Annotated in this window: 51 protein-coding genes, 1 tRNA gene and 5 pseudogenes (1 of these 57 cut by a window edge); 20 read left to right on the top strand and 37 right to left on the bottom strand. The window is 69.4% G+C overall.

The features are described 5' to 3' along the window. A protein-coding gene (flgK, locus tag M2437_RS03815) for a flagellar hook-associated protein FlgK (protein WP_253389411.1) crosses the window boundary here: on the top strand, positions 1-1,419 show its 3' portion. The gene continues 480 nt to the left of window position 1, outside the view; the window shows 1,419 of its 1,899 coding nt (coding positions 481-1,899); the start codon falls outside the window, past its left edge; the stop codon is at positions 1,417-1,419. A 208-nt stretch (positions 1,420-1,627) separates the two neighbouring features. Here the strand turns inward: flgK and M2437_RS03810 are convergent, their stop codons facing one another. From M2437_RS03810 to M2437_RS03800, 3 genes are all read right to left on the bottom strand, one after another. Next, positions 1,628-1,789 carry a hypothetical protein gene (locus tag M2437_RS03810; RefSeq protein ID WP_499006476.1) on the bottom strand — a complete coding sequence of 54 codons (162 nt, stop codon included), beginning with the start codon at positions 1,787-1,789 and terminating at the stop codon, positions 1,628-1,630. Positions 1,790-2,176: 387 nt separating this feature from the next. Further along, positions 2,177-2,719, bottom strand: coding sequence for a hypothetical protein (locus tag M2437_RS03805; protein WP_499006475.1), 543 nt, complete (start codon positions 2,717-2,719; stop codon positions 2,177-2,179). Between the two features lie 3 nt (positions 2,720-2,722). Continuing rightward, positions 2,723-2,848, bottom strand: coding sequence for a hypothetical protein (locus tag M2437_RS03800; protein ID WP_499006474.1), 126 nt, complete (start codon positions 2,846-2,848; stop codon positions 2,723-2,725). Positions 2,849-2,871: 23 nt separating this feature from the next. On the opposite strand from M2437_RS03800, the gene M2437_RS03795 reads away from it, so the two are divergent. Then, a complete protein-coding gene (locus tag M2437_RS03795; RefSeq protein WP_499006472.1) occupies positions 2,872-3,228 on the top strand; it encodes a flagellin in 357 nt (118 codons plus the stop codon). Between the two features lie 99 nt (positions 3,229-3,327). Here M2437_RS03795 and M2437_RS03790 read toward each other — a convergent pair whose 3' ends face one another. From M2437_RS03790 to M2437_RS03765, 6 genes and pseudogenes are all read right to left on the bottom strand, one after another. Further along, the gene (locus M2437_RS03790) at positions 3,328-4,623 is read right to left on the bottom strand and encodes a DUF4167 domain-containing protein (protein ID WP_253389409.1); all 1,296 of its coding nucleotides are present in this window, start codon (positions 4,621-4,623) and stop codon (positions 3,328-3,330) included. A 548-nt stretch (positions 4,624-5,171) separates the two neighbouring features. Then, positions 5,172-6,062 carry a peptide chain release factor N(5)-glutamine methyltransferase gene (prmC, locus tag M2437_RS03785; protein ID WP_253389408.1) on the bottom strand — a complete coding sequence of 297 codons (891 nt, stop codon included), beginning with the start codon at positions 6,060-6,062 and terminating at the stop codon, positions 5,172-5,174. A 14-nt stretch (positions 6,063-6,076) separates the two neighbouring features. Beyond that, positions 6,077-7,163: pseudogene (gene prfA / locus M2437_RS03780) on the bottom strand (peptide chain release factor 1). 194 nt (positions 7,164-7,357) lie between these two features. Next, positions 7,358-8,017 carry a DUF2268 domain-containing putative Zn-dependent protease gene (locus M2437_RS03775; protein ID WP_253389406.1) on the bottom strand — a complete coding sequence of 220 codons (660 nt, stop codon included), beginning with the start codon at positions 8,015-8,017 and terminating at the stop codon, positions 7,358-7,360. 45 nt (positions 8,018-8,062) lie between these two features. Beyond that, positions 8,063-10,324: a phosphoenolpyruvate--protein phosphotransferase gene (gene ptsP, locus M2437_RS03770; RefSeq protein WP_003599951.1), complete on the bottom strand. Its 2,262-nt coding sequence runs from the start codon at positions 10,322-10,324 to the stop codon at positions 8,063-8,065. A gap of 71 nt (positions 10,325-10,395) precedes the next feature. Beyond that, on the bottom strand, positions 10,396-11,631 hold the full coding sequence (locus M2437_RS03765; protein ID WP_003599950.1) for an aspartate kinase: 1,236 nt from the start codon (positions 11,629-11,631) through the stop codon (positions 10,396-10,398). A 358-nt stretch (positions 11,632-11,989) separates the two neighbouring features. Here M2437_RS03765 and ubiG point away from each other — a divergent pair, with 358 nt between their 5' ends. From ubiG to M2437_RS03750, 3 genes are all read left to right on the top strand, one after another. Beyond that, positions 11,990-12,736 carry a bifunctional 2-polyprenyl-6-hydroxyphenol methylase/3-demethylubiquinol 3-O-methyltransferase UbiG gene (gene ubiG / locus M2437_RS03760; protein ID WP_253389405.1) on the top strand — a complete coding sequence of 249 codons (747 nt, stop codon included), beginning with the start codon at positions 11,990-11,992 and terminating at the stop codon, positions 12,734-12,736. A 58-nt stretch (positions 12,737-12,794) separates the two neighbouring features. Then, positions 12,795-13,367 carry a YbhB/YbcL family Raf kinase inhibitor-like protein gene (locus tag M2437_RS03755; protein WP_253389404.1) on the top strand — a complete coding sequence of 191 codons (573 nt, stop codon included), beginning with the start codon at positions 12,795-12,797 and terminating at the stop codon, positions 13,365-13,367. A gap of 136 nt (positions 13,368-13,503) precedes the next feature. Then, entirely contained in the window at positions 13,504-14,484 is a 981-nt protein-coding gene (locus M2437_RS03750) for an NADPH:quinone oxidoreductase family protein (RefSeq protein ID WP_253389403.1), read from the top strand. Positions 14,485-14,725: 241 nt separating this feature from the next. Here M2437_RS03750 and ruvC read toward each other — a convergent pair whose 3' ends face one another. Then, entirely contained in the window at positions 14,726-15,295 is a 570-nt protein-coding gene (gene ruvC, locus M2437_RS03745; protein WP_003599946.1) for a crossover junction endodeoxyribonuclease RuvC, read from the bottom strand. Between the two features lie 89 nt (positions 15,296-15,384). Continuing rightward, entirely contained in the window at positions 15,385-16,026 is a 642-nt protein-coding gene (locus M2437_RS03740; protein ID WP_082291178.1) for a YceI family protein, read from the bottom strand. 86 nt (positions 16,027-16,112) lie between these two features. On the opposite strand from M2437_RS03740, the gene ruvA reads away from it, so the two are divergent. After that, positions 16,113-16,739: a Holliday junction branch migration protein RuvA gene (ruvA, locus tag M2437_RS03735; protein WP_012252665.1), complete on the top strand. Its 627-nt coding sequence runs from the start codon at positions 16,113-16,115 to the stop codon at positions 16,737-16,739. Positions 16,740-16,755: 16 nt separating this feature from the next. Here the strand turns inward: ruvA and M2437_RS03730 are convergent, their stop codons facing one another. Then, positions 16,756-17,052: a DUF3572 domain-containing protein gene (locus M2437_RS03730; protein WP_003599943.1), complete on the bottom strand. Its 297-nt coding sequence runs from the start codon at positions 17,050-17,052 to the stop codon at positions 16,756-16,758. A gap of 77 nt (positions 17,053-17,129) precedes the next feature. On the opposite strand from M2437_RS03730, the gene M2437_RS03725 reads away from it, so the two are divergent. Continuing rightward, positions 17,130-17,510, top strand: a complete 381-nt coding sequence (locus M2437_RS03725) for a response regulator (RefSeq protein WP_003599942.1) — start codon at positions 17,130-17,132, stop codon at positions 17,508-17,510. A 55-nt stretch (positions 17,511-17,565) separates the two neighbouring features. Further along, positions 17,566-18,939, top strand: a complete 1,374-nt coding sequence (locus M2437_RS03720) for a PleD family two-component system response regulator (protein ID WP_253389402.1) — start codon at positions 17,566-17,568, stop codon at positions 18,937-18,939. A gap of 17 nt (positions 18,940-18,956) precedes the next feature. Here M2437_RS03720 and M2437_RS03715 read toward each other — a convergent pair whose 3' ends face one another. Continuing rightward, positions 18,957-19,430, bottom strand: coding sequence for an Rrf2 family transcriptional regulator (locus M2437_RS03715; protein WP_003599940.1), 474 nt, complete (start codon positions 19,428-19,430; stop codon positions 18,957-18,959). A 94-nt stretch (positions 19,431-19,524) separates the two neighbouring features. Here M2437_RS03715 and hmpA point away from each other — a divergent pair, with 94 nt between their 5' ends. Then, positions 19,525-20,769 (top strand): NO-inducible flavohemoprotein, encoded by a 1,245-nt coding sequence (gene hmpA / locus M2437_RS03710; protein ID WP_253389401.1) that lies wholly within the window; start codon positions 19,525-19,527, stop codon positions 20,767-20,769. A gap of 235 nt (positions 20,770-21,004) precedes the next feature. Here the strand turns inward: hmpA and M2437_RS03705 are convergent, their stop codons facing one another. The 5 genes and pseudogenes from M2437_RS03705 to M2437_RS03685 all read right to left on the bottom strand — a co-directional run bounded on the left by M2437_RS03705 (position 21,005) and on the right by M2437_RS03685 (position 24,000). Next, positions 21,005-21,331: a hypothetical protein gene (locus M2437_RS03705; protein ID WP_253389400.1), complete on the bottom strand. Its 327-nt coding sequence runs from the start codon at positions 21,329-21,331 to the stop codon at positions 21,005-21,007. Next, positions 21,321-21,713: a hypothetical protein gene (locus M2437_RS03700; RefSeq protein WP_253389399.1), complete on the bottom strand. Its 393-nt coding sequence runs from the start codon at positions 21,711-21,713 to the stop codon at positions 21,321-21,323. The genes M2437_RS03705 and M2437_RS03700 overlap by 11 nt, the downstream gene beginning before the upstream one ends. Positions 21,714-21,804: 91 nt before the next feature. Then, the gene (gene cysK / locus M2437_RS03695; RefSeq protein WP_003599935.1) at positions 21,805-22,785 is read right to left on the bottom strand and encodes a cysteine synthase A; all 981 of its coding nucleotides are present in this window, start codon (positions 22,783-22,785) and stop codon (positions 21,805-21,807) included. A 355-nt stretch (positions 22,786-23,140) separates the two neighbouring features. Then, positions 23,141-23,317: a hypothetical protein gene (locus M2437_RS03690; protein WP_012252670.1), complete on the bottom strand. Its 177-nt coding sequence runs from the start codon at positions 23,315-23,317 to the stop codon at positions 23,141-23,143. A 178-nt stretch (positions 23,318-23,495) separates the two neighbouring features. Continuing rightward, positions 23,496-24,000: pseudogene (locus tag M2437_RS03685) on the bottom strand (META domain-containing protein). A gap of 444 nt (positions 24,001-24,444) precedes the next feature. Between M2437_RS03685 and M2437_RS03680 the strand changes: the two are divergent. After that, entirely contained in the window at positions 24,445-24,723 is a 279-nt protein-coding gene (locus M2437_RS03680; RefSeq protein WP_042508715.1) for a helix-turn-helix domain-containing protein, read from the top strand. A gap of 9 nt (positions 24,724-24,732) precedes the next feature. Here the strand turns inward: M2437_RS03680 and M2437_RS03675 are convergent. Both M2437_RS03675 and M2437_RS03670 read right to left on the bottom strand, forming a co-directional pair. After that, positions 24,733-25,975: pseudogene (locus M2437_RS03675) on the bottom strand (NAD(P)/FAD-dependent oxidoreductase). Next, positions 25,972-26,962 (bottom strand): annotated as a pseudogene (locus M2437_RS03670) (LysR family transcriptional regulator). The pseudogenes M2437_RS03675 and M2437_RS03670 overlap by 4 nt, the downstream one beginning before the upstream one ends. Positions 26,963-27,170: 208 nt before the next feature. Between M2437_RS03670 and M2437_RS03665 the strand changes: the two are divergent. Beyond that, complete coding sequence (locus M2437_RS03665) at positions 27,171-28,217, top strand: class 1 fructose-bisphosphatase (RefSeq protein WP_253389397.1); 1,047 nt, start codon at positions 27,171-27,173, stop codon at positions 28,215-28,217. Positions 28,218-28,364: 147 nt separating this feature from the next. Further along, the gene (locus tag M2437_RS03660) at positions 28,365-29,225 is read left to right on the top strand and encodes a phosphoribulokinase (RefSeq protein WP_003599924.1); all 861 of its coding nucleotides are present in this window, start codon (positions 28,365-28,367) and stop codon (positions 29,223-29,225) included. Between the two features lie 71 nt (positions 29,226-29,296). Here the strand turns inward: M2437_RS03660 and M2437_RS03655 are convergent, their stop codons facing one another. From M2437_RS03655 to M2437_RS03645, 3 genes are all read right to left on the bottom strand, one after another. After that, positions 29,297-30,193, bottom strand: coding sequence for a lipase/acyltransferase domain-containing protein (locus M2437_RS03655; protein WP_253389694.1), 897 nt, complete (start codon positions 30,191-30,193; stop codon positions 29,297-29,299). Positions 30,194-30,371: 178 nt separating this feature from the next. Continuing rightward, positions 30,372-31,118, bottom strand: coding sequence for a YebC/PmpR family DNA-binding transcriptional regulator (locus M2437_RS03650; protein ID WP_015821414.1), 747 nt, complete (start codon positions 31,116-31,118; stop codon positions 30,372-30,374). A 487-nt stretch (positions 31,119-31,605) separates the two neighbouring features. Then, positions 31,606-32,418, bottom strand: a complete 813-nt coding sequence (locus tag M2437_RS03645; protein ID WP_253389396.1) for an MBL fold metallo-hydrolase — start codon at positions 32,416-32,418, stop codon at positions 31,606-31,608. Between the two features lie 444 nt (positions 32,419-32,862). Between M2437_RS03645 and M2437_RS03640 the strand changes: the two genes are divergently transcribed. Further along, on the top strand, positions 32,863-33,177 hold the full coding sequence (locus tag M2437_RS03640) for a hypothetical protein (RefSeq protein ID WP_012605931.1): 315 nt from the start codon (positions 32,863-32,865) through the stop codon (positions 33,175-33,177). 21 nt (positions 33,178-33,198) lie between these two features. Here the strand turns inward: M2437_RS03640 and M2437_RS03635 are convergent, their stop codons facing one another. The 10 genes from M2437_RS03635 to moaB form a co-directional block, all read right to left on the bottom strand. Further along, positions 33,199-34,341, bottom strand: a complete 1,143-nt coding sequence (locus M2437_RS03635; RefSeq protein WP_253389395.1) for a GNAT family N-acetyltransferase — start codon at positions 34,339-34,341, stop codon at positions 33,199-33,201. Then, complete coding sequence (locus M2437_RS03630) at positions 34,341-35,717, bottom strand: lipopolysaccharide biosynthesis protein (RefSeq protein WP_253389394.1); 1,377 nt, start codon at positions 35,715-35,717, stop codon at positions 34,341-34,343. The genes M2437_RS03635 and M2437_RS03630 overlap by 1 nt, the downstream gene beginning before the upstream one ends. 118 nt (positions 35,718-35,835) lie before the next feature. Beyond that, positions 35,836-36,819 carry an SGNH/GDSL hydrolase family protein gene (locus tag M2437_RS03625; protein WP_253389393.1) on the bottom strand — a complete coding sequence of 328 codons (984 nt, stop codon included), beginning with the start codon at positions 36,817-36,819 and terminating at the stop codon, positions 35,836-35,838. After that, positions 36,738-37,877 (bottom strand): OpgC family protein, encoded by a 1,140-nt coding sequence (locus tag M2437_RS03620; RefSeq protein WP_012252684.1) that lies wholly within the window; start codon positions 37,875-37,877, stop codon positions 36,738-36,740. The genes M2437_RS03625 and M2437_RS03620 overlap by 82 nt, the downstream gene beginning before the upstream one ends. A gap of 189 nt (positions 37,878-38,066) precedes the next feature. Continuing rightward, entirely contained in the window at positions 38,067-38,828 is a 762-nt protein-coding gene (locus M2437_RS03615; protein ID WP_003605437.1) for an HAD-IA family hydrolase, read from the bottom strand. Continuing rightward, entirely contained in the window at positions 38,822-39,505 is a 684-nt protein-coding gene (gene rpe, locus M2437_RS03610) for a ribulose-phosphate 3-epimerase (RefSeq protein WP_253389392.1), read from the bottom strand. The genes M2437_RS03615 and rpe overlap by 7 nt, the downstream gene beginning before the upstream one ends. 189 nt (positions 39,506-39,694) lie before the next feature. Beyond that, positions 39,695-40,309 (bottom strand): GNAT family N-acetyltransferase, encoded by a 615-nt coding sequence (locus M2437_RS03605; protein ID WP_003605434.1) that lies wholly within the window; start codon positions 40,307-40,309, stop codon positions 39,695-39,697. Then, on the bottom strand, positions 40,309-42,654 hold the full coding sequence (locus M2437_RS03600; protein ID WP_003605432.1) for an Orn/Lys/Arg family decarboxylase: 2,346 nt from the start codon (positions 42,652-42,654) through the stop codon (positions 40,309-40,311). The genes M2437_RS03605 and M2437_RS03600 overlap by 1 nt, the downstream gene beginning before the upstream one ends. An 84-nt stretch (positions 42,655-42,738) precedes the next feature. Then, complete coding sequence (locus tag M2437_RS03595) at positions 42,739-43,101, bottom strand: TonB family protein (RefSeq protein ID WP_041358443.1); 363 nt, start codon at positions 43,099-43,101, stop codon at positions 42,739-42,741. Between the two features lie 278 nt (positions 43,102-43,379). Further along, positions 43,380-43,937, bottom strand: a complete 558-nt coding sequence (gene moaB / locus M2437_RS03590; RefSeq protein ID WP_012752198.1) for a molybdenum cofactor biosynthesis protein B — start codon at positions 43,935-43,937, stop codon at positions 43,380-43,382. 162 nt (positions 43,938-44,099) lie between these two features. Here moaB and purB point away from each other — a divergent pair, with 162 nt between their 5' ends. The 5 genes from purB (at position 44,100) to M2437_RS03565 (ending at position 49,713) form a co-directional block, all read left to right on the top strand. Next, a complete protein-coding gene (gene purB / locus M2437_RS03585) occupies positions 44,100-45,407 on the top strand; it encodes an adenylosuccinate lyase (RefSeq protein ID WP_003602995.1) in 1,308 nt (435 codons plus the stop codon). 58 nt (positions 45,408-45,465) lie between these two features. Beyond that, a complete protein-coding gene (locus tag M2437_RS03580) occupies positions 45,466-46,323 on the top strand; it encodes a D-amino-acid transaminase (protein WP_012605940.1) in 858 nt (285 codons plus the stop codon). Between the two features lie 72 nt (positions 46,324-46,395). Next, positions 46,396-46,713: a hypothetical protein gene (locus tag M2437_RS03575; RefSeq protein WP_003602992.1), complete on the top strand. Its 318-nt coding sequence runs from the start codon at positions 46,396-46,398 to the stop codon at positions 46,711-46,713. Positions 46,714-46,900: 187 nt separating this feature from the next. Then, a complete protein-coding gene (locus M2437_RS03570; protein WP_003602990.1) occupies positions 46,901-48,193 on the top strand; it encodes an adenylosuccinate synthase in 1,293 nt (430 codons plus the stop codon). 41 nt (positions 48,194-48,234) lie between these two features. Then, positions 48,235-49,713 (top strand): histidine kinase, encoded by a 1,479-nt coding sequence (locus M2437_RS03565; protein ID WP_253389391.1) that lies wholly within the window; start codon positions 48,235-48,237, stop codon positions 49,711-49,713. A 159-nt stretch (positions 49,714-49,872) separates the two neighbouring features. Here the strand turns inward: M2437_RS03565 and rpoH are convergent. Together rpoH and M2437_RS03555 are read right to left on the bottom strand one after the other, a co-directional pair. After that, positions 49,873-50,767, bottom strand: a pseudogene (gene rpoH, locus M2437_RS03560) (RNA polymerase sigma factor RpoH). Between the two features lie 264 nt (positions 50,768-51,031). After that, on the bottom strand, positions 51,032-53,038 hold the full coding sequence (locus M2437_RS03555) for a putative bifunctional diguanylate cyclase/phosphodiesterase (protein WP_253389390.1): 2,007 nt from the start codon (positions 53,036-53,038) through the stop codon (positions 51,032-51,034). Positions 53,039-53,526: 488 nt separating this feature from the next. On the opposite strand from M2437_RS03555, the gene M2437_RS03550 reads away from it, so the two are divergent. Further along, positions 53,527-53,739, top strand: a complete 213-nt coding sequence (locus M2437_RS03550; RefSeq protein ID WP_245439105.1) for a hypothetical protein — start codon at positions 53,527-53,529, stop codon at positions 53,737-53,739. 36 nt (positions 53,740-53,775) lie between these two features. Here the strand turns inward: M2437_RS03550 and M2437_RS03545 are convergent, their stop codons facing one another. Together M2437_RS03545 and M2437_RS03540 are read right to left on the bottom strand one after the other, a co-directional pair. Continuing rightward, positions 53,776-54,225 (bottom strand): GNAT family N-acetyltransferase, encoded by a 450-nt coding sequence (locus tag M2437_RS03545; RefSeq protein ID WP_003602980.1) that lies wholly within the window; start codon positions 54,223-54,225, stop codon positions 53,776-53,778. 211 nt (positions 54,226-54,436) lie between these two features. After that, positions 54,437-55,429 carry an RluA family pseudouridine synthase gene (locus tag M2437_RS03540; protein ID WP_042508720.1) on the bottom strand — a complete coding sequence of 331 codons (993 nt, stop codon included), beginning with the start codon at positions 55,427-55,429 and terminating at the stop codon, positions 54,437-54,439. 104 nt (positions 55,430-55,533) lie between these two features. Here M2437_RS03540 and M2437_RS03535 point away from each other — a divergent pair. After that, positions 55,534-55,609, top strand: a tRNA-Glu gene (locus tag M2437_RS03535). Positions 55,610-55,910 lie beyond the last annotated feature (301 nt).

Below are 55,910 nucleotides of genomic sequence, written 5' to 3'. Positions count from 1 at the left end.
GATACCGAGAAGGCCAGCGGCCTGCTCGCACAACTGGCCAAGCTCAACACCCGCATCGTCGCGACCGCGTCCGGCGACGCGAGCCGGCCCGAACTCGAGGATCAGCGCGACCAAGCGCTGACCAGCCTGTCGGGCCTCATCGACATCAACGCCGTTCCTCAGAGCGACGGCAGCGTGAGCGTGCTGACCAGCTCCGGCGTCACCCTGCTCGACCGCTCCAACGCCGCCTCGCTCCGCTTCGATGCCCGCGGCACGCTCTCGGCCAACGCGCTCTACGCCACCGACCCATCGCAGAGCGGCGTCGGCACCATCGTCGCGTCGACGCCCGGCGGCGGCAAGATCGATCTGCTCGGCTCCGGGGCGATACGCTCCGGCTCGATCGCCGCCGCGATCGAGCTGCGCGATACGGTGCTGCCTCAGGCCCAGCGCCAGCTCGACGACCTCGCGGCGGGGCTGTCGCGCGCGATGTCCGACCGACTGGCCACCGGCACGGTCCCCACCGACGGCACCACGGGGGGCTTCGACATCGACCTGACCGGTCTCTCGGCCGGCAACGCCATCACCTTGACGGTTCAGGACGGGAGCGGCACGCAGCGCAACCTCATCCTGATGCCGTCCTACCAGAATCCGGCCCCTGCCATTCCCGCCGGCGCCACCGACGACGCGAACGCCACGGTGATTCCGTTCTCGATCCGGCGGCCGGATGCGGTCCCCGCCCGCACCGCGGACGAGGTTCGCAGCGCGATCACCGCGGCGCTGGGCGGCGGGTACACGGTGTCGAGCGTGCCCGGCGGCGAGGCCGGCGCGATGCGCATCCTCTCGAGCGGCGGGGCCACCCTGGTCGCGGCGAGCGCCAGCGTGACGCAGGTCACCGCGGCGGGCGACATCAAGGGCTCCGCCACGCAGATCCCGCTCTTCGTCGACGGCGCGTCCGCTGCGCTCTACACCGGCTCCTTCGACGGCGGCTCGCAGCTTACGGGCTTTGCCCAGCGCATCGCCGTGAACCCGGCGGTGGTCGGCAGCGCCGCGAGCCTCGTCGGCGTCACCGGGACGGGCGCGGCGAGCGGCATCGGCGACGGAACCCGACCGCAGGCCCTGTTCACCGCGCTGACGAGCACCCAGCGCCTCTTCTCCTCGTCGAGTGGCATCAGCGGCATCGACGCCCCGACCCGGTCGAGCGTCGCCGACTTCGTCCAGGGCGTCATCTCGGTGCAGGGTGCGGCGGCGGCGGCGGCGCAGGATCTCGACGAGGGACAGAGCATCGCCCTCTCGACGGCGCAGGGGCGCTTCGCCTCCGCCTCGGGCGTCAACATCGACGAGGAGATGTCGAACCTGATCGCGCTCCAGCAGGCCTACGCGGCCAATGCCCGCGTGCTCACCGCCGCTCGCGACATGATCGACACCCTGCTCAGGATTTAGGTGCGGAGCCGCCGATGACCATCACCGCTTTCGCCGCCGGCACCTACCGCTTCGACCGCCAGTCGGCGAGCCTCGTCAGCATGAAGAACCAGCTCGACGGGCTGGCTCAGCAGCTCTCGACCGGGCGTACCGCCGAAACCTATGGCGGCCTGGGCGTCGCGCGCACGACCAGTCTCAGCGCGCACGCGGCGATCAGCGCGCAGGACGGCTACCTCGCGGCGATCGGCTCGGCCGAGACCCGGGTGAAGCTCACGAGCGCCAGCCTCACCCAGCTCAAGGCACTCTCCGACAGCACCCGCTCGAACCTCACCGGCATCGTCGCCACCCGCAACGAGAAGCTGCCGTCGGCCACCGTGCAGCTTGCCGCCAACAACCTCTCGGCGGCCGTCGATGCCCTGAACCAGCAGGCGGCCGGGGTCTACGTCTTCTCGGGGCGGGCGACCGAGACGGCGCCGGTCGTCTCCGACCAAGCCATCCTGGATGGTATCCCAGCCGAGGGCCTCGACGGTCTCAGGACCCTGATCGCCGAGCAGAAGAAGGCCGATCTCGGCCCCTCGGGCAATGGCCGCCTGACCCAGAGCGTCGGCACCCGGACGATCGGCTTGTCGGAGGATTCCAGTGCCGAAGCGCGGGCGAATTTCGGCTTTACCCTCATGGCCGCGTCGAGTTCGAACAGCGCCACGCTCGGTGCGAACGTCGTCGCCGGGTCGAAGCCCGACGTCGCCTTGCGCTTTGCCGAGCAGCCTGCCGAAGGCGCTCAGGTGCGGGTGGTGGTGCAGCTCGCCGACGGCAGCCAGACGACCCTCGACCTCACGGCCCGTGCGGGTGAGGCCGGCAATGCGGCCGGAGCCTTCTCCATCGGAGCCACCAAGGAAGAGACCGCCGCGAACCTGAAGCGGGCGCTCGGCGGAGCCGACATCGCCAGCGTGCAGAGCGCGACCCCGCCCGGCGTGGCGGCGGACTTCAGCAACGGCCAGGCGGCCACGGCGACCCTGACCGTCGGCAGCAATCCCGCACCCGGCGACACGATCACGCTCAAGCTCGGCATGCATGACGGCACGACCAAGTCGATCACTCTGACCGCCGCCGCCACGGCCGGGGCCGACTCCGCGACGGCCTTCGCCATCGGCGCGACGCCGGAGGAGACGACCGCGAACCTCTCCCGCACGCTCCAGAACGCCCTGACGACGGCGGCCAACACCGAACTCTCGGCGAGTTCGGCCGGCCGCGCCTCGCTGAACTTCTTCGAGGGCTCGCCCGCCGCCGGCCTGAGCCCGCGGCGCGTCGCGGCGGACGGCAACGGCTACGCCGAGACCGCGAGCGCCAAGACCGTGATCTGGTACAAGGGCGACACCGCTTCCGACCCGCGGGCGACGGCGACGGTGCAGGCCGGCACTAGCCGGACGGTCGAGATCGGCGCGCAGGCCAACGAGGAGGCGATCCGCCGGACGCTTGCCGGGATCGCTGCGATGGCGGCGGAAAACTTCACCACCGGGACCGGGAACGGTCGACACGGCACGGTTCGAGGCGGTCTCCAGCCGGGCGGCGAACCTGCTCACCGCGGGCACCAGCCAGCAGAGCCTGGAGCAGATCGGCACCGATTTCGGCTTGGCCGCCAGCAGCATGGCCAATGCGAAGTCGGTGGCCAACACCACCAAGGCGACCCTGCAGGACTCCCTCGACGGGGTCGATACGGTCTCGACGGAAGAGGTCGCGGCCAAGCTCTTGAGCCTGCAGACGCAGTTGCAGGCGAGCTACAAGGTCACCTCGATCCTCTCCGAGATGAGCCTCGTCAACTATCTCCGCTGATCCGAGTGGGACGCGTATCGCTCAGCCCGCGCCGCCCTGGCGCAGGCGCCAAACGAAAGCGGCCCGAGGAAATCCTCGGGCCGCTTTCATTTGGTTCGCTTACTCAGCCGCGTCCGGCGTGTCGGTCTTCTCGGGAGCCGCCTCGTCCTCGGGGCCCTTGTAGCGGGTCCGGCGGCGGCGCGGCTTGGGCGCGGGCGCCTCCTCGGCCGATGACGGCGCTTCGGGGGCGGGAGCCGCCTCGCGCGGCTCCGGCGCGGCGCGCGCAACCGGTGCCTCGGGGGACGGCGGGGGCGTGGGGTTACGGGTCGCCGTCATCAGGAAGGCGGGCAGCGCCGACGGATCGGCCGCCTCGGCCGCGGCGGCGCGGCTGGCTTCGCTCGCACGTCCGCGTCCGCGCCGCGGCGCCGGGCTGTCGGGGCGCTGGGGCGTCTCGGTCCGTGCTGCAGGCTCGGCGCGGGTGTCCTGACGCGGCTCTTGCCGGGGTTCCTGCCGAGGCTCTTGCCGCGATTCCTGGCGAGGCTCCTGACGCGGGGCCTCGGGCGCCTCGTTGCGACCGTTCTCGAAGCGGCCGGCGTCGCGACGGTTCTCGCGACCCTGCGGCTCGCGGCCCTGGTTGTCGCGGCCTTGAAATTCACGACCTTGATTGTCCCGGCCCTGATTCTCACGGCCGTCTTGGGGCTGCTGCCCGAAATCCTGCCGGTAATCCTGACGCCGGTCCTGGCGGTAATCCTGCCGCGGGCCGTCCTGACGGGGATAGTCCTGACGATCCTGACGCTCGGGCCGATCCTGCCGGTCTTGGCGGTCAGGCCGGTCTTGGCGGTCAGGCCGGTCCTGGCGATCCTGACGGAAGTCCTGCCGCGGCTCGCCGCGGTTGTAATCCGGCCGGTTGCCCTCGAAGCGCTGGCCCCGGTCGTTGCGATCGTTGCGGTCGCGGCCCTGTTCGCGGGGCTGGAAGCGCTGGTTCCGGTCGTTGCGATCGTTGCGCTGAGGACGGCCGTCGAAGTCGTGGCGCTCGAACGGCTGCGGCTGCTGCGTCGGGTCACCGTACTCATCGGTGCCGTAGCCGAGCCCCTGGCGACCGCCCTCGGCGCCCTGGCCCTGCACGGTCTCGTCGTCGCCTTCCTCGTCCTCGTCGAAGCCGTTGCGGGCATAGCCCTGCGTGACCTGCGGACGGCCGGGCTCCTGAGCGCCGGTGATGATCCGGAAATAGTGCTCGCCGTGCTGGAAGTAGTTCTCGGCAGCCACCGGATCGCCGCTCGCAAGGGCGTCGCGCGCCAACTGTGCGTACTTGTCGGCGATATGCTGAGCGGTGCCGCGGATTTTGACGTCGGGACCGTTCGACTCGTAAGAGCGCGTCAGCGGATTCGGACCCTTGGGCCGATTGCGACCCCGCATCCGTCGATTCTGGTTTGGTCTCATCGGCCTCGATTGACCCTCGTTACCTGTCGCTCAGCGTGACTGACAGTGCTGGAGCTTGGCTCGCGGACAGGGCGAGCCGGGCGCAAGGCGCCCGACCGCGCTTCATTCCGCGATGTTTGCCGCTCGTCTGGTGGCTGCGCTCGGTTTTGGCGCGCCGCGAGACATCCCTCGACTGTCAGGTTCGATATCACCGAGCCTAGCCGCGACTGCCGGAGCGCGTCCGCTCGATGATGGGAAGACCGTCCGAAGCCGGAGGACACGGTCAAAACCGATCCTGCCGATACCGTTTAAAAGAGTGCCTCACAAAACTCCCGGTTCTCGGGAGCTCCCTTTGGCCTGTGGGGCGCAGCGGGAGTTTTGTGAGAGACGCTCAACGGACCATTGGCGGCCTGCATCTCTAAGCTAGTGACTGACGCCCTCGACAACAAGCATTTTTTCGTGGCCAAGGCGGCTTATGCCGGAATTGTGCAGGTTTATCGGCCATTCGCGTCGCGGCCCGGCGCGAAATCCGCTTCCTCGATCCGTCACCTGCCCGCCAAGGATGGCCGAAGCGTGACGACCCGGTCGTTGCCCGCGAGATCCTGGCCGACACCGATATCCTCGAATCCCGCCTCCTGCGCGAGACGGGTCAGGGCGTTTGCCTGATCGTAGCCGATCTCCAGCACGAGCGCGCCCTGCGCCGAGAGCAGGCCCGGCCGCCGGGCGACATCCGCGAGGATCGCCCGGTAGGCGTCGAGGCCGTCGGCTCCGCCGTCGAGGGCCGCCTGCGGATCGTGCAGGCGAACCTCCGGTTCGAGCGTCGCGATGACGGGGGCGGCGATGTAGGGCGGGTTCGAGACGATGAGGTCGAAGGGCCCCTCCAGCGCATTGAGCCAGGAGCCGCACAGGAAGGCGGCCCGATCGGCGACACCGTTCGCCGCCGCGTTCCGGCGGGCGATCGCCAGCGCCGCCGCCGACCGGTCGAGGCCGATGCCGAGCGCGCCCGGCCGCTCGTGTAGCAGAGCCACGAGGATGCAGCCGGAGCCGGTGCCGAGATCGATCAGGCGCAGCGGCCGCTCGCGCTCCGGCAACAGGCGGAGTGCCGTCTCCACGACGCTCTCCGTGTCGGGCCGCGGCACCAGCGTTTCCGGGCCGAGGGCGAAGGGCAGCCCCCAGAACTCCCAGGCGCCGAGGATCCGCGCCACCGGCTCGCCCGCGAGCCGCCGCTCGGCCGCCTGCCGGATCGCCTCCGCCCCGGCCACGCCGAGCAGTTCGCGCCCGCGCAGCGTCAGGTCGAGGGGGGTGAGCGAGAGGGTGTGCAGCAGGAGGAAGCGCGCATCCGAGCGCGCGTTCGGCAGGCCGGCCCCTTCGAAGGTCTGGACGAGATGCCGCAGGGCGGCTTCGCGGGGAAGCGTCGGTGCAAAGCTGGGGCTCATGCCGGCCCCAACCCTCACGCCATTCCCTCGGCGGCCAGCAGCTCGGCCTGATGCTCGGTCACCAGGGCGTCGATCACTTCGTCGAGCGCCTGGCCGGCCATGACCTCCTCCAGCTTGTAGAGGGTCAGGTTGATGCGGTGGTCGGTGACGCGGCCTTGCGGGAAATTGTAGGTGCGGATGCGCTCCGAGCGGTCGCCGGAGCCGACCTGCGCCTTGCGGTCGGCGGCCCGTGCCGAATCCTTGGCGGTGCGCTCGGCGTCGAACAGCTTCGAGCGCAGGAGGGACATCGCCCGGGCGCGGTTCTTGTGCTGCGAGCGCTCCTCCTGGACGAACACCACCACGCCGGTCGGAATATGCGTGATGCGGATCGCCGATTCCGTCTTGTTGACGTGCTGGCCGCCCGCGCCCTGCGCCCGCATGGTGTCGATCTTCAGGTCGGCCTCGTTGACGACGATGTCGACCTCTTCCGCCTCGGGCAGCACCGCGACGGTGGCGGCGGAGGTATGGATGCGCCCCTGCGTCTCGGTGTCGGGCACGCGCTGGACGCGGTGGGCCCCGCTCTCGAACTTGAGGCGCGAGAACACGCTGCGGCCCTTCACTTCGGCCACGACTTCGCGATAGCCGCCGGCCGTGCCCTCGCTCTCCGAGATCACCTCGACGCGCCAGCCCTTCGACTCGGCGTAGCGCGCGTACATGCGGAACAGGTCGCCCGCGAACAGGGCCGCCTCGTCACCGCCGGTGCCGGCGCGAATTTCGAGGATGGCACTCTTCTCGTCGGCGGCATCCTTCGGCAGCAGGATCAGTTGCAGCGCGCGGTGGGCCTGTTCGAGCGCCTCCTCGGCCTCCGGCTTCTCCTCGGGCGGCGAGCGCGCGCATCTCCGGATCGCCGCCCGGCTCGTCGATCATCGCCCGGATGCCAGCGAGGTTGGCCTCCGCCAGCCGGTAATGATGGATCGCGGCCGCGACGCCGTCGAGTTCGGACAATTCGCGGGAGAGTTGCACGATGCTCCCAGCATCGGCCGAACCGTCGGCGAGTTGCGCCGTGACGATGTCGTGCCGCGCCAGGATGGCGTCGAGGCGATCGGAAGGAATGGGGGTCATCGCCTGTAAGGATACTCGTCGATGGTGCGCGTCAAATCGGAAGGGGACGGGGCGGATCGCACGGCCGCTTCGGCGGGCTCGCCGGAACGACACCGTTCATGGCGGTCCGACCGGCACCCGTTACCCGTGCGGCGACCGGGAGGGAAGATGCGCCGGGTCTGACCGGCCGCGCATCCGGGTCGTTCAAGGGCCGCTCACGCCGCAGCGGACCACGGAGACGCCGCCAGCACGGACTCCGCCGGCACGTTCACCCAGATCGCGCCATCGGGCTCGGGGTTGGCGGCGAGCCAGTCGCCGACGATCCGGTAGCCGAGGGTGTATCCGAGCCAGCGCGGATGACGGCCGCCCGCTCCGAAGAACCAGCCGGCGTGATCGTGATTGGGCGCCCGGAGCTCTGCCGCACTCGGGAGATGGGCCCGCAGGGCCGCGTCGTCCAGGGCGCATTCCCAGGGTTCGGGAGGCGCCTTGAAGAGCGTCCCGGCGAACTGTCCGGCCAATCCCTCGCTGACGATCGCCTCACCCAGCGTTCGGCCGTATCCGGGCCCGGCAAAGCGACGGCAGTGATGCACCTCGTGGGCGATCGTCCGCCGGATGTCGCCGGTATCGAGGCTCGCCGCGAAGTTCGGGTTGAGCGGGTCGACCGTGAGCCCGCACAGGCTCGGCCGATAGGCGCGGCCGGCCGTTCCGACCTCCGGGATGACCGCGCCGGTCACAAGCTCCACGAGGATGTCCAACCGGAACGGCGGCAGGACGCCCGCCACGGCGGTCCGGGCGACCTCGATCTCCGCTGCGATCCGCTCGCGCCAGGGCGCGAGGTCGCCCTCGGCCTCCAGCCAGTGCACCTGCCAATCCACCCGTTTTCCTCTCGCAGGCTGGGGCCGATGTCGGTCGCCGCGATCCTAAATCGGCACACCGTTCGCCTTGGCATAGGCGGCCAGGGCGGGCCGGACCGAGGCGCCATCGGTCACCCGGGTCAGCTCGGACTGGATCAACGCCGCGACCTCGGCGGCATCGGCGGAGAGCACCATCGCCTTGACCGGGCCGATCGAGGCCGGCGACATCGAGAAATCGCGAAACCCTAAGCCGATCAGCGCCAGCGCCTCCAACGGACGGCCGCCGATCTCGCCGCAGACGGTCGCCGGGCAGCCCTGCGCCGCGGAGCGCTCGGCGATGAGGCGGAAGGCGCGCATCGCCGCCCCGCACAGGGGATCGAAGCGGTTGGCCACGCGCCGGTTCTCGCGATCGACGGCGAACAGGAACTGCATCAGGTCGTTCGAGCCGACCGACAGAAAATCCGCCTCGCGGGCGATCTCGTCGATCTGGAACAGCAGCGAGGGCACCTCGACCATCGCGCCGAGGCGGCAATCGCTCGGCAAGGCGTAGCCGTGGCGGCGCAGATGCGCCTTCTCGCGATCGACGATGTCGCGGGCGCGGATGAACTCCTCGACGGTGGCGACCATCGGGAACATGATCTTGATCGGTCGCCCCGCCGCCGCCTTGAGCAGCGCCCGCAACTGCACCCGCAGCAAAGCCGGCCGGTCGAGGCCGATGCGGATCGCCCGCCAGCCGAGCGCCGGGTTCTCCTCTTCCAGCGCCGGCATGTAGGGGAGGATCTTGTCGCCGCCGATGTCCAGGGTGCGGATCGTGACCGGCAGGTCGCCGGTGGCCGAATAGACCGCCTCGTAGAGCGTCTGCTGTTCGGCGGCCGAGGGCATCCGCTCGGCGATCATGAATTGCAGCTCGGTGCGGAACAGGCCGACACCCTCCGCCCCGGTCTCGTGCAAATGCGTCAGATCGACGAGCAGGCCGGCATTGAGGTGCAGGCCGATCTTCACGCCGTCGCGGGTGACGGCGGGCACGTCGCGCAGGGCCCGGTACTGCTCTTGCCGCCGGGCGCGCAGGCGCACCATCTCGGCATAGGACGCCTCGACCTCGGGGGTCGGCCGGATCTGCACCTCGCCCGACAGGCCATCGACGATGATCGCGTCGCCCGAATCGCACAGGCTCGTGGCGTTGGCGATCTCGCCGACCGCCGGGATGCCGAGCGCGCGGGCGACGATGGCGATGTGGCTCGTCGGCCCGCCCTCCTCCAGCACCACGCCGCGTAAGCGAGCCCGGTCGTAGTCGAGGAGTGCCGCCGGGCCCATGGAGCGGGCGACCAGGATCGCGTTCTCCGGCAGGCCGTCGCCGTTCTGGCTCTCCTGGCCGACGAGGCGGCGCAGCAGGCGGTTGGCGAGGTCGTCGAGATCGTGGAGGCGGTCGCGCAGGTAAGGATCGCTCTGGCGCAGCATCCGGGCGCGGTTGTCCGACTGCACCCGCTCGACCGCGGCCTCCGCCGTCAGGCCCGACTGCACCGCCTCGCGCATCCGCCGCAGCCAGCCCTTGTCATGGGCAAACATCCGCACCGTCTCGAGGATCTCGCGGGATTCGCCCGAGCCGATGCCGTCGCCGCGTTCGACCAACTCGTCGATGGCCGAGCGCACGTCCTCGATCGCCGCCTCCAGCCGCTCCATCTCGCGCTCGACGTTCTCGGCGATCAGCGTCTTCACGACGATGCGCGGCTCGTGCAGCACGACGTGTCCGAGGCCGATCCCGTCGGCGAGCGCGACGCCGCGCTGGCTCACCGGACGGCGCGCCGCGGTGCCGGCGCCGGGCGACAGCGCCTGGAGTTCACCCGAAGCGATCAGCTCGGCCAGCACCATGGCGGTGGTCTGGAGCGCCTCGATCTCCTCCTCGGAATAGACGCGGTAGGTCTTGTTCTGGACCACCAGCACGCCGAGCGTATTCCCGGCCCGCAGCAGCGGCACGCCGAGGAAGGCGTGGTAGATTTCCTCGCCCGTTTCCGGACGATACGAGAACGAGGGGTGCGACTGCGCGTCGGACAGCGCCAGCGGCTCGGCGGTCTTGGCGATCAGGCCGACGAGGCCTTCATCGGCGCGCATGCGGGTGATGTGAACCGCGTCGCGGTTCAGACCCTCGGTTGCAAACAGTTCGAGGGTGTTGTCATCGCGCACCACATAGACCGAGCACACCTCGGCGATCACGTTCGCCGCGATGAGGACGACGATCCGGTCGAGACGCTGCTGCGGACTGACCGGCTCCGCCATGGCTTCGCGGAGCCGGCGCAGCAGCAGGCGCGGGCCTCCGGGCGCAGCGGGCATCGTGTCGTCAATCCGGGTCGGCCGGCGCAACCCTGGCATGAGAGCCGTGGGGCCGACGCCGACGGGAACGGTCAGGCCTGGTCGAGGCCGTATAGCGAGTGGAGCGTACGGACGGCAAGCTCCGTGTAGGCGGCGTCGATCAGGACCGAGAACTTGATCTCGGAGGTGGTGATCGCGCGAATGTTGATACCCTTCTGCGCCAGCGCCCGGAAGGCCTTGGCTGCAACGCCCGCATGCGAGCGCATGCCGACGCCGATCGCCGAGACCTTGACCACGTCGGTGGCGCCCTCGATTTGGCCGAACTGGATCGTGTCGCGCTGGGCGTCGAGGATGGCGCGGGAGCGCTCGTAATCGGCCGCCGGCACGGTGAAGGTCATGTCGGTGGTCGATTGATCGCCGGACACGGTCTGGATGATCATGTCGACATTGATGTTGGCATCCGCCAGCGGTCCGAAGATCGCTGCGGCGATGCCGGGGCTGTCCTTCACGGCGCGCAGGGTGATCTGCGCCTCGTCCTTCGAGAAGGCGATGCCGGTGATGATCTGCTGTTCCACGATTTGGTCCTCGTCGCAGATGAGGGTGCCCGGCCGCGCGGCATCGGGGGGATCGAAGGAGGAGCGCACCGTGGTCGGCACCCGGTGCACCATGGCGAGCTCGACGGAGCGCACCTGGAGCACCTTGGCGCCCAAGGACGCCATCTCCAGCATCTCCTCGAAGGTCACGCGCTCCATGCGCTGGGCCTTGGGCACCACGCGGGGATCGGTGGTGTAGACCCCGTCCACGTCGGTGTAGATGTCGCAGCGCTCCGCGCCGATGGCGGCGGCGATTGCCACCGCGGACGTGTCCGAGCCGCCGCGTCCCAGCGTCGCGATCCGGCCGGTCTGCGGATTCACGCCCTGGAAGCCGGAGATGACGGCGACCTCGCCGCGCTTGAAGCTCTCGTCGAGATTCGTCGGATCAATGCCCTCGATCCGGGCCGAGCCATGCGCATCGGAGGTGTGGATCGGGATCTGCCAGCCCTGCCAGGAGCGGGCCTTGATCCCGTCCTTGTTGAGCGCGATGGCGAGAAGCCCCGAGGTGACCTGCTCGCCCGAGGCCACGACCGTGTCGTACTCCGCCGCACCGTAGAGCGGGTCGGCGTCCTTGACCCAGCCGACCAGTTCGTTGGTCTTGCCCGACATCGCCGAGACCACGACCGCGACCTCGTAGCCGGCCGCGACCTCACGGGCGACGTGGCGCGCCACGTTGCGGATGCGGTCGACGTTGGCGACAGAGGTGCCGCCGAATTTCATCACCAAACGGGGCATGTCGCGTCCGGTCTGCTCATCTTATCCCTACGGTGCCGGCCGTGAGGCCGGCGCGCCGCGTCACATGGAAAACAACACGGCGCGGCTGTACCGGGGATGCGACCGGCGGGTACAAGGGCCCCCCGGCCGTGTCAATCGGACGGCAGGACCAGCGCCATCGCTCGAAGCGTGATGGCGCTTCATTCCGGGCGCGAAGAGCGCACTGCGGAGCGGGTTCGAGGACCGGAACGGTCGCTCGAACACAGAAGCGGAGCGAGAGCCGAGGCCGCGGGGGCGGCCGCCGGCGCTTGAGGCCAGCTGAAAAACAGCGCAATCGCGTTCAAGCGATTGCGCTGCCACAGGTTCAAACGATGCGAAAGTGAGCCGGATGACGGGTGCCTCGATCGATCGGGACGAAGTGGCGCGCTTCGACGCCCTGGCCGCGCGCTGGTGGGACGAGCGCGGGCCGATGGCGGTTCTGCACAAGTTCAATCCCGTCCGGGTCGGCTACATCCGCGACGAGGCCTGCCGCATCTTCGATCGCGACCCGGCCACGCCCTTTCCCCTCGAAGGGCTCAGCGTCATCGATATCGGCTGCGGCGGCGGCGTTCTGTCGGAGCCGCTGGCCCGGCTCGGCGCGACGGTGACGGGCCTCGATCCGGCGACCGGCAACGTCGCGGCCGCCCGCGCCCATGCGGAGGCGGAAGGCCTCACTATCGATTACCGCGACGAGACCATTGAGGCGGTGGCCGCCCGCGGCGAACGCTTCGACATCGTGCTTGCTATGGAGGTGGTCGAGCACGTCTCCGACCGCACGGGTTTTCTGCGCGCGTGCTGCACGACGGTGAAGCCCGGCGGCCTGCTGTTTGCCGCCACCATCAACCGGACGATGCGCTCCTTCGCGCTCGCCATCGTCGGCGCCGAATATGTCCTGCGTTGGCTGCCGCGGGGCACCCACGATTGGGAGAAGTTCGTGACGCCGCGGGAGCTGTCCGCCGACATCACGGCGGGCGGCCTCACCGTCACCGACACGACCGGTGTGGTCTACAATCCGCTCAACGATTCCTGGCGCGCGAGCCGCGACACGGGGGTGAACTACATGGTGGCGGCGAACCGCCCCGCCTGAACGAAGCGGGCGGGTGTTCGTTGAGGGTTTTTCGCAGGACAAGCGGAGACCCTCCCCGATGCTCGAAAAGCTGCCGCACGCCGTCGGTCAGGCGCTCTCCGGCCTCAGGGCCGGCGCAGAGAAGGCCGCGTTCCACACGGTCGCGGCGGAGGCCCCCGCCAGCCTCCGCGTGACGAGCGAGGCCTTCGCCGACACCGCACCGATCCCCGCCCGCTACACCGCGGACGGCGATGGGCTCTCGCCGCCGCTCGCCATCGCCAGCGTGCCGGACGGGGCCGCGGCGCTCGTCCTGTTCGTGGAGGATCCGGACGCGCCCTCCTCGCATCCCTTCGTCCACCTCATCGCCTGGAACCTGCGCCCGGAGGCCCAAAACGTCCCCGAGGGGGCGTTCGCGAGCCCGGCGAGCGAGGGTAGCCCGCACGATCTGGGCCGCAACTCGTTCCAGAAGGACGGGTGGCTGCCGCCGGACCCGCCGACCGGCCACGGCCCGCACCACTACCTGTTCCAGGTCTTCGCGCTGGCCCGTCCCGCCGACCTGCCCGCCTCGCCGGGCCGCGGCGCCCTGCTCGACGCGCTCCGGGGCAACGTGATCGCCAAGGGCATGCTGACGGGGACCTACGAGCGGGCCTGAACGTCTTGCGCTCGATATCTTGCGCTCACGGCGTGCGAGCGGGCATGACCGTGGCTGAACGCGGCACCGATCCTGCGCCCGCCTGCCGGGCGCGGGGATTCGGCACGACCGGCGATGTGAGGGAGACGGCGCTGATATGAAGGCCTTGGTGTGCAGCCGGCTCGGTGGGCCGGAGGATCTCGGCATTGAGGACCTGCCCGATCCGGTGGCGGGCCCCGGCGAGGCGCTGGTGCGGGTGCGGGTCGCGGCGCTGAACTTCTTCGACACGCTCATCATCGCCGGCCGCTATCAGGTGAAGCCCGAACTGCCGTTCTCCCCCGGCGGCGAGGCCTGCGGCGTGATCGAGGCTTTGGGCGCTGGCGCCGAGGGTTTCTCCCTAGGCGACCGGGTGATGGTCCATCTCAGCCACGGAACCGCCCGCGAGCGGATCGCGGTTCCGGTGAAGCGCCTCGCGCGGGTGCCGGAGGCCGTCTCCGACGAGATCGCCGCCGGGCTCTCGATCACCTACGGCACCACGCTTCACGCGCTCCGGGATCGCGCCCGCATCCGGTCGGGCGAAACCCTCGTCGTGCTCGGTGCATCGGGCGGCGTCGGGCTCGCGGCGGTCGAACTCGGCAAGCTGCTCGGGGCCCGCGTCATCGCTTGTGCCTCCTCGCCCGAAAAGCTCGAGACCGCCCGCGCCCACGGCGCCGACGACCTGATCGACTATAAGGCGGACAACCTGCGCGAGGCCTTGCGGCGCCTCACCGGCGAGCGCGGCGTCGATGTGGTCTACGACGCGGTCGGCGGCGATCTGGCCGAGCCGGCCATGCGCGCGCTCGGCTGGAAGGGGCGCTTCCTCGTGATCGGCTTTGCCGCGGGCGAGATCCCGAAATTCCCCCTCAACGTCATCATGCTCAAGGGCATCGACGTCCAGGGCGTCCATTGGGGCGCCTTCGTCGAGCGCGAGCCGGAGGCGCATGCGGCCAACCAAGCCCAACTGCTCGCCTGGGCGGCGGAGGGCAAACTCACTGTGAAGGTGCACGGCGTCTATGCGCTCGACGCCTACGCGGAGGCGCTCGGCGTGCTCGTCCGCCGCGAGGCGGTCGGCAAGGTGTTGCTCGACCTCGGAGGCTAGAGACGGGCCAGGCCGGAGAGATTCGGGTCCGAACGGCTTTGAGGCGTCGGTCGGCCGCATCGTCGGCACGGTCGGGCACCTCCGCCGCCGAGCTCCAGAAGACCGCCCGGACGATGAGCGTCACCGCGGGGCAGACCGCCGAGCGGTCGGCCAAGCCGAGCCGTTGCGCCAGGAGGTCGCCCGCTTCCTCGTCGATGTCCGCGCCGCATAGGCGGTCCGACGGGATCGTTGCCGATCGACTTTACCGGTCGAGCCGCGCCAGCGCCGCGGCGATCCGGGCCGCGCCCGGCCCCCCGCCCGCGGCCACGGCGTGGCGGCGGTCGAGGGCGATGGCCCCGCGGTGGCTGGCATGGGTGATCGCGATGGCAAGCGCGTCGGCTGCGTCGGCGAGCTTGAACTCCGCCTTCGGCAGCAGGAACTTCACCATCGCCTGGATCTGAACCTTCTCCGCGTGGCCGTTCCCGGCCACGGTCTTCTTCACGAGGTTGGCGGCATATTCCGCCACCGGCAGACCGGCGAGCGCCGGCACCAGCAGCGCCACGGCGCGGGCATGGCCGAGCTTGAGCGTAGCCTGCGCGTCCTTGTTGACGAAGGTCTCCTCCACCGAGACCTCGTCGGGCGTGTAGGTCGTGACGATGCGGGTCAGGCCCTCGTGCAGCTCGCGCAGGCGCAACGCCAGCGGCAGGTCACCGTCGGAGGTGACGACGCCGCAGGCGAGGTAGGACAGCTTGCTGCCCCGCGCCGTGATCAGACCCCAGCCGGTGCGGCGCAGGCCGGGATCGATGCCGAGGATGCGGACGTCCGTGGTCATGGCCTCGGCCTCCTTCAGAGCATCGATCCGGTACGGCACATATCGTGAACGAAGCGTTGCCGCAAACCGGCGGCCCGCTTCGCCGCTTCCTACTGAAGCTTGAACTCACCCTCCAACCGGAGGGACACCTCGTCGCCCAGCAGCGGCAGGAAGGCGTTCACGCCGAACTCGGAGCGCTTGATCACCGTCCAGCCATCGAAGCCGACCGAATAGATCTTGTCGACCGGGTTGACGCCCGCTTGGTTGAAGGTGGCGTCGAACGAGACCGGCTTCGAGACGCCGCGCAGGGTCAGGGTACCGTTGACGCGCGCCGTCGTCGGGCTCGTCGGCTCGACCGACGTGCTGACGAAGGTCGCCTCGGGAAACTTCCCGACGTCGAGGAAATCCGGCTGCTTGAGGTGCGCGTTGAGCTTGTCGTTGAGCCCGTTGGCGCTGCCGGTGCCGATCTTGACCGAGAGGCTGCTCTTGGCCGGGGCGGCGGGATCGAGGACGAGGTCGCCCGACACCTCCGTGAACTGGCCGTAATAGGTCGAGAAGCCGAGATGGCTGATCGACCACGTGATCTTGCCATGCGCCGGATCGAGCCGGTAGCGCCCGGCCTTCACCTGCCCCGGATCCTTGGTCAGAGCGGGTGGCGTTCCCTGGGCGGCCTCCTGTGCGTGTAGACCGCCGGGCGCGGCGAATGCGAAACCCGCCAGCAGGAGGGCGGCGAGGGCGTGCGTGCGCTTCATGCGGTCACCTTGTCGGTTGTGCCGCCACGACGGATATGGCCTTAGGCCAAGCGCGGCAACGGACCCTTCGAGGATCGACGGTTCACATGATCGGCAAGCTCAAGGGAATCGTCGATTCCTACGGAGAGGATTTCGTCATCCTCGATGTGAACGGCGTCGGCTACGTCGTCCACTGCTCCGCCCGCACCCTCCAGCGTCTGCCGAAGCCCGGGGAGGCGACGGATCTGGCCATCGAGACACATGTGCGTGAGGACATGATCCGCCTCTACGGCTTCCGCGTCGATGCCGAGCGGGAGTGGTTCCGCCTGCTCCAGACGGTGCAGGGGGTCGGCACCCGCGTGGCGCTCGGCGTGCTCTCGGTGCTGGAGCCGGCGCAGCTCGCCACCGCCATCGCTACCGGCGACAAGGGCGCTGTCGCCCGCGCCCCCGGCGTCGGCCCGCGCCTCGCGGCCCGCCTCGTCGCGGAGTTGAAGGACAAGGCACCCGCCTTCGCTCCCATCGACCCGGCGCTCATCGCCCTGACCGGCGCTGTCGAGGACAGGACCGCGCCGCAGCCGGTCGCGGACGCGATCTCGGCCCTGGTCAATCTCGGCTATGCCCAGATTCAGGCCTCGGCCGCCATCGCTGCCGCCCTGAAGGGCCTCGGCGAGGAGGCCGGGACGGTGGAGGCCAAGACGCTGATCCGGCTCGGGCTGCGGGAGCTGGCGCGATAGCGCGGACCAGAACGCCTCAACCGCCCTCGTCGAAAGGCGGCGGCTGCAGGCGCTGCCAGGCGGAGGCGATCCGCTCCGGCTTCACCTCCAGCGCCTCGGCGCAGGCGAGGAGCGACGGTTCGTCGCTCATGACATGGTCGAGCACGGCACCAAGAAAGCCGGGATCGTGCATGCTCTCACGCAGCGTTCCGGGCTCCAGGCCGCTGGCGGCGATGAACCGGAACAGCCGGTCCTCGTCGGCGGCGAGCCATCCGAGCACCTCGACCGCGAGACGCTCGCTCGGGCCATCACTATGATCAAGTTTGCGTTTCATCAACGAGTAGCAGTTTAAGAGAGTAAGAGGGCCGGGCCACGGGTTGGAACGCCATCGCGACCGCGCCGGAGCAGGTCATGAAGAAAACCGTTCTTATCGTTGAAGACAACGAGCTGAACATGAAGCTCTTCAACGATCTGCTGGAGGCGCACGGCTACGCGACCCTCAAGACCGCCAACGGTATCGAGGCGATTGAACTCGCGCGCGCGCACCACCCAGACTTGATTCTGATGGACATCCAGCTTCCCGAAGTCTCGGGCCTGGAGGTGACAAAGTGGCTCAAGGACGACGACGACCTTCGTAACATTCCTGTGATCGCTATCACCGCTTTTGCAATGAAAGGCGACGAGGAACGCATTCGTGAAGGCGGATGCGAGGCATATTTGTCCAAACCGATCTCGGTTGCGAAGTTTTTGGCAACGGTCCGTCGTTACATTGGTGATGACGGCGCTCCTTGAGACCTCTTCGGACTGAATGCCGTCGCGGTCGTGAAGGCCGCGCCTCGGAGGAACGATGTCCGCTCGCGTCCTGATCGTGGATGATCTCTACCCCAACGTCCGGCTGCTCGAGACAAAACTGTCTCTCGAGTATTTCGACGTGGTCGTGGCGATGAATGGGCCAGACGCCCTGGCCATTTGCGAGAAGGGCGAATGCGACGTCGTTCTCCTCGACGTGATGATGCCGGGCATGGACGGCTTCGAGGTCTGCCGCCGGCTCAAGGCCAATCCCGCCACCGCCCATCTGCCGGTGGTGATCGTCACCGCCCTTGATCAGCCCGCCGACCGGCTGCGGGGCCTGGATGCGGGCGCCGACGACTTCCTGACCAAGCCCATCGACGACACCGCGCTGATGACGCGGGTGCGCAGCCTCGTGCGGCTGAAGGCCGTGACGGACGAGCTGCGCTCGCGCGCCCTGGAGGCGCGCGAGATCGGCGGCCCCGACCCCCTGGTTCTTGCCGCCGCCGATACCGGCGAGGGTGCGCGCATTCTCCTTGTGGAGGACCGGGCGAGCGCCATCGACCGCATCAGCACCGCGCTCTCCCAGCACCATCAGATCACCGTGGAGACCGACCCGCACCGCGCCCTGGTGCGAGCGCCCGAGGAAGGCTTCGACCTCGCCCTGGTGAGCCTCGATCTCGAAGGCTTCGACGGGCTGCGCCTGTGCAGCCAGCTCCGCTCGCTGGAGCGGACCCGCAGCATGGCGCTGATCATGCTCGGCGAGATGCACGAGAAAACGCGCATCACCCGCGGCCTCGAATTCGGCGTCAACGACTACCTGCTGCGCCCGGTCGACCGCAACGAGCTGATCGCGCGGGTGCGCACGCAGGTGCGGCGGCGGCGCTTCTCCGAGACCCTGCGCGGGGCGCTCCATGCCTCGATGGAACTCGCGATCACCGACGACCTGACCGGCCTGCACAACCGCCGCTACCTCGACCGCCATCTCGGGCCGGTCTTCGGTGAGGCGGCTTTGCAGGAGAAGGGACTCGCCTGCCTGCTCCTCGACATCGACCGCTTCAAGCTGATCAACGACACCTACGGCCACGAGGCCGGCGACGAGGTGCTGCGCGCCTTCGCCGAGCGCATCCGCCAGTATGTACGGCCGATGGACATCCTGGCCCGCTACGGCGGCGAGGAGATCGTGATGGTGGTGCCCGGCGCCGAACTGCCCGATGCCCGCGCCATCGCCGAGCGCATCCGCCACCGGATCGAAGCGACGCCCTTCACCATCGACGGCGGGACGCGCGACATCGGTGTGACCGTCTCGGTCGGCGTCTCCGTGCGGCGCGCGACCGATACGGGTCCGTCCGACCTGCTCAAGCGCGCCGACACCGCGCTCTACCGTGCCAAGTCCTTCGGCCGGAACCGGGTCGAGGCCGCAGCCGCGTAGGGAATCTCGGCGCCGCCTCACTCGGGAGCCGGCGCTTCCGCCGGGATGGCGGCGGGTGGGGACAGGCCGAGCAACCGCGCGATCTCGTCGCCCTCCGCTCCGCCCAACAGGTCGGCGAGGGTGTAGCGGTCGAGAACCGCCAGGAAGGCCGCCAGCGCCTCACCGAGTGCCCGCCGCAGGCGACAGGGCGCGGTGATCGCGCAAGACCCTGCGGAAAAGCACTCGACCAGCGCGAGATCGTCCTCCGTCTCCCGGACGACGGCGCCGACAACGATCTCAGCCGGCGGCTTGGCGAGGCGCAACCCGCCGCCCCGGCCCCGGATCGTCTGAATCAGCCCGAGCCGGCCGAGTTGATGCACCACCTTGGTGAGGTGGCTCTCCGAGATCCCATAGGCGCGCGCGATCTCCGCGATCGAACTTTGCTTCGGCTCGCGCAGGCCGACATAGATCAGGGTCCGCAGGGCGTAGTCGGTGTAGCGGGTCAGGCGCATGGCGGATCCGAGCGACCTATAAGGTACATTTCACTTGCATCTTTTCGAGAGCTGCGACAAAAGATTCATGTCGAATGAACCTTTGGATCCGACGATGCCCGCACCGCTCTCGCCCCAAACCGTCGCCACCGTCAAAGCCACCGTCCCGGCTCTCGAAACGCACGGGCTCGCCATCACCCGGCGCATGTACGAGCGCCTGTTCGAGAACGTGGAGATCCGCGACCTCTTCAACCAGTCGCATCACGGCGAAACCGGCTCGCAGCCCAAGGCCCTCGCCCTCGCCGTTCTGGCCTATGCCCGCAACATCGACAACCTCGGCGTGCTGACGAGCGCGGTGGAGCGCATCGCCCAGAAGCATGTCGCGCTCAACATCCTGCCGGAGCATTATCCTCACGTCGCCGACGCCCTGCTCGCGGCGATCCGCGATGTGCTCGGCGAGGCAGCGACCCCTGAGATCATCACGGCCTGGGGCGAGGCGTACTGGTTCCTGGCGGAGCTGCTGATCGGCCGGGAGGCGACGATCTACCGGGATCAGGCGACCAAGACCGGTGGATGGAACGGCTGGCGCGACTTCGTGGTCGAGAGCGTCACCCCGGAAAGCGAGACGATCCGGTCGTTCGTGCTGGTCCCCGCTGACGGCGGCCCGGTGCTGCGTCACGAGCCGGGGCAGTATCTCGGCTTCCTCGTCGACCTGCCGGGCCGGGGTGTGCTGAAGCGGAACTACTCGATCTCCTGCGCACCGAACGATCGCGCCTACCGCATCACCGTCAAGCGCGAAGCCGCCACGGCGCATCCGGCCGGCCTGGTCTCGAACTGGCTGCACGCGGAAGCGAAGGCCGGAACCGTGCTGAAGGTCGCCGCACCCGCGGGCGACTTCTTCCTCGACCGGGAGAGCGCCGAGCCGGTGGTTCTGGTCAGCGGCGGCGTCGGCCTGACCCCGATGGTCAGCATGCTGGAAAGTATCGCGGCGGAGACGCCCGAGCGCCCGGCTTGGTTCGTCCACGGTGCCCTGAACGGGCGGGTCCACGCCATGCGCGAGCATGTGCGCGGCCTTGTTGCGAACCAAGCGGCCCTGTCGGCCCATATCGTCTACGCGGAGCCGGAGCCGCAGGACCGGCCCGGCGAAGATTTCGACCGCGAAGGGCTGATCACGGCCGAGTGGCTCGTTGCGAACACCCCCTCGGAGCGTGCGACCTACTACCTGTGCGGACCCAAGCCCTTCCTGGCCGCTCTGGCCAACGGGTTGGCCCGTGCCGGCGTCCCGGCGGAGCGGGTCCGGTTCGAGTTCTTCGGCCCCGCCGACGAGCTGTTGGACGAGGCACCCCGGCAAGCCGCCTGAGCCGGCAGGGCCGCACCGGGGGCGCGGTCAACCCGCTCCCGGATCGGTCTCGTCGCCCTGTGCCGGCGCACCGGGCTTGCCGTCGGTCTTCTCGTTGGGATCCTTGACCGCGTCGGGGGCGCTGTTGGCGGGCTTGTGCCCGTCCTGGCGCTCACCGATCCGTCTCGCGGTCGTCGCCGTTCTGCTTGTCCATCGTCGAGTTCCCTCTAGGAATTGCGGTGCGGGCCGGCGCGGCTCAGGAGTGCTTGGCTCGGTCGGGCTCGCCCGCGATGGGCTCCCCCTCACGCGGGCCGGCCGAGGCCTTGCGGTCGGAATGGCCACCGGACGAACCGCCGATCGCGGGCGGCGTACGTCCGGCCGCGCCCCCTTCCGCGCCTTCGCCCCATTCATCGTGCCGCTCGGCATCGGAGCGCCCGCCGGACCCCTGCCCGGTGATCGCTGCCTGCTCGGAGGTCTGGTGGCCGCCGCCCGCCGGATGGGGGCCGGGTGAGCCGACTGCCTCGTCGGGCTTGCGGGTGCCGGTGTTGCTCAGGTCTTCGTTGGGCCGGTTTTCATTTCCCATCACGGCCTCCCCCATCACGCTCGCCAAGATCCTCGCCGTGACGCGGCGGCTCTTCCTGGCCGACGGCGGCGGTGGCGCGCTCGATCGCCTCCTGCGCGGTCGCGTCGGGCTCTGAGCGGGACGAGGGATCGGAGATCCGGCGTAGATTTTCGGCGGGCGTCTCGGCCTCGGTCTGGTCCACCGCGTCCTGGCCCTGGCGCTCGGTGCCGGAGGCGATGCGCGCGGTCTCGGCCATCCCGTCGGGATTGCTCTTCAGGTCCGCCTGGGTCCGCGAGGGGATGCCGGCGTCGAGGGGCGAATCGGTGCCGAAATCCTGGCCGTTGCGATCCGCATAGGCGTCGAACGCCTTCAGCGACGGCCGGTCGGGGGAAGTCTCCGTCATTCTTCGTCCTCCTGATCTGACCGGGACAACAATCCGGGACCGGAGGAGTTGCGATGCGGGTCCGTCGCAGACCCGCACCGCGCAACGCGTGTTAGCCGATGCCTTCGAAGAGCACCGAGGAGATGTAGCGCTCGGCGAACGAGCAGGCGATCGTGACGATGCGCTTGCCCTGGAACTCGGGGCGGCCCGCCAGTTCCAGCGCCGCCGCGACATTGCCGCCGGTCGAGATGCCGCCGGGGATGCCCTCGAACTTGGCGAGGTCGCGGGCGGTGTCGATCGCCTGCTGGTTCGACACCTTGAGCACGCCGTCGAGGATGTCGGTGTGCAGGTTGTCGGGGATGAAGCCCGCGCCGATACCTTGGATCTTGTGCGGGCCGGGCTGGCCACCGGAGATCACGGGGCTGTCCACCGGTTCCACCGCGAACACCTTGAGGTTGGGCAGACGCGGCTTGAGCACCTCGCCGACGCCGGTCACCGTACCGCCGGTGCCGACACCCGCCACGAAGGCGTCGAGCTGACCCTGCGTGTCGTTCCAGATCTCTTCCGCCGTCGTCTTGCGGTGGATCTCCGGGTTGGCGGGGTTCGAGAATTGCTGCGGCATCACCGCGCCGTCGATCTCGCGCAGGAGCTCCTCGGCGCGACCGATCGCGCCCTTCATGCCCTGCGCGCCCGGCGTCAGTTCGAGCTGCGCGCCGAGGAAGGCGAGCATCTTGCGCCGCTCCACCGACATCGTCTCCGGCATCACCAGGATCAGGCGGTAGCCGCGGGCGGCGGCGACGAAGGCCAGCGCGATTCCGGTATTGCCCGAGGTCGGCTCGACCAGCGTGCCGCCGGGCTTGAGCCGGCCGGAGGCTTCCAGCGCGTCGATCATGTTGACGCCGATACGGTCCTTCACGCTCGAGATCGGGTTGAAGAATTCGAGCTTGAGCAGGATTTCGGCGTCGACGCCCCGCTCCTTGGTGAGCCGGTTGAGGCGCACGAGCGGCGTGTTGCCGATGGTCTCGGTGATCGAGCCGTAGACGCGGCCGTGTCCGGGCTTGCGCACGGTGTCCGGGGTCGAGGTGTCTGTCATCGTCTGTCCGCTCCCTGAGCGCTCCCGTGCCGCAACGGCCACCGGCCCGGTGCAGGAGCGCGCGCCAACACGAAAGGCTTCCACATCGGCCCGAAGGAAGACGACCGCCAGGGGGCAAAGCCGACGCGAAACCAGAAACTTAGCGCTCCCGCCGAAGCGAGGTCCGCTGCGGCGACGCGTAGCCGATTTCGCAAGCTCCGTCGAGCTTCACGCCGGGCGGATACCAGTCTTTACACGGACTGCGCACGGCTGAGCTTTAGCGGAGAATTTTATTTTCTTTTTTCGCCGCCGGACGACAGTATTGTCATCCTCGTCACTCCGAATCGAAGGGCCGGTTACGGTCCGCGATCGCGGTTCAGGCGACGAGAAAGCGGGTGGCGAGGATCAGGATGCCGATTCCCGAACTAGTGGCGAGGGCGGCCAGAGTCGCCGCACCCTCGTGGTGGGCGCGGACGAAGTCGTAACGCGCCGCGTGGGAGGCCGCCGGCCGCACCTTCGGGACGACGCGCTGGTGAACCCGGCCGATCCGCATTCCGTCTCTCCGCCTGAGCGGCCGCGCGGAGCGCGACCGAGGGGCGCGAGGAAACGGCGCGGGAGCCTGACGGAGGATGAATTCGGGCTCCCGTCCACGAATCGTCGTCAACGGGGACTTAAAACGATCGCGCGCCGGCTCGTCCGAGGAACCGGCGGGCTGTTCGAGAATAGGGCGCCTACAGGGCCCGATCAAACCGCAGCTCGCCGTTCTGGCTGCGGATCACGAGTTGCGAACCGTCGAGGTCCCACTTGCCCGCCGTGCGCAGGGCGACGAGGAAGGCCTGCTCGGTGGCTGCCAGCGCCTTGTCGCAGGTCTTCTTGGTGAGCGCCAAGGGACCGACGGCGAGATGCTGTTCGCGCAGGGGGAAGGCGGTGGCGGTGAAGGTGTTGCAGCCGCCATAGCCGCGGGCGCGGTACTGCGCGTCGATGATGAAGCTCGGGCGGTCGGCACCGGTGAACGGCTTGCCGTTCATGCTGACGGCGGTCCACATCGAGCCGAGCGGAAACATCTTCTCCGTCGGCTTCGCGCCGGGGACGTATTGCGGCTTCTTATCGGGCTGCTTGCCCGCGCCGAAACCGGACGTATTGCCGCCCATGCCCATTTTGCGCCGCAGCCGGCACGGCCGCGAGCGCGCCCGCGGCAACCGCGCAGGCCAGCGCGGCGGTCAGCATCCTGTTCATCGTTCAGCCCCCTGTCTGCTCGACTGCTTCACCCCGGAGCCCCACTTGGCCAGCGGCTCGGCTCTTCGCCCGATGATTGGGCCGAGCCGGCGCATGCTCCGTATCCTTCGGGCCGCGCCCCCTCTCGGCAGCCGGTCCTGGGCGCTAGGGGGAATCGGCACAGATTCAAGCACAATTATGGTCAAGACCGGCCCGAGACCCGGTTCAGCGGCGATCCCGTCCGTTTCGACGCGCCGCGAACCTTGTGCGGCAGGAATTCTCGCCCGGCGAGTCTTCGAGCCAGGCGAAACGCCGTTTCTCACAAGCTTCACCGAAACGAACCGGCCCGTCGGACCGTTGAACGATCCCGTGCCCCGTGGCGCGGGGTGGTATCTGCCAAGGATCGAGGAGAGCGCTTTGACGGGATCGGATGAAGGTGCGTCGAGCGGAGCCTCGCCCAACACGATGAATGCGGCCCAGTGCCGGGGTGCCCGCGGCCTGCTCGGCTGGTCCGAGGCGGATCTCGCCCGCCGCTCGGGGCTGGACGAAGGCTTCATCAAGGGGTTCGAGGCCGGCACGGGCGATTCCGCCTCCGGCCAGGTCGAGGCTTTGCGCAGCGCCCTGATGCAGGGCGGCATCGTCTTCACCGACGGTGCGACGCCGGGCGTCCGGCTGTCCGAGCAGCAGCGCGGCGGCGACGAGGGCACACGGCTCGATCAGCTCACGACCGAGAACGACCGCTGAGGTAAAATCTCAGCCCGTCGCCAGGGCCTTGAGGTCGAAGCCCGGATCGCCGGCCTGCTCCGGCGTCAACCGCTTGCCCGCGGCCAGAAGGCGGCGGGCCGCCATATGGTCGGCGGGGCGATCCACCGATTCGACGGCGCTGAGCGCGCCATCGCGGAAGCGGAACACCGAGAAGCCGGCACCGGCGCGGCGCAGGACGCTCGCGTCAGACGGCGCGGCGAGCCCGGCGATCTGGAGCTTGCGCGGCCCCTGATCGCTCCAGAACCACGGCACCGCGTCGTAGGCGGCGGGCCGGCCGGTGAGCCGGGCGGCGAGGCAGCGGCCCTGATCGACTGCGTTCTGCACCGATTCGATCCGCACCCGGTCGCCACCGGGCATTCCCGACGCGAAACGGCTCGGGAAGCGCACGCAATCGCCGATAGCCGAGATCGCCGGGTCACTGGTTGCCAGGAAGGCATCGATCTCGATGCCGTCGCGCACGGCGAGGCCGGCTTCCGCCGCGAGTTCCTGGTTGGGCACCACGCCGATGCCGACGAGCACGAGGTCGGCAGGCAGGCTCTGCCCGTCGGCGGTGCGAACGGCCACGGCCCGTCCCCCCTCCCCCTCAATGGCAGTGACGCCCGCCCCGAACAGGAAGGTGACGCCGGCCTCCTCGTGGAAGGCGCGGAACGCCTCCGAGGTCTCGGGCGAGACCGCCCGCGCCATGACGCGCTCGGCCGCCTCGATCACTGTGACGGAGAGACCGCGGGCGGCGCAGACTGCCGCGAATTCGAGGCCGATGAAGCCCGCGCCGATCACGACGATCCGGTGGATGCCCTCGATCGCCGCACGAAGCGCATCGGCATCGTCGAGGGAGCGAAGCTGGCGCACGCCGTCGAGATCGGCCCCTGGCACCGGCAGCGCCCGGTTACGGGTGCCCGTCGCCAGGATGAGGTGGTCGTAAGACAGATCCTCGCCGTCCGAGAGCCGGACGCTGCGCCCGGCGCGATCGATCGCCGTCACCCGTGTCCCGGGCCGGTGCGCGATGCGGTGCTCGGCGAAAAAGCTCTCCTGCCGCAGCAGCAAACCGCGGGCATCGGTCTTGCCGGCGAGATAGGCCTTCGACAGCGGCGGGCGCTGGTAGGGCGGCGCGGCCTCGTCGCCGACGAGGGTCAGGCGGCCGGAAAACCCTGCCTCCCGCAGCGAGGCGGCGGCCTGAAAGGCCGGCCTGCCCCGCCCCGACGATGACGATCGTCTCCATCGGCCCGCTCACTCGCCCGCCTCGGCCGGGCTGCGGACCGCCTTGAGCGGCGCTGCTGCGGCCGAGTCCTCCGGGAAGAAATCACCGGGAATGCTCGGCAGGAAGCGGCGGCCTTCCTGCGCGAGATAGTCCCAGAACGCGTCGGAGGCCGGACCGAGCACCTTGTCGGCGCGGCGCACGACGTACCAGTCGCGCCGGATCGGCAGGCCCTCCACGTCGAGGAGGACGAGGCGCCCGCTCGCCACCTCCGCCGCCACCGAGTGGCCGGACAGGAGCGCGATGCCGAGGCCCGCCATCACCGCCTGCTTCAGCGTCTCGTTCGAGCCGGAATCGATCCCGAGCTTGGCCCGGCGGATCATCACGCCGTTCATGAATTCCTCGAACACCGAGCGGGTGCCCGAGCCCTCCTCGCGCACGAGGAAGGATTCCTCGGCCAGATCCGCCCGCGTCAGGCCGCGCCGCCCCGGCCATCGGGTGGTCGGGGGCGGCGATCAGCACCAGGGGATGAGGCCCGAACGTCTCCGCCTCGATGGCGAAGTCCCGCGGCGGGCGGCCCATGATCGCGAAATCGATGTCGTAGTTGCGCAGGGCCTCGATCGTGTCCTGCCGGTTGCCGACGGTGAGCGAGATCTCGACCTTCGGATGGGTCTCCATGAAGCCGGCGATGACGAGCGGCGCGAAATACTTCGCCGTGGAAACGACCCCGAGGCCGACCCGACCGCCGCCGCCGCCCTTCAGGGTGCGCAGGCGGTCGGTGCAGGTCTCCAGCACGGTGTTGATGCTGTTGATCGCCCACAGCATCTCGCGGCCCGCATCGGTCGGCTTGAGGCCGGTCGGCGTGCGGTCGAACAGGAGGAGGCCCGCCTCCTCCTCGAGCTGGCGGATGCGTGCGTAGAGCGCGGCGGAGGTGACGTTAAGCTCCTGCGCGGCCCGCGTCATTGTGCCGAGCCGTGCGACTGCGGCGACCGCCTGGAGCTGCTTGAGCGAAAGATTGCGCATGCCCCGGTTTTAGTTTTTTTGCGGGGCACCACAAGTTTTTTTAGAAATCTTTCGACAGCCGTCTCGTGCCGTCTGGCGCTGCCGCCTCGCCACAGCGTATCATAGCGCGAGATAGCCCTGCACGCCTCCGCGCGCGCATGGCCGATAAGAACGCCGCGCAGGACCTTGAGTCACACGCGCGGGTTCGACGGGAGCGAGCCTCAGAACGATGACGAAGCCCTACGGGTCATCCCTCGACGACCATCTCGACGCCGAAGTCGCGCGGGAGCCCTCGCTGGCCGACACCGCCGCCACGATCCGGGCGCTCGCCGCCGCCGCGATCGACGTGAGCGAGACCGTGGGTCGTGGGTCGCTCGCGGGCGACCTCGCCGCCCAGGGCGAGCACAACAGCGACGGCGACGTGCAGAAGGCGCTCGACGTGATCGCCCACAAGCGGTTCATGCGGGCGCTCGAAGAGGCCCCCGTGGCGCAGGTCGCCTCGGAGGAAGCCGAGGACGTGGTGACGCTGAAGGCCGGCGCGCCGCTGGCCGTCGCGATCGACCCGCTCGACGGCTCGTCCAATATCGGCGTCGGCATGGTGGTCGGCACCATCTTCGGCATCCGCCCGGTGACGCCGGGCGAGGATCCTAATGCCTCGTTCCTGACTCCCGGCACGACCCAGACGGCCGCCGGCTTCGTCGTCTACGGCCCGGCCACGACCTTCGTGGTCACGCTCGGCAACGGCACCCGCATCTTCACCCTCGACCGGACGGACAACGTCTTCCGCCTCACCCACGACGCGATGAAGATCGTCCCCAGTGCCAGCGAGTACGCGATCAACGCCTCGAACGTCCGCCACTGGGACGGGCCGGTGAAGTCCTACATCGAGGATTGCCTGCGCGGCTCGGAAGGCCCGCGCGACCGTGACTTCAACATGCGCTGGACCGCCGCGCTGGTGGCGGACGCGCAGCGGGTGCTGATCCGCGGCGGCGTGTTCCTGTATCCGGGCGACAACCGGAAGGGCTACGCCCAGGGCCGCCTGCGCCTCTTGTACGAGACCGCCCCCATCGCCTTCCTGATCGAGCAGGCCGGCGGCGGCGCCACCGACGGCCAGGGCCGCATTCTCGAGCGGGTGGCCACCAAGATCCACGAGCGCTCCCCCCTGGTGTTCGGCTCCACCGAGGAGGTCGAGTGCGTGGGCAAGTACTATGACGGCCGCCAGCCCAGCGCCGGCCGCTCACCCCTGTTCGGCCAGCGCGGCCTGATGCGGAGTTGATCAATGGGTGCATAGTCCCCGACCTACGGTCGCAGACTCAGCGTCCGGCGGAAGACCGCCGCCGCGCATTTGCGCGGCCAGAAGGCGATGATTCGGGATCATCGCCGTCTGGAACCAAGCACTCGGCCCGATTTATCTGAAAAGCCCATGTCGGCGCGTCATCCCATCATCTCGGTCACCGGCTCTTCGGGCGCCGGGACCACCTCGGTCCGCAACACCTTCGAGCAGATCTTCCGAAGGGAGGATGTCAGCGCCGTCTACATCGAGGGCGACGGCTTCCACGCGCACGACCGCGACACCATGCGGGCGATGATGGCGCGCGAGCCGACGCTGAGCCACTTCGCGCCCCGCGCCAACCTCCTGCCCGAGCTGGAGGAGGTGTTTCGCAGCTACAGCGAATCCGGGACCGGTCGCACCCGGCACTACGCCCACGACGAGGCGGATGCCGCGCGCTACGGCGTCCCCATCGGTGCCTTCACGCCCTGGGAGCCGTTCCAACCCGGCTCGGACCTGCTGTTCTACGAAGGCCTGCACGGCTGCGTGGTCGATCAGAACGTCGACCTCGCCCGCTATCCCGACCTCAAGATCGGGGTGGTGCCGGTGATCAACCTCGAATGGATTCAGAAGCTGCACCGGGACCGCTCGACGCGGGGCTACTCGACCGAGGCCGTCACCGACGTGATCCTGCGCCGGATGCCGGACTACGTGCAGACGATCTGCCCGCAATTCTCATGGACGGACATCAACTTCCAGCGGGTGCCGACGGTGGACACCTCGAACCCCTTCATCGCCCGCTGGATTCCGACCGCCGACGAATCGATGGTGGTCATCCGCTTCAAGGATCCGAAGGGGATCGATTTCTCCTATCTCGTGTCGATGATCCACGACAGCTTCATGAGCCGGGCCAATTCCATCGTCATCCCCGGCGGCAAGCTCGATCTGGCGATGCAGCTCATTCTGACGCCGATCATCATGCAGCTCGTGGAGCGGCGGCGGCGGCTGGCGTAAGCCTCATCCGGCCCCCTCGGGGCGCCAACCGCTCGCGATGACGGCGAGGATCGTGCCGCGTCGCCCGACCCTCAGGCGCTTCCGGCATCCGACATCTCGACGGGGGCAACCGCCTCCTCTCGGTCGAGAAACGCCGCGACGGCTTCCGAAAATTCCGGCGTGCGCAGGTAGCCGTAGGATTTGTGGTGGTTCACGCTGCCGCGCGGGCGCCGATAGGTGTTGAGGACGGGACGATCGATCACGCCCACGCCCGCCGGGTTCGGGGCATAGGCCTCGGCCAGCGTCGTGCCCACGGTTGCCACGTCCTCGCGGTCGCCGAGATTGCTCCAGCGGGCCACGGCGTAGGGCACGCGCAAGGCCCCGTGCTCCTCGGCGAGGCGATGCTTGATCTCGGCGAGACCGAGCGGCGCGCCCATGGTGACGAAGTGCTCGATCCGCGGACAGCGCCCGTCGCGCTCGAGCTGCCGCAGCACGTCGTAGGCGATCAGCGAGCCCATCGAATGGGCGGCGAGCAGCAGGGGCCGGCCGGCATGCTGCTCCAGCGCCTCCCGCAAGCGTTCGCGGGCGGACTCGCGGAACGCGGCGTCCTCGTAGTAGCCCCAGAGGTCGTCGAGCCGGTGCTCAATGATGAAATCGTCGAGGACGAGACGCCCGGTCTTCTCCTGCGCCCACTCGACGATGCGGTAGAGCCGGTCGGTCAGGGTCGGGGCGCACACACCGTCGGCGCTCGGGAACGGTCCCCTCCCCCGCGCGGGGTAGTAGGGTTCCCGGTTGCTGTCCTCGGAGAGCGGCGCGTCGTAGCGCAGGTCGGCCCAGTAGACGAAGTCGAAGGACAGATCCCGCGGATCTTCGCCGAGGTTGCGCCGGAGTCCCTCACGGATCGCCTCAGCCCACCACGCCTGCTTCTCTTCTTTCGGCGGCTTGTTGGCGAGGCCGTGGATGCCGAGGATGAGCGGGCGGTCGTGCATCGGTCGAAGAGAGGGGCCTTGCGCGTCGTCAATGGCCGGCGCAGCGCCGGCCTCGCAGGGCATATAGCGCACGGACCGCAGCGGTTCCGCGCGACAAATCGGCAGCATGGTTCAGCGGCCGAACCTCTCCTCGCCGTCAACGGGGCGGTGCGAGCATCCGCAAAGCGCGGGCGTAGGCTTACGCGCCCATCTTCTCCACCAGCGCCTCGGACAGCGCGAAGTTGACGTAGACGTTCTGCACGTCGTCCTGATCCTCGATCACCTCGACGAGGCGGATCAGCTTCTCACCGGTCTCGTCATCGACGTCGATGGTGTTCTGCGCCTTCCAGATCAGGCCGGTCCGGCGCGGCTCGCCGAAGCGGCCTTCCAGCGCCTTTGACACGTCGCCGTAGGCGTCCTGGGCGCAGATGACCTCGTGGCCCTCCGTATCCGAGCGCACGTCGTCGGCGCCGGCCTCAATAGCGGCCTCCAGCATCGTGTCCGCATCGGCCACGTCCGGCGCAAAGGCGATGACGCCGACACGGTCGAACATGAAGGCGACGGCGCCGGTCTCGGCGAGGCTACCGCCGGACTTGGTGAAGGCCGAGCGCACGTCGGAGGCGGTGCGGTTGCGGTTGTCGGTCTGCGCCTCGACGATCAGCGCGGCGCCGCCGGGGCCGTAGCCCTCGTAGCGGATCTCCTCGTAGTTCTCGCCGTCGCCACCCACGGCCTTCTTGACGGCGCGCTCGATGTTGTCCTTGGGCATGTTCTCGGCCCGGGCCGCGAGGATGGCGGCGCGCAGGCGCGGGTTCATCGAGGGGTCCGGCGTGCCGAGCTTGGCCGCCACCGTGATCTCGCGGGCGAGCTTGCTGAACACCTTCGAGCGGACCGCATCGACGCGGCCCTTGCGGTGCATGATGTTCTTGAACTGGGAATGCCCGGCCATGGCGGGATCGTCTTCTCGTTCGTGCGGGCGGAGGGCTCCTTCACACAAGAAGGATCCTCGACGCCGCGCGGGATGTGTCGGGGGCTTCGCTTATAGGCCGCGCGACCACTCCGAGGCAACGCGGGGCGGTGACGGCTCGGGTTCGATCGTCTCCGCGGCCGGACGCTCGATCCGCCACGGGCCGCCCGCAACCGCCGGAGCGCCGCCGACCGACAAGGCCGTGATATGCGGCGTGAGCGTGTCCGTGAAGGCGAATCTTTCGCGGTGGCGTCGGTGGCCGGGTTCGCGGTCGGGATGATAGACATCGGGAGCGAGGACGCGATCCCTCCTCACGGTCTTGCACGAGGCGATCCGATGCCGACGACCGAAACGGGTACGGCCGGCGCGCGGGGCAAGCGATGGCGCTTCGGCCTCGCCGCACTCATCGGTGCGCTGGCCGGCGCGACGCTGTTCCCGAGACCCGCCAGGGGCCGCACCGGGCAAGACGTCAGGGCTGATCCTGCGCCAGGAGATCCCGGTAGCGCGCCGCCGAGCGGCTGACGACGGCGCCTGCATCCTCCGTGATATGCAGGCCGAAGGCGCCGTAAAGGCGGTCGAACGCCTTCGTTTCCAGCCGGGCCGCGATGCGTGCGACGGTGCCGCCGGAGAGCGGCAGCCAGTTCGGGTAGCTCCATAGGAAGGAGACACTCTTCCGGTCCGCGCCGGCCTGCACGATGTCGCCCGCGAGCAGCGCGCCGCGCCCCTCCGCCCCGTCCTGCCAGTGCAGCACGGAACCGCCGGGGAAGTGGCCGCCGAGGCGCAGCAGGGTCAGGCCGGGGGCAAGAGCGCGCTCATCCTCCTCCCAGAACACCACGCGGTCGTCGGGGCGCATCACCCATTCGCGGTCGCGGGCGTGGAGGTAGACCGGCGCGTCGAAGGCCGCCGCCCAATCGGGCATGGTCGTGTAGTAGTGCGGATGCGAGATCGCGATGCCGGCTAGGCCGCCGAGCGAACGCACCAGCGCGACGGTGGCCGGATCGAGCAAAGCGATGCAATCCCACAGCACGTTGCCCCGTGGCGTTCGTAGCAGGAAGGCGCGCTGGCCGATGGCGAAACGGGGATGGGTCTCGATCTCGAACAGCCCCGGCTCGACCTGCCGCCACGCGTTGGCGTGAGCGGATGCGAGTGCGCCGGGCGTCGTCCAGCTCTGGCCGGAGGCGGGCACGTATTGCCGTTCCTCGTCGCAGATCGGGCATCGCTCGGGCGGGCTCGGCGCGTCGGGGAAGCTGGTTCCGCAGGTGACGCAGATGTGGATCGTCACGGGCCTTCCTCCCGCCTGCGCATGAGGTTGGATCAACCGCCGCGGTAACCGGGGCCATCACCGGAGCGCGGCTCTTCGCGCTGCGGCTTCTCCTTGTCCCACCCGGAACCGATATCGCCGGGCTCGCTCGGCGCGGGAGAACGATGCTCCGGAACCGGTTTGGAGACCGGACGCTGCTCGTAGCTCCGGGCACCCGGGCTCTCCACGGGATCGTCGGGTCTGGTCGCGTCGGTCGGGGTCAAAGGCGCCTCCGGAGTTATGTCCGGTGAAGGGTCTCAGGGGGAGAACGGTTCCCGCGGGCCAAACGCCCCCGGCATCACCACCGCCGGCTCACAGGGGCCGAGAAAAGGCGCCGAGAACCGGTATGGCGCAAGCACGGTTCAGGGTGCAGAACCCGGGATAGTCCCGAGGCTCCTCCCTCCGGCTCGGGCAGGTCCCACGACGATGCAGCGCACGCTCTCACTCCTCCACGCCCTCTGTCTCGGCGTCGGCGGCCTCACCAGCACGGCGGCCTCGGCCCAGGAACGGCCCTTCACCCCGTCTCTCACCTGCGGGGCGGTGCAGGCCCTGGTGGCGCGGCAGCGCCGTGTCGTGCTCGCCACGAGCCCGAACGCCTACGAGGCGGTGCATCTCGACAGCGGCGATTGCCGCAACGAGGTGACCGCCCGCCCCGCCTTCGAGCCGACCCTGGATAACCCGTACTGCTTCGCCGGCTATCGCTGCGTCCAGCGCAACAACGGTGAGAACTCGACGCGCTAATTCAGCGCCTTCGACGCGGCGTCAGCCCCGCCGCAGCAGGCGCTTGGCCTCGGCCCGGGCGCGATGCTCGAACCGGGCGAGGCGCAGGCGCCGTTCCAGGGAGATCAGGCCGGCGCCCGGCGGCTGGGCGATGATCTCGGCGATGCTTTCGCGTTCGGGGTAGAGGCTTTCCAGCGCCGATCCCGGCATCGTCGCCGAGTCGAGCCGCGCGGCAAAGCCCTCCGCATGGAGGGCGCGCACGATGGCGTCTTCCAACACGAGACCGGGGGCCAGGGCCCGCAAACCCTCGTCATAGGCGGTCTTGAGCAGATGGGCGGTGCCGCCGGAGACCAGGGCGAGGCTCGCCGCGATCGTGCGCCCGTCGAGGCGCAGAAGGTCGGCCCGAACGGCGACGGGACCACCGTCTGGCCGGAACAGGGCGCGAGCGAAGGCTTCCGTCCGCGGGCGGCTGCGCAAGGCCGTGCCGGCCTCGCCCTTCCAGCCGGCCGCCTCAACGGTGAGGAAATCCTCCAGCGCCTGTTCCAGCGCGGCCCCCTCCGTGGCGGTCTCGACGGTGAGCGTCCCGGCCTCTTCGAGACGGCGGCGGCGGCGGCGTAGGTCCTTGAGGCGGCTCTTGTGCGGGTGGCCGGCGAGGAAGGCGTCGTAATCGGCCCGCCGGTCGAGGACCGGGCGCTCGAAGCGCGCGACGGTGCCGGTCTGCCAGCCGGCCCGCTCCATGGCGGCGAGCAGCCCGAGGCCGAGCGGGGTTTCGGTCGCGAGCAACGGCCAGCGCCAGGGCCGCCCGCCGGAGGCGCGCGCAAGGCCCTCCACCAGGGCATCGAGCCGCTCCTCCAGGCCGGGACCATCGGCGACGAGGGGTGCGCTCGCCGTCATGTAGGGCGAGAGGAAGGGCTGCGCGATCGCCGCGCCGAGCCCGGCGATGTCGGGGCGCAGGGTGAAGGGCAGAAGGGCGGTGATCGCCCCCCCGTCACGGACGACCACCGCCGAGAGGCGGGGATGGCACAGGCCATGATCGCAATGGGCCGCAACGACCGCCCGCGCATAGAACGGATGCGCGGAGACGGCTTGGACCGCCAGCGCGTCCCAGGCCGACGCCTCGGCAGCGAGCGCGGCCACGGGCTCGACCGCCGCCCGCGACGATCCGGAGAGGGACAGGGCGCGCATCACCAGGCGGCACTCCGCTGGGGAAATCCGACGACCGGCGTCGAGAGACCGTGAAGGGACCGGGCGCCGAGCGCCAGAATGAGCCCGCGCAGAGTCTGAGCCAGCCCCACCGCCAGGGCCGCGCCGACGACCCCGAGCCAGGGCACCAGGGCAAGGCAGAGCCCTGCGGCGAGGACCAGCATCGCCAGGGTGACGCCGGCGCAGAGCCGCTCGCCGCCGAGCATGGTCAGCACATCCTCGGCCGGGCCGAACAGGCTCGCCGTGACGCTGCCGGCGACGAGGATCGCCAGAACCGGAAGGCTGGCGCGAAACCCTTCGCCGAACAAGCCGAGCAGCAGGGGCGACACCGCGACGATGCCGAGGCCGACACCCGCCGTCGCCAGGAAAGTCCAGCGCGCCTGCATGCGCACGAGATGCGCGAGCCCGGCCTCGTCGCCGCGCGCGCGAGCGGCGGCGAGGCGCTGGGCGGTCGTGGCCGAGGCCGCGTAATGCACGAAGGCCACGAATTGCTGGATGCGGGTGGCGGCAAAGTAGAGGCCGACGGCCTCCGGGGCTGCGAGGAAGCCGAGGATCACGACATCGACGAAGCCGAAGGCGCTCGCGGCAAGGTCACCCGCCGCGATCGGCAGGCAGGCGGCCAGCCACAGCCGCCAGCGGTAGCGGCGCGGGCCGGCCGGCAGGTGGCGGCGCAGGCGCACCAGCAGCAGCCCGGCCTGAACCGCCGCCGCGAGGCCGGTCGCGGCCAGCGTACAGGCGATGGCGACCCAGGCCTCGGCCGGCGCCCCCGCGAGCACGGCGCCGATCATCGCGATCATGATCAGAGCTTGGCGCAGCAGGTAGGGCGGCGCGATGGCGAGCAGCGGCCAGCCCTGGCTGCGGGCCACGCCCTCGAGATAGTCCTGAAAGGCGAAGAGCGGCACGACGACAGCCGCGACAAGGATCGGCGTGCCGTAGGGGCCGGCGAGCAGGCCGCCTTGCAGGAAGGCCACGGCGAGGCCACCGAGCGACAGGGCGAGCCCCCCGCCGAGGCTCACGAGTGCCCCGCCGAGCAGGAAGCCGCGCACATCGTCGAGCCGGCCCGTCGCCTGATCGGCGGGCAGGAAGCGGCAGGCGCCCTGGGACAGGCCGAAGGTCGCGGTGTGGCCGAGGATGGCGATCCACACCCAGATCGTGGCGAAGATCCCGTATTCCGCACCGCCCATCATGCGCGCCATCAGGACCTGCGCCCCGTAGGCGAACCCGGCCGCGCCGATGCGGACCGCGAACACGCCGAGCGCCGAGACAGCAGCCGTGGCACGCACGGCCCGAGACCGGACGAGAAGGGTCTCGAGAAAGGATGCTGGGAGGCCGCCCGCGATCACCTTGTCCGCTGCCATGGGCGCGCCATCCGAAAGGCGCCGGGCGCGGATGTGGCCGGCACGCTCGGCGATCAGCCTAGGAAGCGCGGCATTTCGAGCGGGTTAAGAGGGTGTCACAAAACGTCCGCTGCCGGCCCTACGGCTGCTTGAGCGCCGGGGTCGGTCCGGAGCCCGGCGTTCCGGTCTGGGTCGGGTCGGACTTCGTGGTTTCGGACGTGGCGTGGTCCGTCTTCACCGCATCGGTCTTATTCGGATCGATCTTGCTCGGATCGATCTTGCCTGCATCCTTGGCCGCATCCGGCTGGAGGAGCGACAGGGTGATCGCCCGCGTGGCGTGCTCGGCCATGCAGCGCAGGCCGAGATCGTTGAGCCGGAAATGACGGCCCAGCATGTGCGCCTCGGTGGTGCGCTGGGTCGAGAGGAAGCGCATCGCCGCGTAGCGGTGGACCAGGGGCACCGCCTCGCGGCGGGCGACGTCCTGCACGGTCCGCACCATCTGGGTGTAATAAGCGTCGTCGGCCAGACTCTCGGTGAAGACGGGGTCGATGAGCACGATGTCGATGCCGTGGGATTTGACCCACTGCACCGATTCGTCGAGCGCCTCGCCGAAGGCCTCGATATCGACGCGGGCCAGGGCATCGTTGGTGCCGACCTGCCAGACGACGAGGTCCGGCTCCATCTCGGCGACCATGGAGCGCAGCCGCTCGCCCGCCCCGCTCGCCACCTCGCCGGGCAGACCGCGAGCCTCGACCTCGATCTGAACGTCGGGTAGCGCCTGCTCCAGGGCGTTTTCCAGCTTCACCGGATAGCTCGCGGAGGCGCCGAGCCCCGCCGAGGAGGAGCCGATGGAGAGGACGTGGATCGGCCTCTTCTCCTTGAGCGCGGCCTTGACCGCCTTGAGCCGCGCCAGGGTGTAGAGCTTCGAGCCCGGCACCCGGCATTCGGGCGACAGGCTCAGGTCGAGCGCCTCGACCGTCGCGGTCGCTGGCGGCACCTGCGCGGCGCCCGAGGTCTCGCCAAAGGCAGGCGAGGCGAGACTCAGGCCGAGGAGGACGGCGAGTCGGCGGGCGAGGCGGTGTCGGGAGCCTTGCGCGTCGGCCGCGGTCTGCGGGAACGCCATTCGACGAACCATGCGGTGAAACCCAGTGCGATCAGGCCGGAGCCTACGACCGAAATGTCAACGAAGATACCGCCACCGGTTTGGAAGCGCACGAACTGTCCGGCGAGGCTCAACAGCGATCCCATCGAGAAGACCGCGAGCGAGTTGCGCCCCAAACCCGACAGAAAGCGGGCAAGGCGCCCGACGCGCGGGGCGATGAGGGCGTAGACACCCTGGAAGGCCAGCACCATCCCGCAGAAATGGATCAGCCGGGCGGGCGAAAGGTAGGTCTTGTCGAAGGTGAAGACGAGGCGCGGCTCCGGCGCCAGCATCGGATCGGGCCGCAACTCCAGCACCGCGAGCACGACGCCGACCGCGACGATGACGACGCCGAGCGGCATCAGCCGCGGCCAGAGGCGCCGCAGCCGCTCCGATCCCCGCGTCGCCTCGTTCGACAGGAAGCCGAGCACCAGCAGCAATTGCCAGCAGAGCGGATCGAAGAACCAATCGCCCTCGCCGGGCCAGGACGGGAAGTTCCACTCGAAGACGAGGCTCGCCCCGTAGAGCGACAGCGAGAGCGCCAGCAGCAGGAGCCGGCTCACCCGGCCGATCAGCACGACGGCCGGGGCGATGGCGATCAGCACCACGTAGAGAGGCAGGATGTTGAAGAAACCGAGTTGGTGCGTGAGCAGCACGACGCCGACCATGGTCTGGATCGGGTCGGCGAAGAAGCCGCCGGCATTGTGCCATTCGAGGATGAGCGGGTTGTCGAGATAGAGCGCGCAGCCCGCGATCATCGCCAGCGCCAGCGCCATGATCGTGATCTGCGCGCGGTAGACCTCCACGGTGCGCGCCAGGAGGCGCAGCACGGTCGTGAGGCGCGGTTCCGGCTGGCCGTCGCGACCGCGGGTGGCGAGCCCGATCGACCAGCCGGCCAGGAACACGAACAGCTCGGCGGCATCCGAGATGCCGTATTGCGAGAAGGTGTAGCGCTCGAAGAAATTGCCCGGGATGTGGTTGATGAAAATCGTGATGAGCGCGAAGCCGCGCCAAAAATCGATCGCGTTCGGCTCGCGCATCAGGCTCCACGGTCCGGCGGTGTGACGTCGCAGCGGCAGGGTCCCGGCCTCCCGCGCGGCGCGCAGAGGCGGCCGGTACGGCGCCGTTCCGGGACCCGCGACCCGGAGCGGAAGGCGGTCGTCCTGATAGACCGCGCCGTGGTGGATTGGGAAGCGGTGGTTCGGTGACGAGGGCGCGATAACGGCCGATCAGGCCGCGCCGTGCAGGTGCCCCGCATGCCACCGGCGCAGGGCGTCGAGGGTGACGACACCGTCGGGCCAGGCATGGCCCTGAAGATGCTGATGCGGCGCGTCCGGCTCTCCGAGATCGGAGACGGCGGAGAAGGCGCCGTCGAGCCGGTGGCTCTGCGTGTAGCGGCTGCGGGTGGCGAGCACCGGCAGGCCGGCGGCGAGCGCCGAGCGGATGCCGGCCGCCGAATCCTCGAAAGCGATCGCCTCGGACGGATCGATGCCGAGACGGTGGACGGCAAGCGCGAAGATATCCGGGGCGGGCTTCTTCTGCGCCGCCTCGTCGCCGGCGGCGATCACGTCGAAGGGCTGCGCGTCGCCCGGGAAATTGAGCCGGAGCAGGAGGTCGATGTTCGGCCGGCTGGTGGTGGTCGCCACCGCCAGCCGCACGTTGTCCGCGCGCGCCTCTTCCACGAGACGCCGCACGCCGGGACGGAGCGAGAGGCCGCCGCTCTCGGCCAACGCACCGTAATGGCGCGTCTTGAGATCGTGGATCTCCGGCATCCGGCGCTTGAGCGCGTGCGCCTCCTCCGGGTGGTATCGCTCGATGTAGTGGACGAGCCGCTCCTTGCCGCCCATCACCTTGAGCAGTTCGGCGTAGAATTCCGGCGACCAGTGCCAGGGCAGGCCGAGGGCGCGAAACGCCCGGTTGAAGCCCTGGCGGTGGAGGTCTTCGGTCTCGGCGAGCGTCCCGTCGACGTCGAAGATCAGCGCCTTCAGCATCGCACGCCGTCCCGCCCGGTGGCCGATTGGGCCGCCTCGCGGATCGCCGCGACGTTCTTCTCGTACTGGGTCGGTCCGCCCTTGAAGGCGGCCGAGCCGGCGACGAGGATGTTGGCACCGGCCTGCGCGGCGGGCCCGGCGGTCTCCGGGGTGATGCCGCCATCGACCGAGATGTCGATGGAGCGACCCGCCGTCATCGCCTTCACGCGCGCAACGGTCTCCAGGGACGAGTGGATGAAGCTCTGGCCGCCGAAGCCGGGATTGACCGTCATCACCAGCACGAGATCGACCATGTCGAGCAGCGGCTCGACGGCGGAGGCCGGCGTGCCGGGGTTGAGCGCCACGCCCGCGCGCTTGCCCAAGGACCGGATCGTCTGGAGCGAGCGGTGGATGTGCGGACCGGCCTCGACATGGACCGTGATCGCGTCCGCGCCGGCCTCGGCGAAGGCGGCGAGGTAGGGGTCGGCCGGCGCGATCATCAGGTGGACGTCGAAGACCTTGTCGGTCCAGGGCCGCAGCGCCTTCACCACCGCCGGGCCGAAGCTGATGTTGGGCACGAAATGCCCGTCCATCACGTCGAGATGGATCCAGTCGGCGCCGGCTTGCGCGATCGCCCGCGTCTCCTCACCGAGCCTGGAGAAGTCGGCCGCAAGGATCGAGGGTGCGAGAAGGGTCATGGAACGGCTCGAAGCGAACACGGTGCCGCCCTGCGAAAACCGCGGGCGGCCCTGGGAGGGAGAAGCGTCCTGCAACCGATCTAGTGCATCGGATGGAAAGTTGCGCGTTGGCTTCACGCAAAAAAGCCGGCGCTGTTTGGGCAGGCCGGCCTTCGTCACCGATTTCGCCGAGCCGGCCCGGCCACAAAGTCAGGACGTCGACGACAACCGGAAGGCACGCGTCCGCTCGGGACGGTGCCACGCGGAGGGTTGGTCGTCCGCCCCGGTCCCCAGCGGACACTGCACGATGACGCTGTCGCTCCAGCGCCCGTACTTGTAGCCGATCGCCGGAAGGTAGCCGACGCGGGCGAACCCGCAGGCCTCGTGCAGGCGCAGGGAGGCCTCGTTGCTCGCGTCGATATAGCCGATCATCTGCCGGTAGCCGCCCGCGGCGCAGGCCTCGATCAGCGCCGGCAGAAGCCGGCGCCCGATGCCCGCGTGCAGGTGGTCCGGGTGAACGTAGATCGAGTGCTTGAGGGCGTAGCGGTAGGCCGGGCGCTTGCGGAACGGGACGGCGTAGGCGTAGCCGGCGATCTGCCCGCCCCGCTCGGCAACGAGATGGGGCAGACGCTTGCTGCGCATGGTCTTGCGCCGCCTACGCAACTCGTCGGGCAACAGGCGCTCCTCCTCGAAGTCGCCGGTATCGCCGACGCCTTTGCGGATGTGACGCTCGTAGATCGCGATCATCGCCGACACGTCAGCATCCGACGAGGGCCGGATCACCACCTCCGCGTGTGTGGGAATCGCCGCCGCGCCCTCCGCCATCAGGCGCCCTCGCGCAGGACGTAGGTGTGGAAGCGGATGCGCCCGTCCGGATCGCTCTCGCGGTAGACGCCCTGGATCTCGGCCTCGAAGCCGGGGAACAGGTTGGCGGCCGCCTCGAACATCTTGAAATAGTCGAGCATCGGCTTGGCCCGCTCGTCGAGGCGCTCGCCGGGCAGCACGGTGCCGATGCCGGGCGGATAGACCAGCATCAGGGTCGTGGCGACGCGCCCCTCGGCCTCCGCGATCGGCACGTAATCGACCCGGTTGCGCGTCAGCATCTGCGCGGCGGCCTTGGGCGCCATCACCATCTCCGGCAGGTGCTCGGGCATGAACTGCTTGCGCTGGAGCGCCGAGGTGCCCGACTCGCGGTGGAAGGCGTGGTAGTCGGCGCAGAGGTCGCGCAGGCGCACGCCGCGGTAGCGCTTGGGCCGGCGTGCCACGAATTCCGGCATCGCCTCTTCGAGCGGCACGTTGTCGTCGTGCAGGCGCTTGAAGGCGACAAGGCCGGAGATGAGCGTACCCGCCTTCGACGACTCGACGCCCGGCGTCAGCAGGAAGAGCAGCGAGTTGAGGTCGTTCTTCTCCGGGACGATCCGGTTCTCGCGCAGGTATTGCGCGACGATCGGCGCCGGCACACCGTGCTCGGCATAGGCCCCCGTCTTCCGGTCGAAGCCAGGGGTGAGCACGGTGAGCTTGTTGGGGTCGGTGATGGCAAAGCCCGGCGCGACATGGGTGAAGCCGTGCCACGCCGCGCCCGGCGTCAGCTCCCAGTAGCGGGCGTCGGCGGCGAGGGCGTCGGTCGGCACGGATTCCCACGGGATTTCCGTGCCCTCGGGCCCCTTCACCACGTCGGGCACGAAGGGGTCGAAGAACCAGCGCCGCTTCGGGTCGGCCTCGCGCTCCTCGAACTCCTTGCGGATGGCGCGGGCCTTCTTGCGCCACTCGATGCCGAGGCGGATCGTGTCGTCCCACAGCACGACGCCGGAGCGGCCCTTCATCATCTGCGCGCCGACATCGAGCGAGGCGAAGATCGGGTAGAACGGCGAGGTCGAGGCGTGGACGAGGAAGCTCTCGTTCAGGCGCTTGTGCTCGACCCGCCGGGTCTGGCCGCGGATATGCCCGTCGCGGGTGTGGATCTGCGAGGCCTGGGAGAAGCTGGCGAGCTGCTTGTGGGTCGATTGCGTGGCGATGATGCCCGGCGAGGTCTCGTCGAGCCCGGTCAGGCCCATGGCGAAGCGGCGCTGGTAGAGCGGGTGGAACTTCATGAAGCCCGCCCAGGCCTCGTCGAACAGGATGTAGTCGCACAGGTGGCCGATGCGCTCGACGATCGCCTGCGCGTCGTAGATCGTGCCGTCATAGGTGCATTGTTCGATCACGGCGCAGCGGAACGGGCGCTCCTTGCGCCACGCCTCCTTGTCCTTCACGAGCGGGTTGTCGCGGATCTTCTCGCGGATGCGCCCCTCGTCGAGCGCCTCGTGGTAGATCGGCCCGATCAGGCCGTAGGCGTTGCGGTCGGTCTCGAGGAAAATCGGGATGCCGCCGGCCAGCAGCAGCGCGCCGTGATGGGCGGCCTTGTGGTTGTTGCGGTCGAACAGGACGAGATCGTCCTCGGCCACCAGCGAGCCCAGCACGACCTTGTTCGAGGCCGAGGTGCCGTTGAGGACGAAATAGGTCTTTTCCGCCCCGAAGATCTTGGCCGCTTCCTTCTGCGCCTTGAGCGCGGGCCCCTCGTGGGTCAGCAGGTCGCCGAGATCGAGCACCGAGTTGTCGAGGTCGTCGCGGAAGATCGCCTCGCCGAGATGCTCGACGAAGATGCGGCCGATCGGCGAGCGGTTGTAAAAGATGCCGCCGTTATGGCCGGGGCAGGTCCAGAGCTGGTTGCCCTCCTCGGCGTAATCGACGAGCGCGCCGAAGAACGGCGTCTTCAGCGTGTCGGCATACTGCGTCACGCGGGAGACGAGGCCGCGGGCGATGAATTCGGGCGTCTCCTCGGCGAGGAAGATGTAGCCGTCGATGAAGTCGAGCAGCTCGACCGGGATGTCCTCCAGCCGCTTGCGGCGGACCATGATGACGATCGGCATCTCCAGGCCGCGCTTGCGCATCATGTCGATGAGCGCGGCCGCCTTGCCCTCGAGCCCGCGCTTGCCCCAATCGACCACGAGGCAGCCGACGGCGGAGTCGGTCTGCACCGCGATCGAGGCATCCTCGACGCGCCGCGCCCGCACCACCTCGAAGCCGCGCTTCTCCACCGCCGCGACGATCTGATCGACGCGCGCGCCCTCCAGATCATCCGGATCGAAGGCGGGCGTGCACATCAGCACGGTGAAGCGGCGGTGAAAATCCATGGAGCGCGGCTCTTCTGACGAACGGAAACTCAGCCTTTCCGGCCCATCCGCGACGATTCGATGACACGATGGCGATTGGCGCCGTCACCGCAGCGTGAGGGGAAAGCTGAGTTCGGTGAAACCTTCGAGGGTCAACAGCCCGGCGGGCGGCGGCGGAAAGGGGGCGGCCGCCTGCACGGCGCGGGCGGCGCGCTCGCCGAGGGCTGCGGGGCCCTCTTCGAGCACGATTCCGCCGAGCGCGCCATCGGCCTCGATCCGCACCCGAACCGTGACCTGCCCGCCCCGCCCCGGCGCCGCGGCGCGATCCGCCATCCCGATGCGATTGACGATTCCGGCGACCCAGGCCTTGGCTCGCGCATCGACCCGCGGCGCGGCGGAGGCCGGCGCGAGCGGCGCGCTCAGCATCAGCGCCGCAAGGAGAAGGGGCCGAACGGAAAGCGGGAGCAAGGACAGCGACTCCGTGAACAAGAAGGGCGCCGCGCGGCGCCGTCTTCGGGGATACCCGCCCCGGCTCGATACAATGGCTCGAAGCCCGGCCGTCCCGGATCGTAACGCCACCCGCGATGCGAAGTGCCGCCAAATGACGGTGTCGCCGCGACTTTTTGGATCACGCCGGCGTGGGTTCGCCACGGGGCCGCCATGGGGCCGCAAAGCCGATGTGGCTGACGCCTCGCGCCTGCGCGGCGGACGTTGCGAGCCCGTATCACGTCGCGGATAGAGGCGGCTCAGGTCGTCGCGGCGGCGCCTCGGCGTAGGTGCTCGTCGAGGCGTGGCATGATCTCGACAAAGTTGCAGGGGCGGTGGCGGTAATCGAGCTGGCTCGCGAGGATGCCGTCCCAGGCGTCTTTGCAGGCACCGGGCGAGCCCGGCAGCACGAAGATGTAGGTCGCCCCGGCCACCCCGGCCGTCGCCCGCGACTGCAGCGTCGAAGTGCCGATCTTGTCGTAGGAGATCCGGTGGAACACCGCCGAGAAGCCGTCCATCCGCTTCTCGAACAGCGGCTCGATCGCCTCCGGCGTCACATCGCGCCCGGTGAAGCCGGTGCCGCCGGTGGTCAGGATCACATCGATGCGGGGATCGTGAATCCAGCCCTCGACCTTCTCACGAATCGACACGATCTCGTCCGGGACGATGTCCCGCTCGGCAAGCCGATGCCCGGCGCCGGTGATCCGCGCGACCAGGGTATCGCCGGACCGGTCGTCGGCGAGCACACGGGTGTCGGACACCGTCAGCACGGCAATGGCGAGGGGGATGAAGGCGCGGGGCGTCGGCTCGCTGGTCATGCTGTCGATGTTGTCCCGCGGCTGCGGCGGGTCAACCGTCGCCTGACGTCGCGGGGGAGCCATGCACATCCCGGCAGGGCGACGCGTTGAGGCGCCGGGCCGCGCCGTGCTACGCGCGGAGCGATTTCGCGAGATCGCGACACGTCCGAGGCACTGAAAACGATGATCCCCCGCTACTCCCGTCCCGAGATGACCGCAATCTGGTCGCCGGAGAGCCGGTTCCGGATCTGGTTCGAGATCGAGGCCCACGCCACGACGGCTCTGGCCAATATCGGCGTCGTGCCGAAAGAAGCCGCCGAGAAGGTCTGGGAGAAGGGCCGCGATGCGGTCTTCGACGTCGCCCGCATCGACGCGATCGAGGCGGTGACGAAGCACGACGTCATCGCCTTCCTCACGCATCTGGCCGAGATCGTCGGGCCGGAGGCGCGCTTCGTCCACCAGGGCATGACCTCCTCGGACGTGCTCGACACCTGCCTCAACGTGCAGCTCACCAAGGCCGCCGACATCCTGATCAAGGATCTCGACGCGCTGCTCGCCGCGCTGAAGCGGCGCGCCTTCGAGCACAAGCTCACCCCGACCATTGGCCGCTCGCACGGCATCCATGCCGAGCCCGTCACCTTCGGCCTCAAGCTCGCCCAGGCCTATGCCGAGTTCGCCCGCGCCAAGGACCGGCTCATCGCCGCCCGCAAAGAGGTCGCGACCTGCGCGATCTCGGGGGCCGTCGGCACCTTCGCCAACATCGACCCGCGGGTGGAGGAATACGTCGCCGAGCAGATGGGGCTCGCACCGGAGCCGGTCTCGACCCAGGTGATCCCGCGCGACCGCCACGCGATGTTCTTCGCCGTGCTCGGCGTGATCGCCAGCTCCATGGAGCGGCTCGCGACCGAAGTGCGTCATCTCCAGCGCACGGAAGTGCTGGAGGCGGAAGAGTTCTTCTCGGAGGGGCAGAAGGGCTCCTCGGCGATGCCGCACAAGCGCAACCCGGTTCTCACCGAGAACATCACCGGGCTCGCCCGCATGGTGCGCGGCTATGTGACCCCGGCGCTGGAAAACGTCGCGCTCTGGCACGAGCGGGACATCTCGCACTCCTCGGTCGAGCGGATGATCGGCCCGGATGCCACCGTGACCCTCGACTTCGCGCTCGCCCGGCTGACCGGCGTGATCGACAAGCTGCTGATCTACCCCGAGCAGATGCAGAAGAACCTCGACCGGCTCGGCGGCCTCGTCCACTCGCAGCGGGTTCTGCTGGCGCTGACGCAGGGCGGCGTCTCGCGGGAGGACGCCTACCGGCTGGTCCAGCGCAACGCGATGCCGGTCTGGCGCGGCGAGGGCGATTTCCTCACGCTGCTCAAGGCCGATCCCGAGGTGACCGCCGTGCTGAAGCCGGAACAGATCGAAGAGTGCTTCGACCTCGGCTACCACCTCAAGCACGTCGACACGATTTTTTCGCGGGTGTTCGGCGAAGCCTGATCCGTTCTGCACGGCAACCTGCTTCGCGCTCGCTGTCGACGAACGATCGAGTAAAGCCATGAGCCGCACCGCCTACCTGAACGGCGAATTCCTGCCCCTGGACGAAGCCCGCGTGCCGGTGATGGACCGCGGCTTCCTGTTCGCCGACGGGATCTACGAGGTCGCCGCCGTGCTGCACGGCCGCCTCGTGGACAATGCCGGGCATCTCGCCCGGCTCGACCGCTCGCTCGCCGAGATCGGCATCCGCAATCCTCATACGGCCGAGGAATGGGAGCGGCTGGAGACGGACCTCGTCGCGAAGAACGGCGTGCGCGAGGGCCTCGTCTATATCCAGGTGACGCGGGGCGTGGCCGAGCGCGACTTCTCGTTTCCGAAAGGGGACGTGGCCCCGACTGTGCTGATGTTCACGCAGGAGAAATCCATCGTGAACAACCCGATGGCCGAGACCGGCGCGCGGGCGATCACCGTGCCGGACCTGCGCTGGAAGCGGCGGGACATCAAGTCGGTGGCGCTTCTGGCCCAGGTTCTCGCCAAGCAGCAGGCCTCGGAGGCCGGCGTCGCCGAGGCTTTCATGGTCGAGGACGGCGTCGTGACGGAGGGCTCGTCCTCCACCGTTTTCATCGTCACCAAGGGCGGCGCCCTGGTGACGCGCCCGCTCTCCCATGCGGTTCTGCCCGGCATCACCCGCAAGGCGGTGCTGGCGCTGGCGGACGAGACCGGCCTCAGCTTCGAGGAGCGGCTCATCAATGCCCGCGAGCTGCCCGAGGCGGCCGAAGCCTTCTATACCTCGGCCTCGGCCTTCGTGATGCCGGTGGTGGAAATCGACGGCAAACCCCTCGGCGACGGGCGGCCCGGCCCGGTGGCGCGGCGCCTGCGCGAGCTGTATTTTGCCTTTGCCGAGCGATCCGAGTCTTAAGCCGGGCTTGGCCTGAGCAGGAACGCGAAGGCGCGCGCACCCGTTGGTTCCCAAAGGACCACCGAGGACGCAATGACCTTATCCAAGAATGCGGTACGCGCTGCCGCCCTGTTCGCTGCGCTCGCGAGCGGCGCGGCCTTCGCCCAGGATCCGTCGGTGCCGCTGCGCGGGCAGGACAGCGACCCGAAGCTGCCCGCCCCCCAGGAGCAGGTGCCGGAACGGGTCAGGCCCGAAAGCGGCAATTCCGGCGCCACGCTGAGCGAGAAGCTCGAGAAATCCGACGGCGTGATCAAGCCGCCGGCCGGCGTCGATCCCGAGATCAGGACGATCGCGCCCGAGCCGACGCCGAACTCCACCCCCGTGATCAAGCCGCCGGGCAACGCCAAATAACCCGAGACCACACATCAGCCATGCGGAGCGGTCCCCAGTGCTAACGGGCCGCTTCGCTTGACCTGCCTGCCCAGATCGCCGAAGACGCGCCCGGTATGCCCGATCCCCGACCTGATGGCCGGGGTTTTCGCGCGTGGCGCAACCGCTTGGCGCCCGCGCCCGCGAGTTCGAGACAGGTCAGACGCGCATGGCGAACGTCGTCGTCGTAGGCGCCCAGTGGGGCGACGAGGGCAAGGGCAAGATCGTCGATTGGCTCTCGGAGCAGGCCGACGTCGTCGTCCGCTTCCAGGGCGGTCACAATGCCGGCCACACGCTTGTGGTCGGCGAGGCGGTCTACAAACTGTCCCTGCTGCCCTCCGGTGTGGTCCGCCCGAACACGCTCGGCGTGATCGGCAACGGCGTGGTGCTCGACCCCTACGCGCTCGCCTCCGAGATCGACCGGCTCGCCGGCCAGGGCGTGACGGTGAGCCGCGAAAACCTTCGCGTGGCCGACAACGCCACCTTGATCCTCTCGCTCCACCGCGAACTCGACGCGCTCCGTGAAGACGGGGCGCCGGGCACCAAGATCGGCACGACCAAGCGCGGCATCGGCCCGGCCTACGAGGACAAGGTCGGCCGCCGGGCGATCCGGCTGATGGATCTGGCCGAGCCCGAGACCCTGCCGCCGAAGATCGAGCGGCTGCTCGCCCACCATAACGCCCTGCGCCGCGGCTTCGGCCTCGAAGAAATCTCCGAGCAGACGATCCTCGATGAGCTGACGGGGATCGCCGAGCGGGTGCTGCCGTATCAGGACACCGTCTGGCGCCTGCTCGACGATGCGCGCCGAGGCGGCAAGCGCATCCTGTTCGAGGGCGCGCAGGGTGCACTTCTCGACGTCGATCATGGCACCTACCCGTTCGTCACCTCCTCCAACACGGTGGCGGGGCAGGCGGCGACCGGTTCGGGTCTCGGCCCGCGCGCCATCGGCTACGTGCTCGGCATCGCCAAGGCCTACACCACCCGCGTCGGCGAGGGCCCGTTCCCGACCGAGCTGCACGACGAAATCGGCCAGCGCATCGGCGAGCGCGGCCACGAATTCGGCACCGTCACCGGCCGCAAGCGCCGCTGCGGCTGGTTCGACGCCTGCCTCGTGCGCCAGACCGTGAAGACCTCGGGGATCGACGGCATCGCCCTGACCAAGCTCGACGTTCTCGATGGCTTCGACGAGATCCGGGTCTGCACCGCCTACGACATCGACGGCCAGCGCTTCGACCATCTCCCGGCGAGCCAGGCGGCGCAGCAGCGCGCTGTTCCGGTCTACGAGACGATCCCCGGCTGGAGCGGCACCACCGCGGGCGCCCGCTCCTGGGCCGACCTGCCGGCGCAGGCGATCAAGTATGTGCGCCGGATCGAGGAGCTGATCGGCGCGCCGGTGGCGCTGCTCTCCACCTCGCCGGAGCGCGACGACACCATCCTCATGCACAACCCCTTCGAGGATTAAAGTCCCGGAACGACGGGGAGAGACAGGCAGATCCGGGCACGATGGCCGACTATTATCCGTTGCTGGCACGCGCGCTCGACGCCCTGCCCGACCGTTCCCCGGCCCTGCGCCGGGCCGTCTACGACCGTGCACGCAGCGCGCTGATCGCGCAGCTCCGCTCGCTCGACCCGCCGGTGCCGGAAGCGGACATCGACCTCGAACGCAAAGCGCTCGACACGGCGATCGGCCGCCTAGAGGCGGAATACGAGGCGCCGCCCGCGGCCGTGACGATGCCGGCTGAGGAGCCTGCGGCCGCCGCTCCGGAGGCGCCCCCTCCCCCGCCGCCCGAACCGACCCGGCCCGAGCCGCTCTCGCCCGGCCCGCTGCCGCCGACGCTGCCGGAACCGGAGCCGCCGCAGACGTCAGACGAGCCGCTGGTTCTGCCGCCGGCCTCGGTGCCGGCCGGAATCGGATCGGACACCGGACCCGCCGAGCCGAAGCCGCCGGCCGAGACGGTGCCGTTCATGCCGCCGACCCGCCGGCCGAGAGCCGACGAGGCCGTGAAGCCTGAGCCGGAAAACGAGAACGGCTTCATCCCACCGGTTGCTGAGCCTGAGTCGGTTTCCGTCGCGTCCGAGGCCGAGGCCAGCGCCGATCCGGCCTCGCCCGAGACGAACGGAGCCGGCGAGGCGGGCAACGGCCGCCAGCGCCCGCGCATCGACGTGGTGACGCCGCCCGAGGGGCGTTCGCGCCTGCTGCGCAACCTGTTCGTCGGCGGCGTGCTCGCGGCGGTGATCGCGCTGATCGCGGTGGCGGCCTTCTTCCTGCGTGACCAACCCTCCGATCTCCAGCAGAGCGCGGCGGAGCAGGAGACGCCGGCCGAGCAGCCGGACGCGAAGTTCTCGGATCGGGTCGGAGCCGAGCGCAACGAGGCCGAGGCCCGGCCGAAGCCGGCCGCTCCCGGTGCCGCTCCGGCCCAGCCGGAGGTGACCGTCTCGCAGCGGGCGATCCTCTACGAGGAGAACCAGAGCGACACGCGCGCCCAGCCGATCGCGACCAACGGCCATACGGTCTGGCGGCTGGAAGCGGTGAACGGCGAACAGGGCGAGCCGTTGCAGACGGCACTCCGCGTCAACGTGGAATTCCCGGAGGCGGGGCTGACGCTGGCGATGACCATGCGCAAGAATCTGGATGCGACGCTGCCCGCGTCTCACACCGTCGAACTCGCCTTCGCCAACAACGCGGATGCCGGCGCCCAGCGCGCGGTGCAGAATATCGGCCTGCTCCAGCTCAAGGACGAGGAAGCCTCCCGCGGCTCCCCGGTCTCGGGCCTGCCGGTGCGGGTGCGCGAGAACCTGTTCCTGATCGGTCTGTCGTCGCTGAAGAGCGACGTGGGCCGCAACACCGAGCTGTTGCTGCACAAGAACTGGTTCGATCTGGCCCTGACCTACGCGAACGGCCAGCGGGCGGTCATCAGCTTCGAAAAGGGCAGCGCCGGCGCCCAGGCTCTGCAGAGCGCCTTCGCGCAGTGGCGCGACTAAGGATGTTCTGACCGTGCATCATCCCGAGAGGCGGCACCCGCCTTTCGGGATAATGCGTTGGGATGTCGACGGTCGCTCACACGAAAAACCCGGCCACCATTGGGGGCCGGGTTTTTTCATTCTCGGATGGGAGCAGACGTGCGGACGACGCCGTGCGGCCTACGAGACCCGCGCCTCGGTCCGGGGCAGCTCGCGGGTCGCGAGGTTGTCGCTTGACTGCCTCCTGCACCTTCTCGAAGGCCCGCACCTCGATCTGACGGACACGCTCGCGCGAGACGCCGAACTCGCCCGAGAGATCCTCGAGGGTGATCGGGTCGTCGGCCAACCGCCGTGCCTCGAAGATGCGCCGCTCGCGCGGGTTCAGCACGCCGAGCGCGTCGCGCAGGGCCGAGAGGCGGTTGCGCCCCTCTTCCTCACGGGCGAGCACGGTCTCCTGGCTCGGGCTATTGTCCACCAGCCAGTCCTGCCATTCGCCCTCGCCCTCCTCACGCAGGGGCGCGTTGAGCGAGGTGTCGCCGGACAGGCGGCGGTTCATGTCGATCACGTCCTGCGCGGGCACGCCGAGCGAGGTGGCGATGTGCTGGACCTGATCGGGGCGCAGATCGCCCTCGTCGAGCGCCGAGATGCGGCCCTTCGCCTTGCGCAGGTTGAAGAACAGCTTCTTCTGGTTGGCGGTGGTGCCCATCTTCACGAGCGACCACGAGCGCAGGATGTATTCCTGGATCGCGGCCTTGATCCACCACATCGCGTAGGTGGCCAGCCGAAAGCCCTTGTCCGGATCGAAACGCTTCACGGCCTGCATCAGGCCGACATTGCCCTCGGACACGACTTCGCTGATCGGCAGGCCGTAGCCGCGATAGCCCATGGCGATCTTGGCCACGAGGCGCAGGTGCGAGGTCACGAGGCGGTGCGCGGCTTCGCGGTCACCATCGTCGCGCCAGCTCTTGGCAAGGGTAAACTCTTCCGCCGGCTCCAGCATCGGGAACTTGCGGATCTCATCGAGGTAGCGCGAAAGGCCTCCCTCATTGGCGAGCACGGGCAGAGCGCCGGCCATGTGCACCTCCTTCAACAGCCCCCCTGTCGGGCGGGCTCCAAGCGAATGGCCGCTCTCTTGAGCCGACCACGCCGCTCCCCATCTTAATGGAAATCCGCCATGCCCGGTAGCGACCAACGCTGTTCACGCAGGGTCCAACGCGCGAACCGGAGTCCGGGTTTAACGTGTCACGGGCGCACAGGGGTCGCAGTGCCGAAACGCACCTTTCTTAGCCCCCTCTCGATGCCTCGCGTGAACCGGTTCGGTCGGCGTCGATAGGGCGCCTCACGCCTCGCGCAGGCGAAGCGCCTGAAGATCCGCGCGGGGGCGCGCATCGAGGAAGCGCAGGATGTCGTCCCGCGGCTGCGGGCGGCCGAGATGGTAGCCCTGCATGAAGGGGCAGCCCATGGCTTGAAGCGTAGCGAGGTCGTCCGCCGTCTCGATGCCCTCGGCCACGACTTCGAGACCGAGCGCCCGGCCGAGACCGAGCACCGCCTGGACGAGGCCGCGCTTGTCCTCGGCCTCCGACAAACCGGTCACGAGACTGCGGTCGATCTTGACCCGGTCGGCCCGCAACTGGCGCACCGAGGCCAGGGACGAGTAGCCGGTCCCGAAATCATCGAGCGCCATCCGGATGCCGGCCCGCGACAGCGCCAGCAGCTTGCCCTGCACCGCCTCGATGTCGAGCGCCGTCTCCTCGGTGATCTCGATCTCCAGGGCCGTCGCCGGCAGACCGAGCACCCGAAGCCGCCCGAGCACGATCTCATCGACCGCGATCTGCGCCATCTCCCGCGGCGAGACGTTCATCGCCACCGAGAGGTCGTGCAGTCCCCGCGTCCGCAGCGCGCAGAGCATTGCGCAGACCTGCTCCAGGATGAAGCGCAGCAGCGATTCCGTCAGCCCCGCCATGGCGGCGGCGGAGATCAGGTCGGCGGGCGGCACCCAGCCATGCACCGGGTGGTGCCAGCGCACCAGCGCCTCCAGATTGGTCACGCTGCGACCGTCCGGGCCGAAGATCGGCTGGAACCACACCTCCAGCTCTCCCTCGGCCAGGGCCTGCGAGAGGTCGCGCTCGCAATCGCGCCGCATCTCCAGGCGCGTGCTGAGCCCGTCGTCGAACAGGCGGAAGTGATTGCGGCCCGAATGCTTGGCGGCATAGAGCGCCTCGTCGGCGCAACTCAGCAGATGTGTCAGGCTGTCCGACGGACGGTGACAGATGCCGATGCTCATGCCCAGCCGACCCGTATCGAAGCTCTCGAACGGTTGGGCCACGGTCCGGATCAGGCGCTCCGCGAGGGCGGCCGGGCTCTCGATCACCCGGGCAGTGTCGTAGACGAGGGCGAACTCGTCTCCCCCGAGACGGGCGGCATCGCAATCCACCGGCACGGCGACGCGGATTCGGCGGGCGACCTCAGCGAGAACGCGGTCCCCGGTGGAGTGGCCGTAGACGTCGTTGACCGACTTGAAGCCGTCGAGGTCGAGCAGCATCAGGCAGACCGACGCCCCCGCCGCCAGTTGCTCCTCCGCCCGCTGGATGAAGCCCGCGCGGTTCAGGAGGCCGGTCAGCCCGTCATGCGTCGCGCGCTCGCGCATTTCCTCCGCCAGGGCGCTCGCGCTGGCATGGGCGGCCTTGCGCGCCTCGGCGAGCGCGGTCGCCTCGTTCTTCAGGCGGCTGGTCTCCCGGAATCCCCGCTCGGTCGCGATCGAGCTGCGGATCAGGGCGGCCAGGTACAGCAGCACGGTGGCCGCGAGGCAGGTCTGGTCGAAACCGCCGACGGCGAGCAGGCACCCCGCGACCGAGACGAGCGGCGGCGTGATGAAGCAGATCGGGATCCGCGCGTAGGCGATGCCGTGGGTCACCGCGCCGGCCGTGATCCCGCACGTGACGGTGAGATAGAACAGCGTCTGCGCCGAGGTGTAGCCGTCGCACAGGAGCGGCAGGAGGGCCCAGACAGAGCCGGAGAGGAGCGCGGCGAGGCAGGCCAGCCAGAGGTGCCGGTCGATCGAGCGGGCCGCAGCCTCTTCGGAGATCGGAGCCCGGCCGGGGGACATCGCCAGCCCCGCACAGGGCGCGCGGCACAACCCAAAGCGCAAGCCGTTGAAGGCGGTGGAGGCGGAAAACCAGAGGGCGCCGAGGGCGCCGTGCCCGGAATGCAGGGCGACCAGGAAGCCGGCCAGACCGAGAAGCACGTTGACGGGCAGGGCCTGCTGCACGCTGGCGCGCACCGCCTCGAGCTGATCGCGGCGAATCAGCCTGTCGAGATGCGGCTCGGTGCTCGGACGTGAGCGCATAAGGACGAGTCCGGGTCGGACGCTTCGGAAATGAAGCACACTGCCTTTACGCGCAAAGACGTAACAGATGGTTGAGAAGAGCTTCATCGTCCGACGACCCGTCGAGATGACGAGCCGGTGACGTCATGCAAGACCTTACCCTCCGTTCGTCTGGAATGGTCTTTTGACAAGAGGCAGAGCGATCAAGAGATGACCGAGGTCGCCGCGCTTGAATGCCTGGCGTCTCCGCCACGCTGGAAGCTGCGGCGATCGATCGGCATCCAGATCGAATCGGCGACGTGAAGTCCTTCACAAAGCGCGCGCTGCGCCGCCTTGTTCGGAGGCGAGAGGATCGGTGATCGGGCGTCTTGCGCGGCACTCGCAGGCGCGAGGAGGTTCCGGTCGGCGCGATGCCACCTTCGGTCGCGTCCCAACCGCGATCCGGAACGCTACTTGTGCGCGTGTCCGGCGCCTCGAGCGCCGAGCTCATCTCGCTCGCAAAGGTCGTCATGCGCGTTCTCCATTCGATCGGTCGGGCCTGCGGCAACGGCCTACGCTTCAGCGTCGGCGGTTTGATCGCCGCGCTCGATGGCCTGACGCTTCTCGTCGGGCGCGCCTCGGACCGCTTCGACGCCCAATGGGTGCAACGGACGCCGCAGCTCCGGTCGCGCCGCCGACATGACGGCCCGCGGCCGCTCGATTTGCCCTTCCTCCACCTGTAAGCCGCGTTCCGGTGCCCAACCCGTAGGGGCCGCCCGTCACCCCTTCTTGCGCAGGGGGCGCACGAAGCAGCCCGCGCTCGGCACGAAGCCGGTGGCACCGCAGAATTCCGGCAGGCCCGTCTCCTCCGTGGCGGCAAGAAGCTGAATCGTGCCGCAGCCCGCCATCCGTGCGGCTTGCGAGGCGGCCTTCAGCAACTGGCGGCCGACGCCGCGGCGGCGCCCGTCCGGGGCGACGAGCAGCATCGTGATCTGCGCCACCGGAGAGGCCTGCTCGAGCACCGGATACCAGTGCAGCACCACGATCCCGCTCGGCGGCCCCCATTCGAGGGCGAGCAGCGCCGTGCCATGGCCATACCGGAGCACCTCGAGCTGCTCGGCCAGGACATGCGAGGGCACGGGATGGCCCGAGGCGCTCAACAGCTCCGCAAGCCCCGCCGCATCGGCCGGCAGCGCCGAGCGGATCTCCAGCCCGTATCGGCTTCCCAACAGCACCTCCGCCCGATGTCGTTTTCAACCCGCGCCACGGCATCCGAGCGCGACCTGCACGCCTCCATGGGCCCGATGGCACCGGTGTTTCACGGCGGCGGGCCGGGAGGCAAGGCGCCGTGGTTTTCGGCTCCGCGTAGGTTGCCGCGGATGTGGTTCAGCGGCGCCGTCACCCTGCCGGGCACCGGCGCCCGAAGGCCAGCCGGTCGTCTCAGCCGAGGGCGGCGAGCAGCCGCGAAAAATCCTCCGGCAGCGGGCTCTCGAAGCGCAGGCGCTCGCCGGAGCGCGGGTGGAGAAATCCGAGTTCGACCGCGTGCAAGGCCTGTCGTCCGAGAGCGTCCAGGGCGGCGCGAGCGGGTTCGCTGAGCCGGGCCGCCTTGGTCTTGAAGGCGCCGCCATAGACCGCGTCCCCCAGCAGCGGATGGCCGCGATGGCTCAGATGTACCCGGATCTGGTGGGTGCGCCCGGTTTCCAAATGGCAGCGCAGCAGGGCCGTAACGCCGCCTTCCCCGTGCACGTCCTCGACCCGGTAGTGGGTGATCGCCTCCCGCCCCTCGCCGTCGCGGACCACGGCGATCTTTTCGCGATTGTGGCGCGAGCGCGCGAGGTTCGCGCGGATCGTGCCGGCCCGCGGCTCCGGCACATTCCAGACCAGGGCGAGATAGGCCCGCTCCAGGGCGCCGCTGCGGCCATGGTCGGCGAACTGGGCCGAGAGGCCCTGATGGGCGAGGTCGTTCTTGGCGACGACGAGCAGGCCGCTCGTGTCCTTGTCGAGGCGGTGGACGATGCCGGGCCGGCGCACGCCGCCGATTCCGGACAGGCTCGCCCCGCAATGCGCGATCAGCCGATTGACGAGGGTGCCGTCCTCGTGCCCCGCCGCCGGGTGCACGACGAGCCCCGCCGGCTTGTCGATGACGATGAGATCCTCGTCCTCATGGACGACGGCGAGCGGCAAAGCCTCGCCGAGCGGCTCGGCGGGAAGCGGCGCCGGAACGCTGAGATCGATCCGGCAGCCAGCCCCGACCTTGCGCGCGGGATCGCGCACCACGATCCCGTCGCAGCGCACGAGGCCCTCGCGCACCAAGCCCTGGAGCCGGGCACGGGAGAGATCGTCGAAGACGCGGGCAAGGACGCGGTCGAGCCGCTCGGGAACGGTTCCCTCGTCGAGCACAAGGCTGCGCGCCTCGTCCGCGCCGGGGATCATGGAAAGCACCGTGGAGGACACCGTGAGGATTCTCGTCATTTCGCCCCGGAAAGCGCTTGCGGGGTCCGGGATGCCTCGCTATACGAACCCCCGTCGGCCCGGAAGCTCCCATCGTCTAGCGGTCTAGGACGTCGCCCTCTCACGGCGAAAACAGGGGTTCGATTCCCCTTGGGAGCGCCACCGGCCTTCGTTCTCGTTGCCAAAATCGTTGCTGCAGTGTTCGGCAATGAGCGACGAAAATCTCACACCCTCCGCAGAATAGCCTGATGGTCGCCCGGTTGAACCGGGGACGATGCACTCCGCTTTCTGTTCGAAGAAGCGCGGCGCCTGGGCGAAGATTCTGTGCGCCTGAAGCGTGTCGCGATCTGACCTGCCCCCACTCGCTGGTCCAGCTTCGAAGTTAGTGCATCGTCAGCTTGGAGTTGACCCGGGAGCGGTTCAGCCCTGCCCTGAGTCCGACCTGTCGCGGCCACCTGATCCC

Source organism: Methylorubrum pseudosasae (assembly GCF_029504475.1).
GTDB lineage: Bacteria > Pseudomonadota > Alphaproteobacteria > Rhizobiales > Beijerinckiaceae > Methylobacterium > Methylobacterium extorquens.
The sequence above is the reverse complement of the archived record's forward strand: the minus strand, read 5'-3'. Positions and strand labels throughout refer to the sequence as shown.

Coding starts and splice junctions, on each gene's coding strand:
- M2437_RS03790 (WP_253389409.1), bottom strand. CDS start 4,623: ATGCGGGGTCGCAATCGGCCCAAGGGTCCGAATCCGCTGACGCGCTCT.
- prmC (WP_253389408.1), bottom strand. CDS start 6,062: ATGAGCCCCAGCTTTGCACCGACGCTTCCCCGCGAAGCCGCCCTGCGG.
- ptsP (WP_003599951.1), bottom strand. CDS start 10,324: ATGCCCGCTGCGCCCGGAGGCCCGCGCCTGCTGCTGCGCCGGCTCCGC.
- M2437_RS03765 (WP_003599950.1), bottom strand. CDS start 11,631: ATGCCCCGTTTGGTGATGAAATTCGGCGGCACCTCTGTCGCCAACGTC.
- M2437_RS03755 (WP_253389404.1), top strand. CDS start 12,795: ATGCTCGAAAAGCTGCCGCACGCCGTCGGTCAGGCGCTCTCCGGCCTC.
- M2437_RS03750 (WP_253389403.1), top strand. CDS start 13,504: ATGAAGGCCTTGGTGTGCAGCCGGCTCGGTGGGCCGGAGGATCTCGGC.
- ruvC (WP_003599946.1), bottom strand. CDS start 15,295: ATGACCACGGACGTCCGCATCCTCGGCATCGATCCCGGCCTGCGCCGC.
- M2437_RS03740 (WP_082291178.1), bottom strand. CDS start 16,026: ATGAAGCGCACGCACGCCCTCGCCGCCCTCCTGCTGGCGGGTTTCGCA.
- ruvA (WP_012252665.1), top strand. CDS start 16,113: ATGATCGGCAAGCTCAAGGGAATCGTCGATTCCTACGGAGAGGATTTC.
- M2437_RS03730 (WP_003599943.1), bottom strand. CDS start 17,052: ATGAAACGCAAACTTGATCATAGTGATGGCCCGAGCGAGCGTCTCGCG.
- M2437_RS03725 (WP_003599942.1), top strand. CDS start 17,130: ATGAAGAAAACCGTTCTTATCGTTGAAGACAACGAGCTGAACATGAAG.
- M2437_RS03720 (WP_253389402.1), top strand. CDS start 17,566: ATGTCCGCTCGCGTCCTGATCGTGGATGATCTCTACCCCAACGTCCGG.
- M2437_RS03715 (WP_003599940.1), bottom strand. CDS start 19,430: ATGCGCCTGACCCGCTACACCGACTACGCCCTGCGGACCCTGATCTAT.
- hmpA (WP_253389401.1), top strand. CDS start 19,525: ATGCCCGCACCGCTCTCGCCCCAAACCGTCGCCACCGTCAAAGCCACC.
- M2437_RS03705 (WP_253389400.1), bottom strand. CDS start 21,331: ATGGGAAATGAAAACCGGCCCAACGAAGACCTGAGCAACACCGGCACC.
- M2437_RS03700 (WP_253389399.1), bottom strand. CDS start 21,713: ATGACGGAGACTTCCCCCGACCGGCCGTCGCTGAAGGCGTTCGACGCC.
- cysK (WP_003599935.1), bottom strand. CDS start 22,785: ATGACAGACACCTCGACCCCGGACACCGTGCGCAAGCCCGGACACGGC.
- M2437_RS03690 (WP_012252670.1), bottom strand. CDS start 23,317: ATGCGGATCGGCCGGGTTCACCAGCGCGTCGTCCCGAAGGTGCGGCCG.
- M2437_RS03680 (WP_042508715.1), top strand. CDS start 24,445: ATGAATGCGGCCCAGTGCCGGGGTGCCCGCGGCCTGCTCGGCTGGTCC.
- M2437_RS03665 (WP_253389397.1), top strand. CDS start 27,171: ATGACGAAGCCCTACGGGTCATCCCTCGACGACCATCTCGACGCCGAA.
- M2437_RS03660 (WP_003599924.1), top strand. CDS start 28,365: ATGTCGGCGCGTCATCCCATCATCTCGGTCACCGGCTCTTCGGGCGCC.
- M2437_RS03655 (WP_253389694.1), bottom strand. CDS start 30,193: ATGCACGACCGCCCGCTCATCCTCGGCATCCACGGCCTCGCCAACAAG.
- M2437_RS03650 (WP_015821414.1), bottom strand. CDS start 31,118: ATGGCCGGGCATTCCCAGTTCAAGAACATCATGCACCGCAAGGGCCGC.
- M2437_RS03640 (WP_012605931.1), top strand. CDS start 32,863: ATGCAGCGCACGCTCTCACTCCTCCACGCCCTCTGTCTCGGCGTCGGC.
- M2437_RS03635 (WP_253389395.1), bottom strand. CDS start 34,341: ATGCGCGCCCTGTCCCTCTCCGGATCGTCGCGGGCGGCGGTCGAGCCC.
- M2437_RS03630 (WP_253389394.1), bottom strand. CDS start 35,717: ATGGCAGCGGACAAGGTGATCGCGGGCGGCCTCCCAGCATCCTTTCTC.
- M2437_RS03625 (WP_253389393.1), bottom strand. CDS start 36,819: ATGGCGTTCCCGCAGACCGCGGCCGACGCGCAAGGCTCCCGACACCGC.
- M2437_RS03620 (WP_012252684.1), bottom strand. CDS start 37,877: ATGCGCGAGCCGAACGCGATCGATTTTTGGCGCGGCTTCGCGCTCATC.
- M2437_RS03615 (WP_003605437.1), bottom strand. CDS start 38,828: ATGCTGAAGGCGCTGATCTTCGACGTCGACGGGACGCTCGCCGAGACC.
- rpe (WP_253389392.1), bottom strand. CDS start 39,505: ATGACCCTTCTCGCACCCTCGATCCTTGCGGCCGACTTCTCCAGGCTC.
- M2437_RS03605 (WP_003605434.1), bottom strand. CDS start 40,309: ATGGCGGAGGGCGCGGCGGCGATTCCCACACACGCGGAGGTGGTGATC.
- M2437_RS03600 (WP_003605432.1), bottom strand. CDS start 42,654: ATGGATTTTCACCGCCGCTTCACCGTGCTGATGTGCACGCCCGCCTTC.
- moaB (WP_012752198.1), bottom strand. CDS start 43,937: ATGACCAGCGAGCCGACGCCCCGCGCCTTCATCCCCCTCGCCATTGCC.
- purB (WP_003602995.1), top strand. CDS start 44,100: ATGATCCCCCGCTACTCCCGTCCCGAGATGACCGCAATCTGGTCGCCG.
- M2437_RS03580 (WP_012605940.1), top strand. CDS start 45,466: ATGAGCCGCACCGCCTACCTGAACGGCGAATTCCTGCCCCTGGACGAA.
- M2437_RS03575 (WP_003602992.1), top strand. CDS start 46,396: ATGACCTTATCCAAGAATGCGGTACGCGCTGCCGCCCTGTTCGCTGCG.
- M2437_RS03570 (WP_003602990.1), top strand. CDS start 46,901: ATGGCGAACGTCGTCGTCGTAGGCGCCCAGTGGGGCGACGAGGGCAAG.
- M2437_RS03565 (WP_253389391.1), top strand. CDS start 48,235: ATGGCCGACTATTATCCGTTGCTGGCACGCGCGCTCGACGCCCTGCCC.
- M2437_RS03555 (WP_253389390.1), bottom strand. CDS start 53,038: ATGCGCTCACGTCCGAGCACCGAGCCGCATCTCGACAGGCTGATTCGC.
- M2437_RS03550 (WP_245439105.1), top strand. CDS start 53,527: ATGCGCGTTCTCCATTCGATCGGTCGGGCCTGCGGCAACGGCCTACGC.
- M2437_RS03540 (WP_042508720.1), bottom strand. CDS start 55,429: ATGATCCCCGGCGCGGACGAGGCGCGCAGCCTTGTGCTCGACGAGGGA.